53 protein-coding genes (1 of these 53 running past the window's edge) are annotated in these 57671 nt (G+C 41.6%); 23 read left to right on the plus strand and 30 right to left on the minus strand.

Annotation, left to right across the window (positions count from 1 at the left end):
• Window positions 1-2411: DUF4347 domain-containing protein (locus tag V7K61_RS10800; RefSeq protein WP_335053324.1), on the minus strand; the 2411-nt coding region annotated here is incomplete at its 3' end.
• A gap of 401 nt (window positions 2412-2812) precedes the next feature.
• Here V7K61_RS10800 and V7K61_RS10805 point away from each other — a divergent pair.
• Window positions 2813-3961, plus strand: coding sequence for an alanine--glyoxylate aminotransferase family protein (locus tag V7K61_RS10805; RefSeq protein ID WP_335053325.1), 1149 nt, complete (start codon window positions 2813-2815; stop codon window positions 3959-3961).
• Window positions 3962-4388: 427 nt separating this feature from the next.
• Here V7K61_RS10805 and V7K61_RS10810 read toward each other — a convergent pair whose 3' ends face one another.
• On the minus strand, window positions 4389-5816 hold the full coding sequence (locus tag V7K61_RS10810) for a hypothetical protein (protein ID WP_335053326.1): 1428 nt from the start codon (window positions 5814-5816) through the stop codon (window positions 4389-4391).
• An 821-nt stretch (window positions 5817-6637) separates the two neighbouring features.
• Here V7K61_RS10810 and V7K61_RS10815 point away from each other — a divergent pair.
• Window positions 6638-7762, plus strand: coding sequence for an RNA-guided endonuclease InsQ/TnpB family protein (locus V7K61_RS10815; protein ID WP_335053327.1), 1125 nt, complete (start codon window positions 6638-6640; stop codon window positions 7760-7762).
• A gap of 63 nt (window positions 7763-7825) precedes the next feature.
• Here the strand turns inward: V7K61_RS10815 and V7K61_RS10820 are convergent, their stop codons facing one another.
• The gene (locus V7K61_RS10820; protein ID WP_335053328.1) at window positions 7826-8122 is read right to left on the minus strand and encodes a hypothetical protein; all 297 of its coding nucleotides are present in this window, start codon (window positions 8120-8122) and stop codon (window positions 7826-7828) included.
• A gap of 550 nt (window positions 8123-8672) precedes the next feature.
• Between V7K61_RS10820 and V7K61_RS10825 the strand changes: the two genes are divergently transcribed.
• Complete coding sequence (locus V7K61_RS10825; RefSeq protein ID WP_292733175.1) at window positions 8673-9446, plus strand: MlaE family ABC transporter permease; 774 nt, start codon at window positions 8673-8675, stop codon at window positions 9444-9446.
• A gap of 145 nt (window positions 9447-9591) precedes the next feature.
• Here the strand turns inward: V7K61_RS10825 and V7K61_RS10830 are convergent, their stop codons facing one another.
• Window positions 9592-10038: a hypothetical protein gene (locus V7K61_RS10830; RefSeq protein ID WP_335053329.1), complete on the minus strand. Its 447-nt coding sequence runs from the start codon at window positions 10036-10038 to the stop codon at window positions 9592-9594.
• A 384-nt stretch (window positions 10039-10422) separates the two neighbouring features.
• Here V7K61_RS10830 and cruF point away from each other — a divergent pair, with 384 nt between their 5' ends.
• Window positions 10423-11331 carry a gamma-carotene 1'-hydroxylase CruF gene (gene cruF, locus V7K61_RS10835; RefSeq protein ID WP_335053330.1) on the plus strand — a complete coding sequence of 303 codons (909 nt, stop codon included), beginning with the start codon at window positions 10423-10425 and terminating at the stop codon, window positions 11329-11331.
• A gap of 163 nt (window positions 11332-11494) precedes the next feature.
• Window positions 11495-12700: a 2'-O-glycosyltransferase CruG gene (gene cruG, locus V7K61_RS10840; RefSeq protein ID WP_335053331.1), complete on the plus strand. Its 1206-nt coding sequence runs from the start codon at window positions 11495-11497 to the stop codon at window positions 12698-12700.
• A gap of 96 nt (window positions 12701-12796) precedes the next feature.
• On the opposite strand, the gene rnhA is transcribed toward cruG, so the two are convergent.
• The 7 genes from rnhA to V7K61_RS10875 all read right to left on the minus strand — a co-directional run bounded on the left by rnhA (window position 12797) and on the right by V7K61_RS10875 (window position 18981).
• Complete coding sequence (gene rnhA / locus V7K61_RS10845) at window positions 12797-13705, minus strand: ribonuclease HI (RefSeq protein WP_335053332.1); 909 nt, start codon at window positions 13703-13705, stop codon at window positions 12797-12799.
• A gap of 124 nt (window positions 13706-13829) precedes the next feature.
• Window positions 13830-14084: a hypothetical protein gene (locus V7K61_RS10850; RefSeq protein WP_335053333.1), complete on the minus strand. Its 255-nt coding sequence runs from the start codon at window positions 14082-14084 to the stop codon at window positions 13830-13832.
• A gap of 192 nt (window positions 14085-14276) precedes the next feature.
• On the minus strand, window positions 14277-15020 hold the full coding sequence (locus V7K61_RS10855) for a M50 family metallopeptidase (RefSeq protein WP_335053334.1): 744 nt from the start codon (window positions 15018-15020) through the stop codon (window positions 14277-14279).
• A 320-nt stretch (window positions 15021-15340) separates the two neighbouring features.
• Entirely contained in the window at window positions 15341-16222 is an 882-nt protein-coding gene (locus V7K61_RS10860; RefSeq protein WP_335053335.1) for an FHA domain-containing protein, read from the minus strand.
• A 271-nt stretch (window positions 16223-16493) separates the two neighbouring features.
• Entirely contained in the window at window positions 16494-17216 is a 723-nt protein-coding gene (gene pgl / locus V7K61_RS10865; RefSeq protein WP_335053336.1) for a 6-phosphogluconolactonase, read from the minus strand.
• A 272-nt stretch (window positions 17217-17488) separates the two neighbouring features.
• Entirely contained in the window at window positions 17489-18232 is a 744-nt protein-coding gene (rph, locus tag V7K61_RS10870; RefSeq protein ID WP_335053337.1) for a ribonuclease PH, read from the minus strand.
• Window positions 18233-18357: 125 nt separating this feature from the next.
• Window positions 18358-18981, minus strand: a complete 624-nt coding sequence (locus V7K61_RS10875) for an adenylate kinase family protein (protein ID WP_335053338.1) — start codon at window positions 18979-18981, stop codon at window positions 18358-18360.
• 346 nt (window positions 18982-19327) lie between these two features.
• On the opposite strand from V7K61_RS10875, the gene V7K61_RS10880 reads away from it, so the two are divergent.
• The 3 genes from V7K61_RS10880 (at window position 19328) to V7K61_RS10890 (ending at window position 21542) form a co-directional block, all read left to right on the plus strand.
• Entirely contained in the window at window positions 19328-19864 is a 537-nt protein-coding gene (locus V7K61_RS10880) for a P-loop NTPase family protein (RefSeq protein ID WP_335053339.1), read from the plus strand.
• 86 nt (window positions 19865-19950) lie between these two features.
• Window positions 19951-20520 (plus strand): dCTP deaminase, encoded by a 570-nt coding sequence (gene dcd, locus V7K61_RS10885; protein WP_335053444.1) that lies wholly within the window; start codon window positions 19951-19953, stop codon window positions 20518-20520.
• A gap of 242 nt (window positions 20521-20762) precedes the next feature.
• Window positions 20763-21542, plus strand: coding sequence for a dCTP deaminase domain-containing protein (locus tag V7K61_RS10890; protein WP_335053340.1), 780 nt, complete (start codon window positions 20763-20765; stop codon window positions 21540-21542).
• Between the two features lie 35 nt (window positions 21543-21577).
• Here the strand turns inward: V7K61_RS10890 and V7K61_RS10895 are convergent, their stop codons facing one another.
• A complete protein-coding gene (locus tag V7K61_RS10895; RefSeq protein ID WP_335053341.1) occupies window positions 21578-23122 on the minus strand; it encodes a thymidylate synthase in 1545 nt (514 codons plus the stop codon).
• A 282-nt stretch (window positions 23123-23404) separates the two neighbouring features.
• Here V7K61_RS10895 and V7K61_RS10900 point away from each other — a divergent pair, with 282 nt between their 5' ends.
• Together V7K61_RS10900 and V7K61_RS10905 are read left to right on the plus strand one after the other, a co-directional pair.
• The gene (locus tag V7K61_RS10900) at window positions 23405-23620 is read left to right on the plus strand and encodes a chlorophyll a/b-binding protein (protein WP_099101899.1); all 216 of its coding nucleotides are present in this window, start codon (window positions 23405-23407) and stop codon (window positions 23618-23620) included.
• 145 nt (window positions 23621-23765) lie between these two features.
• Window positions 23766-24347, plus strand: coding sequence for a thioredoxin family protein (locus V7K61_RS10905; RefSeq protein ID WP_335053342.1), 582 nt, complete (start codon window positions 23766-23768; stop codon window positions 24345-24347).
• Between the two features lie 94 nt (window positions 24348-24441).
• On the opposite strand, the gene V7K61_RS10910 is transcribed toward V7K61_RS10905, so the two are convergent.
• The 3 genes from V7K61_RS10910 to acsF all read right to left on the minus strand — a co-directional run bounded on the left by V7K61_RS10910 (window position 24442) and on the right by acsF (window position 27912).
• Complete coding sequence (locus tag V7K61_RS10910; RefSeq protein ID WP_094348271.1) at window positions 24442-24954, minus strand: hypothetical protein; 513 nt, start codon at window positions 24952-24954, stop codon at window positions 24442-24444.
• A 1164-nt stretch (window positions 24955-26118) separates the two neighbouring features.
• Window positions 26119-26547 (minus strand): hypothetical protein, encoded by a 429-nt coding sequence (locus V7K61_RS10915; RefSeq protein WP_335053343.1) that lies wholly within the window; start codon window positions 26545-26547, stop codon window positions 26119-26121.
• Between the two features lie 288 nt (window positions 26548-26835).
• Window positions 26836-27912, minus strand: a complete 1077-nt coding sequence (acsF, locus tag V7K61_RS10920; protein ID WP_335053344.1) for a magnesium-protoporphyrin IX monomethyl ester (oxidative) cyclase — start codon at window positions 27910-27912, stop codon at window positions 26836-26838.
• A 46-nt stretch (window positions 27913-27958) separates the two neighbouring features.
• Here acsF and V7K61_RS10925 point away from each other — a divergent pair, with 46 nt between their 5' ends.
• Entirely contained in the window at window positions 27959-28210 is a 252-nt protein-coding gene (locus tag V7K61_RS10925; RefSeq protein ID WP_335053345.1) for a hypothetical protein, read from the plus strand.
• Window positions 28211-28710: 500 nt separating this feature from the next.
• Entirely contained in the window at window positions 28711-29208 is a 498-nt protein-coding gene (locus tag V7K61_RS10930) for a TM2 domain-containing protein (RefSeq protein ID WP_335053346.1), read from the plus strand.
• A gap of 115 nt (window positions 29209-29323) precedes the next feature.
• Here V7K61_RS10930 and V7K61_RS10935 read toward each other — a convergent pair whose 3' ends face one another.
• Both V7K61_RS10935 and V7K61_RS10940 read right to left on the minus strand, forming a co-directional pair.
• Window positions 29324-29992: a DUF2996 domain-containing protein gene (locus tag V7K61_RS10935; RefSeq protein WP_335053347.1), complete on the minus strand. Its 669-nt coding sequence runs from the start codon at window positions 29990-29992 to the stop codon at window positions 29324-29326.
• Between the two features lie 219 nt (window positions 29993-30211).
• Entirely contained in the window at window positions 30212-31258 is a 1047-nt protein-coding gene (locus V7K61_RS10940; RefSeq protein WP_335053348.1) for a DMT family transporter, read from the minus strand.
• A gap of 253 nt (window positions 31259-31511) precedes the next feature.
• Between V7K61_RS10940 and V7K61_RS10945 the strand changes: the two genes are divergently transcribed.
• Together V7K61_RS10945 and V7K61_RS10950 are read left to right on the plus strand one after the other, a co-directional pair.
• Window positions 31512-31874 carry a hypothetical protein gene (locus V7K61_RS10945; RefSeq protein WP_335053349.1) on the plus strand — a complete coding sequence of 121 codons (363 nt, stop codon included), beginning with the start codon at window positions 31512-31514 and terminating at the stop codon, window positions 31872-31874.
• A 1101-nt stretch (window positions 31875-32975) separates the two neighbouring features.
• Window positions 32976-33938 carry a water stress protein WSP1 gene (locus V7K61_RS10950; protein WP_335053350.1) on the plus strand — a complete coding sequence of 321 codons (963 nt, stop codon included), beginning with the start codon at window positions 32976-32978 and terminating at the stop codon, window positions 33936-33938.
• Between the two features lie 76 nt (window positions 33939-34014).
• Here V7K61_RS10950 and V7K61_RS10955 read toward each other — a convergent pair whose 3' ends face one another.
• Window positions 34015-35532, minus strand: a complete 1518-nt coding sequence (locus tag V7K61_RS10955; protein ID WP_335053351.1) for an NYN domain-containing protein — start codon at window positions 35530-35532, stop codon at window positions 34015-34017.
• A gap of 63 nt (window positions 35533-35595) precedes the next feature.
• Window positions 35596-36465, minus strand: coding sequence for a D-alanyl-D-alanine carboxypeptidase family protein (locus V7K61_RS10960; RefSeq protein ID WP_335053352.1), 870 nt, complete (start codon window positions 36463-36465; stop codon window positions 35596-35598).
• Window positions 36466-36848: 383 nt separating this feature from the next.
• Between V7K61_RS10960 and mnmG the strand changes: the two genes are divergently transcribed.
• From mnmG to V7K61_RS10980, 4 genes are all read left to right on the plus strand, one after another.
• Window positions 36849-38771, plus strand: a complete 1923-nt coding sequence (gene mnmG, locus V7K61_RS10965) for a tRNA uridine-5-carboxymethylaminomethyl(34) synthesis enzyme MnmG (protein ID WP_335053445.1) — start codon at window positions 36849-36851, stop codon at window positions 38769-38771.
• 47 nt (window positions 38772-38818) lie between these two features.
• Window positions 38819-38962 carry a hypothetical protein gene (locus tag V7K61_RS10970; RefSeq protein WP_335053353.1) on the plus strand — a complete coding sequence of 48 codons (144 nt, stop codon included), beginning with the start codon at window positions 38819-38821 and terminating at the stop codon, window positions 38960-38962.
• 232 nt (window positions 38963-39194) lie between these two features.
• Entirely contained in the window at window positions 39195-39353 is a 159-nt protein-coding gene (locus tag V7K61_RS10975; protein WP_335053354.1) for a hypothetical protein, read from the plus strand.
• Window positions 39323-40672 (plus strand): hypothetical protein, encoded by a 1350-nt coding sequence (locus V7K61_RS10980; protein WP_335053355.1) that lies wholly within the window; start codon window positions 39323-39325, stop codon window positions 40670-40672. The genes V7K61_RS10975 and V7K61_RS10980 overlap by 31 nt, the downstream gene beginning before the upstream one ends.
• 249 nt (window positions 40673-40921) lie before the next feature.
• On the opposite strand, the gene V7K61_RS10985 is transcribed toward V7K61_RS10980, so the two are convergent.
• A complete protein-coding gene (locus V7K61_RS10985) occupies window positions 40922-41059 on the minus strand; it encodes a hypothetical protein (RefSeq protein WP_335053356.1) in 138 nt (45 codons plus the stop codon).
• A gap of 528 nt (window positions 41060-41587) precedes the next feature.
• Here V7K61_RS10985 and V7K61_RS10990 point away from each other — a divergent pair.
• On the plus strand, window positions 41588-42565 hold the full coding sequence (locus V7K61_RS10990; protein ID WP_335053357.1) for a bestrophin family protein: 978 nt from the start codon (window positions 41588-41590) through the stop codon (window positions 42563-42565).
• A 371-nt stretch (window positions 42566-42936) separates the two neighbouring features.
• Here the strand turns inward: V7K61_RS10990 and V7K61_RS10995 are convergent, their stop codons facing one another.
• The 5 genes from V7K61_RS10995 to V7K61_RS11015 all read right to left on the minus strand — a co-directional run bounded on the left by V7K61_RS10995 (window position 42937) and on the right by V7K61_RS11015 (window position 48154).
• Entirely contained in the window at window positions 42937-43557 is a 621-nt protein-coding gene (locus tag V7K61_RS10995) for a hypothetical protein (protein WP_335053358.1), read from the minus strand.
• 29 nt (window positions 43558-43586) lie between these two features.
• Window positions 43587-44951 carry a tRNA (N6-isopentenyl adenosine(37)-C2)-methylthiotransferase MiaB gene (gene miaB, locus V7K61_RS11000; protein ID WP_335053359.1) on the minus strand — a complete coding sequence of 455 codons (1365 nt, stop codon included), beginning with the start codon at window positions 44949-44951 and terminating at the stop codon, window positions 43587-43589.
• 143 nt (window positions 44952-45094) lie between these two features.
• Complete coding sequence (locus V7K61_RS11005) at window positions 45095-45658, minus strand: retropepsin-like aspartic protease family protein (RefSeq protein ID WP_335053360.1); 564 nt, start codon at window positions 45656-45658, stop codon at window positions 45095-45097.
• Between the two features lie 486 nt (window positions 45659-46144).
• Window positions 46145-46918, minus strand: a complete 774-nt coding sequence (locus V7K61_RS11010) for a nucleoside phosphorylase (protein ID WP_335053361.1) — start codon at window positions 46916-46918, stop codon at window positions 46145-46147.
• 108 nt (window positions 46919-47026) lie between these two features.
• Window positions 47027-48154 carry an SAM-dependent methyltransferase gene (locus V7K61_RS11015; protein WP_335053362.1) on the minus strand — a complete coding sequence of 376 codons (1128 nt, stop codon included), beginning with the start codon at window positions 48152-48154 and terminating at the stop codon, window positions 47027-47029.
• Window positions 48155-48801: 647 nt separating this feature from the next.
• Here V7K61_RS11015 and fusA point away from each other — a divergent pair.
• The 3 genes from fusA (at window position 48802) to V7K61_RS11030 (ending at window position 52139) form a co-directional block, all read left to right on the plus strand.
• Window positions 48802-50805 carry an elongation factor G gene (gene fusA, locus V7K61_RS11020; RefSeq protein WP_335053363.1) on the plus strand — a complete coding sequence of 668 codons (2004 nt, stop codon included), beginning with the start codon at window positions 48802-48804 and terminating at the stop codon, window positions 50803-50805.
• Window positions 50806-51004: 199 nt separating this feature from the next.
• On the plus strand, window positions 51005-51877 hold the full coding sequence (locus V7K61_RS11025; RefSeq protein WP_335053364.1) for a GNAT family N-acetyltransferase: 873 nt from the start codon (window positions 51005-51007) through the stop codon (window positions 51875-51877).
• Window positions 51878-52004: 127 nt separating this feature from the next.
• Window positions 52005-52139: a hypothetical protein gene (locus V7K61_RS11030; protein WP_335053449.1), complete on the plus strand. Its 135-nt coding sequence runs from the start codon at window positions 52005-52007 to the stop codon at window positions 52137-52139.
• 36 nt (window positions 52140-52175) lie between these two features.
• On the opposite strand, the gene V7K61_RS11035 is transcribed toward V7K61_RS11030, so the two are convergent.
• The gene (locus tag V7K61_RS11035) at window positions 52176-53522 is read right to left on the minus strand and encodes an MFS transporter (protein ID WP_335053365.1); all 1347 of its coding nucleotides are present in this window, start codon (window positions 53520-53522) and stop codon (window positions 52176-52178) included.
• Window positions 53523-53708: 186 nt separating this feature from the next.
• Here V7K61_RS11035 and V7K61_RS11040 point away from each other — a divergent pair, with 186 nt between their 5' ends.
• On the plus strand, window positions 53709-54536 hold the full coding sequence (locus tag V7K61_RS11040; RefSeq protein WP_335053366.1) for a class I SAM-dependent methyltransferase: 828 nt from the start codon (window positions 53709-53711) through the stop codon (window positions 54534-54536).
• 79 nt (window positions 54537-54615) lie between these two features.
• Here V7K61_RS11040 and V7K61_RS11045 read toward each other — a convergent pair whose 3' ends face one another.
• The 4 genes from V7K61_RS11045 to V7K61_RS11060 all read right to left on the minus strand — a co-directional run.
• Window positions 54616-55698 carry an aldo/keto reductase gene (locus tag V7K61_RS11045; RefSeq protein ID WP_335053367.1) on the minus strand — a complete coding sequence of 361 codons (1083 nt, stop codon included), beginning with the start codon at window positions 55696-55698 and terminating at the stop codon, window positions 54616-54618.
• 156 nt (window positions 55699-55854) lie between these two features.
• The gene (locus V7K61_RS11050) at window positions 55855-55980 is read right to left on the minus strand and encodes a hypothetical protein (protein ID WP_335053368.1); all 126 of its coding nucleotides are present in this window, start codon (window positions 55978-55980) and stop codon (window positions 55855-55857) included.
• Between the two features lie 34 nt (window positions 55981-56014).
• Entirely contained in the window at window positions 56015-56920 is a 906-nt protein-coding gene (locus tag V7K61_RS11055) for an N-carbamoyl-D-amino-acid hydrolase (RefSeq protein WP_335053369.1), read from the minus strand.
• Window positions 56921-57053: 133 nt separating this feature from the next.
• Window positions 57054-57671, minus strand: partial view of an ABC transporter substrate-binding protein gene (locus V7K61_RS11060; RefSeq protein ID WP_335053370.1) — the final stretch only. Its footprint extends 1176 nt past the window's final position; the window shows 618 of its 1794 coding nt (coding positions 1177-1794); its start codon lies beyond the right edge, outside the window; the stop codon is at window positions 57054-57056.

The raw sequence follows: 57671 nt of genomic DNA on the forward strand, positions 1-57671 counted from the left end.
TAGGTAAGAATGTCTCCAGCATCGACATCAATGAAGGTGTTTGCGGGGATTGTGAAATTGAAAACTGTGTCTTCTGTTGCTGGTTGAGGAGTGATGGGCGAAGCTACTTGTGGCGCATCATTGGTGTTCGCAACTGTCAGTGTAAAGACATTACTCGCTTGAGTTTGAGCAATATCCGTGGCGGTAACTTTGATGTTTAGGCTACCGACGTTTTCATTTAAGGGAGTACCACTGAAGGTTTTGGTAGTAGCATTGAAGCTTAACCAACTCGGCAGAGGGTTGCCGTTTTCGAGAGTGGCAGTGTAGGTAAGAATGTCTCCAGCATCGACATCAATGAAGGTGTTTGCGGGGATTGTGAAATTGAAAACTGTGTCTTCTGTTGCTGGTTGAGGAGTGATCGCCTGAAATACTTCTGGCGGATCGTTTGTGTTGTTAACGGTGAGTGTAAACACATCACTGATTTGAGCAAGATAAGTATCCGTAGCAGTAACTTTAATGTTCAGGCTACCCACATTCTCATTTAAGGGAGTGCCACTGAATGTTTGAGTAGCAGCATTGAAGCTTAACCAACTGGGTAGAGAGTCACCATTTTCGAGAGTGGCAGTGTAGGTAAGAATGTCTTCAGGATCTTGATCTTGGAAGCTATCTGAGATTGTGAAGTTGAAATTTATATCTTCTGGAGTCTCCTTGTCTGTGATTTCGTTCACTAGCACTGGATTTTGGTTAACCCTGTAGCGTGCCACAGCAAAGTTATTGGCGCTTACTCCCGCGACTATTATCTTACCATCGTGTTGGGTGAGAGCATAGGCATTATCAGTAGTATTTGTGCCGATATCAGTAGTGATAATGCCAGTAGTGTTGAAATTAGTGTCAAGAGTACCATTGCTGTTGTAACGTACTAAAGCAAAGTTATTGCTACTCGAACCCCCCACAATAATCTTGCCATTAGCTTGCACGCTAACGCTGTAGGCTATGTCAGTACCGCCCAAGTTAGTAATGACCTTGCCAGCAGTACCAAAGTTGGTGTCGAGACTACCATTGCTGTCGTAACGTACCACAGCAAAGTTATTATTACTCACTCCTACTAACAGAATCTTGCCATCGTCTTGCAGGGCAATGCTGTAGGCTATGTCAGTACTGCCCAAGTTATTAATAACCGTGCCAGCAGTACCAAAGCTGGTGTCGAGACTACCATTGCTGTTGTAACGTACCACAGCAAAGTTATTATTACTCACTCCCGCTACCAGAATCTTGCCATCGTCTTGCAGGGCAATGCTTCTAGCAATGTCAGTACTGCCCAAGTTAGTAATGACCTTGCCAGCAGTACCAAAGTTGGTGTCGAGACTACCATTGCTGTTGTAACGTAAAACAGCAAAGTTACTATTACTCACTCCCGCTAACAAAATCTTGCCATCGTCTTGCAGGGCAACGCTGTAGGCTATGTCACTACTGCCCAAGTTATTAATAACCTTGCCAGCAGTACCAAAGCTGGTGTCGAGACTACCATCGCTGTTGTAACGTAAAACAGCAAAGTTACTACTGCTCACTCCCGCTACCAGAATCTTGCCATCGTCTTGCAGGGCAATGCTGTAGGCTATGTCAGTACTGCCCAAGTTAGTAGTGACCTTGCCAGCAGTACCAAAGCTGGTGTCGAGACTACCATTGCTCTCGTAACGTACAACAGCAAAGTTATTATTACTCACTCCCGCTATCAGAATCTTGCCATCGTCTTGCAGGGCAATGCTGTAGGCTATGTCAGTGGTATTAGTACCAATAGCAGTAGTGACTTTGCCATCACTATCAAAGCTGTCATCAAGAACTACAGGTAGAATTGAAGCGTAGGCTGTTATTACTTCTTGCCCAAACGCTAAACGAGGAACAATAGGCGCTGTAGAAACCTCCAGTTCCCAATCACCACCTAATGCAGCACTCCCTGTCAAGTCATCAGAGGCCGCTACTACTGCACCTGTCAATTCGCTTAGACAGCGTATAAATAATACACCTAGCTCGGTTTGAGCGACTTTGCAACCATACAGCAGTAGTTGTGCATCTTCACTCAAAGCATTTGCCCAACCCATAAGTTTGGCTGCGTAACGATTGAGCGTTTCGTTGTTGAGTTGACTGTTGCCCAAATAGATGCACCCAGGTGCGCCGTGGGAAACAATGTGCAGACTATTGACTCCCTGATGAGACTCCAGCACTTGACTAATTTGCTCAATGCCATCTTGGTTGGCATCTAAGACTACAACTGAGGTATCTGGTAATACACCCATCACCAGACTTTGGTAGTCATCAACTTGTGGGTCAATAAAAACTAGACGAGTAGGATACAAGTCTAAAGTTGGTTTAATATTAATGCTGTTAGATACTTTGTGTATAGTAAAGTTTTTATTGATACTATGCTTTATCATAATTGTCCAAGAGTAAATCCCTGATATTCAGCAAAAATGAAACTTTTTACAGATAGTTTCTTGTAGTTGCTTTCACTTTAAATGTAGGAATAAAATAAATCCTTTCCCTCGGTAAATTCACCAATTTAATTAATGAAGATTTAGAAATTTTGGGGATAGAAAGTAGCTGAAACTTTTGATAAAAAACTCAGTACATATCTATATCCCGACGTTGCATATTTGCGGGATGATTTAGCAACGTCCAAAATTTTCCCCAGATTTCCCTGCTTGCCTCAATTCATACTACTGTTCTGCAATGCCCTATTCCCAGATTTCCTGTTCCCTCCCTATACAAGTAAGTTCAGGAATCAAATCGGATTCCTATATGATCCGGTAAGTATCGTCTAAATGAAGAGAGATTTATGACGCAAACAATTTCAATTAACGACTCCGGGCGCTTGCAACTCACGCCGCTAGAAATCCCATCCCGTCTGCTGTTGGGGCCAGGGCCATCTAATGCCCACCCCACAGTTCTCCAAGCGATGAATACTTCACCCGTTGGGCATCTTGACCCAGCTTTTCTCGCACTCATGGATGAAATTCAGTCGCTGCTACGCTACGTATGGCAAACAGAAAACTCACTTACCATTGCAGTCAGCGGTACAGGAACAGCTGCAATGGAAGCAACCATCGCCAATGCTGTAGAACCCGGTGATGTAGTTTTAATTGGTGTAGCTGGTTACTTTGGTAATCGCCTTGTGGATATGGCTGGACGTTATGGCGCTGATGTCCGAACCATTACCAAACCTTGGGGACAAATCTTCAACCTGGATGAACTCCAAACTGCCTTAAAAACTCATCGTCCAGCTATCTTAGCTCTAGTTCATGCTGAAACTTCCACCGGCGCACGTCAACCCTTGGAAGGGGTCGCTGATTTGTGTCGTGAATTTGGCACTTTGTTATTAGTGGATACGGTGACAAGTTTGGGTGGCGTCCCCTTGTTTTTGGATGCTTGGGGAGTTGACCTAGCTTATAGTTGTAGCCAAAAAGGGTTAGGTTGCCCACCTGGTGCTTCTCCCTTTACAATGAGTGCGCGTGCTGTTGAGAAATTGCAACAGCGGCAAACGAAAGTTGCAAACTGGTATTTAGATATGTTGTTGCTGGGTAAGTATTGGGGCGCTGAACGCACCTATCACCACACAGCACCCATTAACTTATACTATGCATTGCGGGAAGCACTACGTTTGCTTGCAGAAGAGGGATTAGCAAATTCCTGGCAGCGGCATCAAAAGAACGTAGAATATCTCTGGGAAGGTTTAGAGAATTTAGGACTGAGTATGCACGTTGAGCAAGAGTATAGACTGCCAACACTTACCACTGTCCGCATTCCAGAAGGGGTAGATGGAAAAGCGATCGCTCGGCAGTTACTCAATGAACATAATATTGAAATTGGCGGTGGTCTTGGCGAACTCGCTGGAAAAGTTTGGCGCGTCGGATTGATGGGCTTTAATAGTCGAAAAGAAAGCGTTGACCAACTTTTAGCAGCACTACGGCAGGTTTTACCTAAGTAATTTTGATATATGGTGCGTTAACAGTAGCTTAACGCACCTGATAAAAAGAGCATCGTGCTAACTTTACTGCGAGAAAAAACCAACAACCAGCAGAGGCAAGAGTATTAAGACAGATACAATCAAAACCAGGGTTGCCGGTTCAACTTTAATGTGGTTATTTTGTGGATCGCGCATTTTGAACTCTCTCGAACAATAAATATTAACCAAGCCAAAAGGATGTTTACTTTTTTTCCAAGCCCAATGAGGTTTAGAAGTGTAAACTTTTTAGCCCATCAACTTATTTCTTCCAAGGTAATTTAGTCCCCATTTCAGTTAAAGCTGAGAAGATAAGATAAAGAATGAGTAACCCAGCAGCAGCAAAGAAAGCGAGTAAATCGTTATCCATAAATGCCCCACGCTAAAACTTCGCTAATCATAGCGGAATCATCTAATCTTTAGCATTTTTCTGAGTCTGCAATCTTTGATCTTCTGGGTGCAAACTATACCAGCCATACCAGTGACGAACTGCTAGCCAAACCGCTGAAAGCAAACCCGCTAAACTAAGGGTTAGTCCGCTAAACGGTACTAATAATCCAAAAATAGGTAACACTGCTCCAGCAATAGTGGCGACGATCGCAGCTAGAGAAGCTCTGCGGCTAGCTCCCAGTCCCCATGTTAAAATTAGTAAAATGATAGAAATTAAAGTCCAAGCCAACTGAGCATTGATAACGCGGGCTAGATAGGTCAAAGTCAACAGACAAGCAAAGAAAATACTACCAGCGATCGCAATATTTCTAAAACTCATAGGCAGTGACAAATATAACAATAATATCCACCACAAAAATATTGCCGGTGCTAGTAACAAAAGCCGGGGAATGATGCCAGTATGACGAATGGGGTCAGTGTTAGTAAACACTCCAAATGGATTTTTGACTGAAACATTATCGTCAAATTTCCAAGTAAACTGAGTACTGCGTCCATTAACTTTAATCTCATTCGGTACAACACCACTAGCAAAATCAGCCGGAGCAAAGTTGGCAATTGCTGTGAGGCGAAAATTAGAAAGCAACTGTCCTGCGGCGCTGTAAACCCAGCGAGGCCCGCCTTGAGCCTGATAGGTGACTCGAAAGGTGGTTTCTTCTCCTGGTTGCAGCTGGAAGGGAAAGCCATAGTCTCCTGGATTGGTTTGTTGTAGCCTAGTACCGTTACGCTCTACTTTGTAGCCAGCAAGAAGTGTGTAGCCATTAGGTGGCGATGCTTCAAAAAAGAAATTATTAATATCCTTGAGTTGGTTAACTACTTTATAATCAGCAGTGTATTCCACGCGATAAATTGAACTACGACCTGGAACATCTACGCTTTGGTCTAGCTTGACTTGAATTTGCGAACCCCCCAGCGTTAAGAAGCGGTTAATCTCTCGCGTATCATTAACTTTGACTATTTTGCCATTGCTTTGCGTGGTATAAGAGTATGGCTCCTGGGTAGTGTAACGGACTTGCGGGGCAGATTGTTCGAGCTTTTCACCTGCGACACTTTCAGCTACTTGAGCCACCTTTGTTTGTTCCCAGTAGTGATAACGATTGCTCAAAGTCGAACAGAGAAAAAATCCCGGAACTAACAGGACTAATACTAGAGTTAAATGCTGTAATCCCCGCAAGAGTTGGGAATAACGAACAGCCCATTCGCCAATGAATATAAATTGTTCCGACTGGCTGCGACGGAGAGAAAAACTGATGAGTGCGATCGCAACTCCCAAAGCTACGATCAAAAATACTAATAACAGTGAAGCTTTGAGCGCCTGGGTTCCAAATTGAACAAGCTCAATCGGATGCGTCAAATCGGGTAATCCGGGAATACCTTGAGCAGAAGATGACATTGGTTGATTTTTGCAGAATTTGGAGAATCAGACCAATAAAATCTCTTAAAAGTTTCTGGACAATAGTTTTATTTGATACCTAGACAGTTTAAAGAAGTGCTGCGTTGGCGTAGGCATCGCTCTGTCCCTGACTTGCTGGACTCTAATACCAATTCTCTAAAATGAGGCAACACATTCAAACTCCGAAAGCCATGCCATATCTGACTTTCTTAATTACGAATTACGTTAGCGTAGCGGAAGCGAAGCGTTAGCGAGTTTGCGAGCGTCGCGTCATTACGAATTACGAATTGGTATAACTTGTTATAAATACCAAAAACCCGGTCTTTATGACCGGGTTTTTGAGGGAAAACAATGGGGATATATTCCCCGAAGGTTAGTTATAGAGGTTCAGTATAATATCGATGCTCTGATATTTACTACCACGCGATTGTTACCCATTCCGGAAAATTAGCTAAGAATTTTTGACTAGTCTTCTTTGATCTCCTAAAATACAGCAACCTACTGGTAGCATCAGCGTGTAGGATTGATAAATATTAATTTTCCGGCTTTTGCTGATGAACAATGCATTTGGTAGCTGGCAAGAATGGCTAACAGTATTCACCTATCTAGGTTTTACCGGAATTAATGGGTTTAAAGCCCCGTCGTTCTACGACGGCTTTTTCTTCATCTTCAGACTTCTAATCAATTCTCTAAGAACATCGGTTTTTGTTCGCCCTACTAATTCGCAATATTCTTCAAGAATCTGAAACTCAAATTCTTCGATCCTAAAATCTAATCGCTTTTTCATTGATTCTTCCGGCTATATGCTGTACAATATTAGCATGAAAACTCTAAAATTCAAGCTGTACCAACACAAGCGAAATAGATTCCTCAAGCGGTCAATCAATGCTGCTGGGGTAATTTATAACCATTGTATTGCTCTCCACAAAAGATATTATCGAATGTGGGGAAAACACTTGAATTGTGGAAAGCTTCAGGCTCATATCGCTAAAATACGAAAGCGTAATCCGTTTTGGCAATCAGTAGGTTCTCAAGCGGTACAGGATGTTTGTCAACGGATCGAGAAGGCCTACCAATTATTTTTTAAACACAATAAGAAAGGGGTTAGACCACCAGGATTCAAGAAAGTCAAGAAATACAAATCATTCACCCTAAAGCAAGCTGGTTATAAGTTTTTAGGTAGCAATCGGGTCAAGATTGGGCAGAAAGTTTATCAATATTGGAAGTCTAGAGAGATTGAGGGGAAAGTTAAAACACTAACTATTAAGCGAACACCATTGGGCGAATTGTTTCTGGTTGTTGTAGTTGACGATTGTTTTGAACCAGAAGTTAAATCCACGACTGGTAATATAGCGGGTTTTGACTTTGGACTCAAGACATTCCTCACCTGCTCAGACGGTACAACTATTGTTTCTCCCCAATTCCTCAAACAATCACTTAACGCCATAAAGATTGCGAATCGGCATCACTCTAAGAAGCTAAAAGGATCTTCTAACCGGGAACGAGCAAGGAAGAACTTAGCACGCGCCCATGAAGACATAGCCAACCGCAGAACTGATTGGTTTTGGAAGCTAGCGCATGACTTAACTGATAGGTTTGATGTGCTGTGCTTTGAGACATTGAACCTCAAAGGCATGAAGCGTCTTTGGGGAAGAAAAGTTAGTGATTTAGCGCTTCGAGATTTTTTAGATATTTTGGAGTGGGTGGCGTCAAAGTTGGGGAAGCAGGTAGTCTATATTGACCAGTGGTATCCTTCTAGTAAAATTTGCTCTTGCTGCGGACACGTTTTAGAAAGCTTGGATTTATCAGTCAGAGAGTGGCGTTGCCCTGTTTGTCAATCAGTGAATGGCAGGGATGAAAACGCCGCTAAAAATATTCAAACTGTTGGGGCATCAATGGTTGGGTTAGGCGATGTAAGACAGTCTGAGACTGCAATTGCTGTTTGAGCCTAGAATCCCTGCCCTTGTAGGGCGGGGAGTATGTCAACGTCTTCATTATCTGGCGCGTGTTTACCGCCGAGAAGAATTAAAAAAGCTGCATATCATCTCACCAGGGCCTTTTTGCTCAAAGGGCAAAACAGTCCCAGCTTGTTGAACCTTGACTCGTTCGCGACAATTGTAAACCTCTGTAGGTCTTTTTATGTCATCTACGCTAACAATTGCCTTGTATTCCCAATAATTTTTGGCACTTCGGCTGATACTGAGAATGCAAATCTGGTGGCGTAGACCGTCGTAGACAGCGTAATTGCGGCATACAGATGCAAAAGCCGGATGTACCACGGAGAAAGGTAGTATTAATAGCAACATAAATATTATGTATTTAATCCTGCTCATAAAAAATTGTTTAACATTATTTGGAAATATTATTAGATTTTTCAACCCTTTGAGTTGATTCAATTACTTTTCCTAGTTTGACGGACGAGAGATTGCAACTCCATAGCACACAATGCATGAGAGCAACAGCAAAAAAGCTCACAATGCTTTATGTGCTATTTTCCGCTAAAGTTTACTAAGCTCAATTGAACCATGCCCAAACACCTCCTCTACTTTGAGGGTAAACATCTAGTACAACACGGCTTACATAAACTACCTATTCCAAATCAATGAAACGCTTACACTGTATTCATTTTGAATTTTAAATTTTGAATTCCGCCTTGCCGTACTAGTGCGTCTGTTCATGTACCATACTAATACCAATTCGTAATATCCTGCGGCAAGCTGCACTTAGTGCGTCTATTTAATTGAGAAAGTCAGATTACATCTGGCTGGGTTCCCACCATTTGTATCTGTAGTCTTATTTTGGAAAATTGATATAACAACAAATGTGCAAAAAAAGTCAGTCGTAAGGACGATAAAATTGCAACCAAAAACAAAATTTGAGCAATCTGGGATTACACGCTGTTTTGCAGCAATACTGCTCTTTGGTCAAGTGTGGCTACATTTACTCCAAGGGAAAACCTACTATCGCAAGATTTTGCAACATCTTGTTACCGCTGGGCCAGGCTCTATCTCTCCAGTTCTCCTTGTCAGCGGTTTTGCAGGAATGATTTTTACTATTCAAACGGCGAGAGAATTAGTGCGATTTGGGGCTGTTGATGCAGTGGGAGGTGCTTTTGCCTTAGCTTTTTGTAGAGAATTAGCTCCAATTTTGACCGCTAGTATTATGGCGGGACAAGTAGGTTCTGCTTTTGCAGCGGAAATAGGTGCAATGCGAGTTACCGAGCAAATTGATGCACTTTATATGCTCAAAACCGATCCAATTGATTATCTAGTACTTCCTAGAGTAATTGCTTGTTGTTTGATGGTGCCTTTGATGACAATTTTGGCTTTAGTTACAGGCATCATTGGCGGAGTTTTTGCCGCATCAAAGTTCTACCAAATTATTCCTGAAACATTTTTAGAATCAGTCAGAAATTTTTTAGAACCGTCAGATTTGTTTATTATTTTGCTAAAAGGGTTTATTTTTGGAGTGCTGGTTGCTGTCATTGGCTGTAGTTGGGGTTTAACTACTAGAGGGGGAGCAAAGGAAGTAGGAGAATCGGCAACAAAAGCAGTTGTTACTAGTTGGGTATCAATTTTTATTATGGATTTTTTCCTATCTCTACTGCTGTTTGAACAGCCTGCATTTTGAACCCAAGTAAGTATTGAACAAAATTCCCGACTTTTTAATAAGTTGGGAATTTGAGCTACAAAGAAAGTTGTGGGTAAATAATACTGCTTCTAAAGCATTGGCACAACCCAACCCAGTCATGGCTTGCTTTTTCGGATATACTTTATCACGTTAACGGAATTTGGGAATATATGAACTTGTAGATTAGCGCACCCAAAGCTAAACCTCCCAATGAAAAGATAGAGGTAGTCGAAAAAGCTAAACCTTCCCTAAGACCTGCTCTTTGAAAGTCTATCCTGACTAATATAGTCGCTGAAATGATAAGTAAAGTATCAAGAAATACCCGAAACCAGGCAATCATAATAAAGAATAAGAAAGCTGCTAAGACGGCAACGCCAAAAGACCTGGTATTTGATTGCAGAAAAAGACTGTAATAATATGTCATCTTCGGCCAAGGAGCGGTCAACGTTATGATTAAAAGCAAGATAGCAATTACAGTTGCCACCCACACAAATATAGGAGCACGTGTTTCTGATATTACCCAGCCTAAAGTACTGTAACTCAGCAGTACTAGTGCCAGGGACACCCAAGGAACTCTTTTCAAAATTGACATGGGTTTATATTTCTAGTACAGGATTAAGGTTTTATCACATAAATAAGTGTAGTAACTCAAGACTTTATTTTGCTTGAGGACTTGCTCAGTTATGATGGTCGTTCTCCCTTAACGATATCCCAGTATCAAAGGAGTTTTTTAAGATATGGAAGGAAGTGAGACAAGAAACCAGAAGTTCTTACAGATAAAATTATGTAGATTTTGAATATATGGCTTAAACTAGTAAGTTTAGCATCATATTTTTATAGCTTCAATCAATAGACTTTTATGCTGTTCACAAGAAAGCTAAACAAGTTTGTCGAAAATTGCGGTACAAAGTAGTTAAAGATTTGTAAACTATTAGCAGCCGAGTAGCCGCGTGTCACATCTTGTTAAGGAATTATCATGAGACAACTTGTTATTGCTGAACGCGTATGCCTCATTGGTCATATCGCGTCAAAAGCCTTTGGACTGGTAGGGATGCTACTGGTAGTACCTAATGCTGAAATAATTTTCAACCTATCGCAGGTAGGAGAAACTGCCGTACAGTTAAGTATGGCTGGCGGCGGTGTAGTTGATATCATCTTAGGGACAGTAGCTGTCTCTATTTATGCCTACCGGACGTTGGGATTAGGAACTTGGCTAGCATTTATGCTACCGGCTATGTTTATCTCTTTGGGAAGTGAACTACTGGGAACTAGTACAGGGTTTCCATTTGGTGATTATAGCTACTTGAGTGGCTTGGGTTATAAGATTGGAGGGCTAGTTCCTTTCACAATTCCTTTATCTTGGTTTTATGTTGGGCTGTCGTCTTACTTAATTGCGAGAACTGGTTTGAAAGTGGCTCAAAAACCCAGTTGGGGTCGCCATATTGCTGCGATAGCCGTTGGTGCTTTGCTCTTCACTTGCTGGGACTTTGCCCTTGAACCGGCTATGAGTCAAACTTCTCTGCCCTTCTGGTATTGGGAACAACCAGGGGCTTTCTTTGGAACACCTTACCAGAACTATGTAGGTTGGTTTGGTACTAGCGCCCTGTTTATGAGTGTGGCAGGATTATTGTGGAGAAATACCTCGATTAAATTAGAGCGATCGCAACTCAATCTGCCTTTAGTCGTTTATTTAACTAACTTTGCATTCGCCGCCGGACTCAGCTTGGCCGCTGGATTTTCTATCCCAGTGTTACTCGGCTTATTGCTAGGTGTGATTCCGGCTGTGGTGCTGTGGTCAAGGAGTTCAACCACACCGGCTCAAGTTACTGTTGAACCAGTAACCAAAGAAGTATCAGTAGCAAAGGTTGAAGTTGCCTTGAAATAAGTCTAGAAATCAGGGAGGGGGAGTGGGGAGGCAGAGGGAGCAGAGGAGCAGAGGAGCAGAGGAGAAGTTGCAGTAAGTCTTTCCCCTCTGCTCCTATATCCAATCCCATGCCTAATACTTAATGCCCCATAGCCAATGACAAATGACAAATGACAAATGACTAATGACTAATGACAACGCTTTGATAGTAGAAAGCGCCATTTCTCTTTTATTGCTACTTATCCAAGTACCAGCAACGGCGATTCTGTTTTCGCGGCTGCTAAAGGGGCCAAGACGCCATCCTCCAATAGAACCCCAACAGCCGACACCTGAGCTTTTGGGCAGGGTTAGCATTGTTGTCCCCACACTGAACGAAGCGCTTCGCATTAGCCCTCTGTTGGCTGGTTTAAGTCAGCAAAGCTATGAAGTTCGGGAAATTATGGTTGTAGACAGTAAATCGAGTGATGGCACCCCCGATTTAGTCAAAGCCTCACAGCAGAAAGATCCGCGCTTTCGCTTGATGACAGACGATCCCTTACCCTCTGGTTGGGTGGGGCGGCCTTGGGCGTTGCATAACGGTTTTCTATATAGCTCCGAGGCTAGTCAGTGGTTCCTGGGGCTGGATGCTGATATCCAACCGCATCCTGGTTTAGTTGCTGGTTTGGTGAAGACGGCCGAAGCACAAGGCTATGATTTGGTTTCTCTTTCACCCCAATTCATCCTCAAATATCCTGGGGAGTGTTGGCTACAACCGGCTTTGTTGATGACTTTGCTTTACCGATTTGATCCAGCGGGGATCAATACAGAGCAACCAGAACGAGTAATGGCAAATGGGCAGTGTTTTTTGTGTCGTCGCTCCGTTTTAGCTGCTGTAGGTGGTTATAGCAGTGCGAAGAGTTCTTTTTGTGATGATGTCACGTTGGCACGGAATATTGCTATCCAAGGGTATAAGGTGGGCTTTTTAGATGGCGCAAAAGTGTTGAAGGTACGGATGTATGAAGGGGCGATGGAGACGTGGAAAGAATGGGGGCGGAGTCTCGATCTTAAAGATGCAACTTCTCGCTCTCAGTTGTGGGGAGATTTATGGCTACTCGCATCTGTTCAAGGTCTACCCTTTTTAATTGTCCTGACTTTTTTGTTCATTTCTCCCACACTTTCATATTCGCCCACTCCCCCACTTCTACTGCTGGGACTGAATTTATTCCTGTTGGTGATTCGCTTTGCGATGCTAATAGCGATCGCACCTTCCTATGATCGCACAAATGCTAAAGGCAGCTGGTTATTCTGGCTTTCCCCTTTGGCCGATCCCTTAGCTGTGCTGCGAATCTTCTTATCTGCGTTCCGCACCCCACGCGAGTGGCGAGGACGCAAGTATAGTGCTGAGTTGTGAGTGCTGAGTGCTGAGTAGGGAGTTTAGAGTGAGGAGTGAGGAGTGAGGAGTTAAAAATTCAAAACTCAGCACTCAGGACTCAGCACTCAGCACTCCTTAGTCCTCTTCCCCTCCTACTTGATCCCCGCGTTCCAATTCCCAAAGAATTTGATTTCCTTCACGGCGTACCCGTGACACTATCCAGTTTCGCCAGCGCCATTGATCTCCACGACTGGTGACAGCGCTGGCGTGGACATCCATCAAGTCTGCTAACTCAGAACTGGTGATTAAGTAGCCTTTTTCAGAAATTTCGTCAGCTATACGCAAAGTTTCGACCAAGCTGCGGAGTTGCGAAACCCTCATTTCTGATGGTTTTTCATCGGTTGCGGCCGCAGTTGGCCCTGTTGATGGTTCCATAACGGTTATTTCTGGTGCAGAAGTACTGATTTCTTGCGGACTTTGGTTAGTTATTCTAGAGTTTTTTTCATAATCAGCTACTTTTGCTACATTTAGTTCATTTGCCGAAGGTAAAGATTTATAAAAATCTGTGGAAGATAATTGTTGTAGGGAAGGGATTTTGCCACTAGCATAAGTGCGAGCGATCGCATCACAACGTTCGTTACCTATGTTACCAGAATGTCCCCGGACGTGTTGCCATTTTACTTGTTGGGTATTGAGTTCATCTAAGATTTCTAAAAGGTCTTGGTTTTGGACGGGTTTACCATCTGACTTTTTCCAGCCTTTATTTTTCCAGCCTTTCACCCATTTGGTAACGCAGTTAATCAGGTATTCGCTATCGGTATGAAGGGTGATTGGTTGGGTTTGTTGAGATGTTTGCAGAAATTGCAGGGCGGCGATCGCAGCTTGCATCTCCATTTTATTATTAGTGGTATGAGGGGATGCATCGCCCATTTCGTGGATTGAGCCATCGCTGAAGTAGACGACTACACCCCAACCGCCAGGGCCAGGATTACCAGTGCAAGCACCATCGGTGTATATGCTTTGAATTGTGGGTTGGGTGGACATGGTTAGGCTATCGAACCGCGAAGGCAAGAGTTATTAGCGGCGAATTTTTTTAACAATATCCAGGCTATTATACTGATAAAAACTCTTAATTCTGACTCCTGAATTATGACTTCGGAATTTTTTTTCAATCCTCATCATCAGGCAAATTTTCCATTTCTTCAGTAATTAGCGTCTGAAAATCTTCGTCACAATGATTATACAGATGAACAGCAGCAGCGAGGAGTTCTGCTAGAATTTCAGCTTGTTGGTTAGCAGTTAAACTAGTTAACTGTAACTGGTTAACTAAGGCTTGTACTTTCAGGCATTCTGTACCTAATTCAGCAATCAAGGTACTGAGGGTTGAATTGGTGACTGCAAGAGGGCGATCGCTAATCTGCATATTTTATTTATTGTCCCAATCTTTTACGCGCTTGTTGGATTGCCTTGTCAAAAGCACGAATCTCTTTTTCCCAATGCTTAATTAAACCTTCGTCAGGAAAACTCTTCTCTGATTCCAGTCTAATCTTTTCTTGATGTTCGGTAATTCTTTGAGCTAAAGATTCAATCGCCTTTTAATGGTGTTTCTTACTCATTACTCCGAACGATAAGCAACGCGGAGACTTTGGATTAAAATCACTAGAGATGCGATCGCCATTAACCCGCCCCAAAACCAGTAAGGTAAAAGCAAATATCGCTGCATTTGCGCTGTATCAGAAATTCCAAGGGGGCCAGCAGAACTACTAAATAGATAATCAAGTTGATGGTACGTACTTACACAAGCTTGTACACCCAAAAATTGAATGACAAACCCTTGCGCCCAGCGAGGTGCTTTCAGGGAAATACCTAAGATTATTAAACCTAGTAAGGGAATTGCTACCAATCCAAACCAGGAACGCACCCAAATTAATGTGGAAAACAGCAAAAAACTTCCTAAAATTTTTAAACAGAGGGTTGCTGCTGTAAAACTGCGGGAAGCCAGAATTAAAGCTGCACCAGCAAGAGGTGGCCCCATTGGCCCAGCTGCGGCGATTATTGCCGGGCCAATTGGCCCCAATGGCGACCGGATGCCATAAGTTGCGACACCAGAACCATTGCTAAAAATCTGCAACTTCTGAAACTGTCCCCCTAATAGCAGTGCCATTAAGCCGTGACCCATTTCATGAAACCAAGTTGCCAGAATTGTAAATGGATATAAGATATAATCCCCTCCTGGTACTTGCCACAATAAAGCAGTTGCGATCGCTGCTGCAACTAGCCAGGTAAGCCCCATACGTTCAACAACTGGCGGGGCTTCTTTGGTAAGCAAGGTTTCAAAATTTTTACTTGGTTCCCTCATAGGTCATTCAATTTTGGATTTTAGATTTTAGACTTCGGCTACGCTCAGTCGAACGATTTTAGATTTTAGATTTTCTGAAAAATTCAAAATCTAAAATTGGCAGTGTATTTTCATCCATCCTAGTGTAATTATTCAGGTAATGGAGTTGCTAGACAATGCAACAATTCGCACATCAAAGCGACGGATAACTATGGCGCTATCAAGAACGACATAGTTATCCGTCGCTTGTCTGATGCAGTTCATTTGTTGCTCCTCCAAAATGGATGCCGGAGGATGGGCAGAAAATACTTAGGCTGGTGTCACACTCGATCAAGAATCAGTTAAGCAAGTTGAAAGAGGAATGTCATCAAGTCTCCTTTACCCAAGCTGATGCGATCGCCTGGTCGCAAGCGATGACGGTTTCCTGGTAAAAGTGGCAAATTATTAATATAAGTGCCATTAGAACTTCCTACATCCTCTACATAATGGGCATCTCCCTCGACGCGAATATCTGCATGAATCCGCGAGACAATTTCGGAATTAGGAAATCCTGAAACATCTATATCTGGAGGAATCCGGTCATTGGGCTTGCCGATATGAATCACAGAGAAATTTTGCGGCAATTCAATTAAGCGATCGCTTTGAATGTGGAGTAAACGCGCTGTAACCTGCTGCAATTGCGTTCTGGCAGCAGTTGCAGTTGGTGCTGCTGGCGGGGATACTTCGGCTTCAAAGGCTGGTGTTGGTTCCACAGGAGGTGGAGTCGGAATACTACTTTGTCCAGAGACTACGGGTTGAGCGACAACAGTTGATGTTGATGCTGCCTCTGGAGGGCTGCTTTCTGCAACAGGCATCTGTGGCGTAGGTTCTGGGGGAACTGCCATCTCTGTTGGTGGTAAAGATGATTCGGGAGGATGGGAGTTAGTGGAACCGCTCATTCCCAAAGCATCTGGTTGTAAAAGTTCTAACAATGGATCGGGTGGAACTAACGCTGGCACTTCCACAGGAATATCGGGAGTGACTGTTGTAGCTACTGCGGGATGAACGTGTGGAACTCCTGCGGAGTGAAGGTTATAGCCACACTGACCGCAGAATGCAGCATCTGCCTGCACAGTTGCCCCACAACTGGGACAATTAGTAGTCGCAGGTAACGGTGTATAACAAGCTTCACACTGGACAGCGCCATCAGGGTTGGGATGATTGCAATTAGGGCAGACGATCATCGATATTTAGCCTTTGTTCAAGATCATCATAAATATAGGTAGGACTGGCAAGCAGAGGGCGGCCCTAGCTTTAGATTCTAGCAATTACTGCCGATTTGATACGGGGAAAGGGAGCAGGGAAGCAGGGGAGCAGGGGAGCAGGGGAGCAGGGGAGCAGGGGAGCAGGGGAGCAGGGGAGAAGTTGCAGCAAGTTTTTCTCCTCTGCCCCTCTGCCCCTCTGCCCCTCTGCCCCTCTGCCCCTCTGCCTCTTTTCAATGCCCAATGCCCAAGTTTAATGTTGAAGTTCCAAACCTGCTGCCGCATCCAGCAGCCACCAAAGTTCTCCTTGGGGCTTAATTAAGCGGGATGGGTAAGTGAAGTCATCGGCTACAGGTGCAAAGACTTGCGCTAAAGCTGGTCGTTTATTAGCACCAGCAACCAGAAAAATCACGCTACGAGCAGAGTTGATGAAGGGGTATGTGAAACTTATCCTGGGGTTTCCGTCTTTGTTACCCACAGTCACGAGGCGATCGCGTACTTTAAGAGCTTCTGTGTGGGGAAACAAAGATGCGGTGTGTGCATCATCACCCATTCCTAGTAATACTACATCCAAGAGGGGAAACTCGACCCCAGAAGAATTGAAAAATTCTTTGAGATGTTGTTCATACTTGGCAGCAGCCAGTTCTGGATTGGCTTCTAAAGTTGGTACGGCGTGAATGTTTGCCGCTGGGATGTCAACGCGATCTAGCCACGCACGACGCGTCATCAGTTCATTGCTATCGGGGTGATCTGGTGGTACGTAACGCTCATCTCCCCAGAATATATGAATTTTATCCCAAGGCAGTTTTTGAGTAGCGATCGCTTCGTATAACGGTTTAGGTGTACTGCCACCAGATAAGGCGATGGTAAACTGCCCACGCTGCTCAATGGCAGTTTTTAACTTGGACAGAATTAATTCTAGCGCTCGTGCAACCAGCGCCGGCTGATCCGGTAGAACTTCAACAGTTTTGTTCATGGCTTCATCATCATATTGCTGGCTTCCAGCAATACAATACCGAACTTATTACAATCTCCCTTTTTAACTTTTGAAACATTTAACATCGTGGATTAAGTAAGCTGGAAAAACTTAGACCTCCTTATCACCTTCAACGGTAAGTTTTCAGTAGTCAGTCGTACTAACTACTAACTACTCTCATGATTATTTTTATTTACATCCAGTTACTTGATACTTTGTTGATTAACGCTACAAAGGATACGTTTATTAATTCTTATTAAAAATTAATAAAACTAATCGATCGCAAACAACCCTTCCCAGTCAGCGATCGCTTCACGTTGAGTGATTAATAATTCCTGAATTCCTTTTTGGGCCACATCTAACAGTTGATCTAACTGAGTGCGGCTAAAGCTGCCTTCTTCGGCTGTTCCCTGAACTTCAATGATTCCCAGATGGTGATTCATAACCACATTAAAATCTACTGTTGCAGCCACATCTTCGATATAATTTAGATCCAAAAATGGCTCTCCCTCCAGTAATCCTACGGAAACTGCTGCAACCTGACCACACAAAGGCGATCGCTCCAACACGCCCTCTTGCAATAATTTAGAAACCGCATGAGCCAACGCCACAAACGAGCCTGTAATGGCTGTTGTCCGAGTTCCGGCATCTGCTTGCAACACATCAGCATCCACAATCAGCGTGCGTTCTCCCAGTGCCTCAAAATCCACTGCTGCGCGTAAACTGCGGCCAATTAAACGTTGAATTTCTTGCGTCCGTCCAGATAATTTCAATAATTCCCTTTCTTGGCGTTTTTGCGTAGCAGATGGTAGCATTCTGTACTCAGCAGTTAGCCAGCCTTTACCAGTTCCTTCAAGAAACTTTGGAACTCCCTTATTAACGCTAACAGTACAAAGTACCTGAGTATCACCGCATCTTGCGAGAACAGAACCGGGGGCAAAGCGGGTGAAACTGGGGTGAAAACTGATCGGACGTAATTCGTAGGGAATCCGACCGTCAGGACGCTGCCAAGCCATTGAAATTGCCTCAAGTTTTACAATACTGCCTTAAGATTACCTTAGTGTTGTAAATCTACTGGGGATTGGGGATTGTGAAGAATTTTTCCTAACTCCTAACTCCTAACTCTCCCACTCAGCACTCTTCAAGGAACTGAAAGCAGAGTCAAAATATTTTGCTGTACCATCTCTGGTGATTGGTCGCCGTTGATGGTCAATAAGCAGCGACGACGATCGTAGTATTCTAAGATGGGAATGGTGCGATCGTAGAATAATTCTACACGGCGCTGCACGATTTCTGGTTGGTCATCTGGTAGCGATCGCCCCAACGATCGACTAACCATTACTGCTTCCGGGACTTGGAGATAAATTGCCCAATCTAACTTTTGCCCTAAATCATCCAATAAAAAATCTAATTCTTCAGCTTGGAAGGCAGTACGGGGATAGCCTTCTAACACCCAATCGCAGCTAATATCTGGTTGTCTGAGGCGTATTTGGATCAATTCAATGATCATTTCGTCTGGAACTAACTCCCCTTTTTGCATATAGGGTTGTGCGTGGTAGCCTAGTTCACTCAAGCTAGCGTAAACCGAAAGAGAAGTCCGGGGATCGGCTTCCAACCATCGAAATTCCGGCAGGGGCTGATTGCCAGATATTGCTGACCGTAAAATGTCACCTGTGGAAATCAGAGGAATATCAAAGTATCTGCAAAGCCTTTGTGCTTGAGTGCTTTTCCCCGATCCTGAACCTCCCAGAATCACCAATCTCACAACAATTTACTCCTCATCCTGTCAAATTCACTACTAGCTAAGTCTGTTTTGCCCAAATAACCAGCAAATCTAACATTTAGCGATTTTCAGGTGTTCTGCCTAGCTTTTTTGAATAATTGGGACTGTAACTCTTATGTTTTCATTTTTACAACTCATTTCCGAGAAAAGACGAAAAAAATTTAAATCAAAATAACTCTTGACTTCAATACAAACGTAGTGTTTGACTAAGAATGCAATTTGCCAAATCCACCACACCTGTGAAAAACAGATTGATTATACAGGCAAATTTATCAGAATTACCGCCAGCAATAACCCTTAACTTGTTGTATTTTTTTAACTTAACCTTATGGTTGCCCAGCTAGAAAGTCAAAGTATCAATTCAACCCTAACCCTACCATATCCAGTTGAAGGACTAGTGCAAGTTTTCACTAGCTCCCATCGCAACTTTTTTACGAGCGTGATGGCTCAATCACTGAGAATAGCTGGACAAGGAACGCCAGTATTAATAGTGCAGTTTCTCAAAGGAGGTATTCGCCAAGGACAGGAAAGACCCATCCAATTAGGACAAAATTTAGATTGGATTCGGTGTGATTTGCCTCGTTGTATCGATACACCACATTTAGACGATACAGAAAATCAAGCCTTACAAAAGCTGTGGCAGTATACACAACAAGTTGTGTGTGAGAGTAAGTATTCTCTCGTGGTGTTAGATGAGTTAAGTTTAGCGATTAACTTTGGTTTAATTCCTGAAACGGAAGTTTTAGCGTTTTTGGCAAAACGCCCTCCCCACGTTGATATCATTCTCACAGGGCCAGAGATGCCTAAATCTCTTCTCGATGTGGCAGATCAAATTACAGAAATCCGCCGGAGTTATCGACCTTAAACAAAATACTCAATTCAAGATATCCTAGTAATTCTGTTTGAATTAGCTGTGAAGTTGTGATTAAAAACGATATCTGGATTACTGAAATGGCTCAACAGGGTCTAATTTCCCCCTTTGAGCCAAGTTTAATCCGAAAAGTGCAAAAAGATGAGTCTGTAGCGGTTCAACCTGTAATTAGCTACGGTTTATCTTCTTATGGCTACGACATACGCCTTTCCTCGGCTGAGTTCCGTATTTTTCGCCACATTCCCGGAACTGTAGTCGATCCCAAAAACTTTAATCCTCAGAATCTGGAGCCAACAGCACTGCATACAGATGCCAGTGGCAATTACTTTATTTTACCTGCTCATTCTTATGGACTTGGGGTTGCTTTAGAAAAACTAGAGATTCCTGAGAATATTACAGTGATTTGCATTGGGAAATCTACGTATGCACGTTGTGGCATAATAGCAAATCTAACACCTGCTGAGGCTGCGTGGCGGGGTCATTTAACTTTAGAGTTTTCTAATTCTTCTAGTGCTGACTGTCGCATTTACGCGAATGAAGGTGTAGTGCAATTGCTATTTTTAGAAGGTGAACCCTGCGCTATTAGTTATGAAGCTCGTCAAGGTAAATATCAGGATCAGTTAGAGATTGTAACTCTAGCTCGTGTTTAGTATACAATTATACTAATTTATAAATTTGCAGTAACTCCGGTTGAGCCAAAACCACTCGTGCCTCTAGATGCATGAGTGAGGCTATCAACTTCTTCAACTTCAACCGAATCATTTGAATATTCATATTTAGGAATAATCACTAGTTGATTCAGTTTTATAATTTTTACCTTCATCACTCTTAAATTTATCTCCTAGCCTTTAACAATGTATGCTTTTACAGATTTTTTAGTAAAGAGGTAAATATGTCATTGCTAACAGATACTGATTTGGAAATAATGAAATGCTACACTCCGCAAGAGTGGCAGAATCAAAGCGATGTCCAACCCAAGATTTATATTAATCCATTTTCCCCAGATAGTTTAACACCTATAGGATATGACTTAAGAGTAGGTGATAGTTATGCTTCTGCATCCAAAGGAGAAGAAATGATTGTGAATATAGATTCTCCAGTTATTATTGAACCGGGAGATACATCTCTAATTACTACTTTTGAAGAAATTAGAATGCCAAAAAACCATAAATTTTCAGGAATAATATTATCTAAAGTATCTCAAGTTTCAAAAGGTTTATCTTCTATATCTACAACCATCGACCCTGATTGGTCTGGTCAGTTTTTAATAGTTGTACATAATCACTCTAGAGAAAGTATAACTATAAATTTTAAAGAGCGATTGTGTACAGTTCTGTTTTTTGAAAATAGATCAGCTTCTACACAAGAATCTGGACATAAATCTGGAAGAAAAGATATTTTACTTAAAAAATTTTCGGCCGGTGCTAGAAAATCACAATTGGAAAGAGACAAAGAAAAAAGTATCGAAAGGGATAAAAAGAAGCAAAAAAAGAAAACAGAAAACTTTTTTCAACTCCTTGCCTCTTTTGGTATTATCTTAAGTTCTTTGATTATAGGTTACTTATTTTTCAAGAAAAAACCTGAGTTATTTATAACTACAATAGGAGTTGGTGTTGCCATCTCACAAACAGCTTTAGTAATTATTACAAATATTTTTAATAGCGAAGATTAATGTACATAATTATCTTGAATAAAGTTAGTTCAAGTCTACTTTGGAATCAAATGGCTTTTGAGCGGCTTGTCTTGTTCATAGACTAAACTTTGGCTCATTGACAAAACAACTTCCGCTTTCTGTAATTCTGTCCCCAAATACATTGCATGTTCAACTTGCAAACCCGGACAATCCGCTGCTATTTGACGAGAAAGTAGACTTGCAGATTTACCTGAGTAACAATTAACTACTTCCCCAGATCCAGGCGTTGTGTGTTCTACCAGAATTGTGCCATCCTGTATACTGATCAGAAAGTTTCCTGAAGGATCAGCGTAATCTTTTTGCTGAAAAATTTTGGAGTACTGATGTTGAATCAGCTTGTCAGCGTTTTCAAAACAATCATCATAAATATGGGCGCTTTGGCTAATAGTAATTAATGGCCCCATTTTTATTTGATGCGTTGATTGTTTAGTAACTGCTTCCCAAATATATTTTTGCAAAGCTCTTAACCCCATAGCATTAGCTGGCCACGCTGAAAACATATCATTACTGCGGAAAGTTGCTGTTAAAGAAAGTTCCTGATCAACAACTCGTATCCAAATGTGATTAAGGCAAGGTGGACTATCGTTTCCCTGAAGGTCATTACGCACATCCCACAGAGACATCACTACCCTAGCTGAATCAATGTTATCTGAAAGTTTTTTGATTACTTCTTTAATTTGGTCAATTTTAGAAAACCATGACCGCAGACGTTGACCATATGTATACTTGACTCCTTCTTCATTCTGGGAAACATCATCTAATATTTCCGAGGTATAAGGCTTAATAAAAGCGCGATCAAATGGCAAGTAATTTGGTTCTGGAAAATAGAAATCGTCAGGCTCTTCTGTAACAATTGCCATCAAGTCAATTAGTTCTTGCCATTGTCCATCATGAAGCGTAGGACGAATTGTACCAGTCGTCCTAATGCGATGGATAATTTTTACCCAAGTTTCGGCTATAGTCTTGCCTTCAATTCGATGTCCGTAAAGTGGCCCTGGTAAAACAATTGATTCGACAGTTGACATATCAAACTTTAACCGTGTACCCCAAGGCTCAATTACTTCCCGTTCGGCATAGGATTTAACTTGATTAACTGCATCAATAATTAATTTGACTTCTTCATACTCTATAGACTCTCGCAATTTTTCTAGAGTGTTCTTATCTATTTCAATATCAATATAACTAACAATATTAGAGTCAGAGCGAATTTTCCAACAGCGCCGTCCAGTATCGCTTTTACCTTCTTCAAATCCATTGCGGAAAAAGTCCAGTAAACACTGACACGCACCTGCGTTCTTGTCTTCTTTAGTAGCGTTTAGAACTACTAAATATCTAACATGGGGATTATACAGTAAATTGCGAATTAGTAAGTTTATCCCCCTTGTAGGCGAGTATAACTGCCCAATTACAGCATACTCATGCGGTTGCAGGTGTTTAGCGATCGCCTGCTTCACCGTCCACCCTGTAATCACTGCTGTTTGCCCATTTCCATAGATTAGCTGGTTGGGCTTATGCAGTGCTGTGTACTCGAATTGGGTTGCCTGACCCGTTTTTGTCATCGTTGATTAAAGTCAAAACAACTCGCTAGTATAACATGTATGCAATCACAATGAACACTAGTTTGAAAAGTTCATTCTTGGGATTGACCTGAGATGCAGGCAAGCGATCTGTTACCAGTTAGTTGAATTTCTCATAAATGTTATGAGCGCTCTTTTCCTTGCTATAGCTAGGGTTGTACCTCTTACACGTACTTCCTCTACAACCCAATCACTATTTTGCTTTACAAATATTAATAAACTTGTTACAGTTATTTACATAAAGACGAAGACAGGGAAAAATCCATGCGTACAAACACTGCTATAATTGACGACCAAGGCAAACTGAACAACTTTGCGATCGAGCCAAAAGTATATATAGATGAGCAAGGCGATCGCACTGGTTTCACTCCCTATGCAGAAATGCTTAACGGTCGGTTAGCAATGATTGGTTTTGTCTCTCTCATAGCATTAGAAGTATTCACAGGACACGGTATTGTTGGTGTTTTGGCAAGTCTGTAAAAACTAATTTATTTAAAATAAATCTCAAAAAATGTCAGAGACGGTAAATTTACCGTCTCTTATTTTATGGAAAACTTAGTGCTAGAGTGAAAATATACTGATAACAAAAGCCGTTAGTTATCAGCGTAAAAATATTGGGTGAACTATGGCTTTAGCTACTTCAACTATGTTGCCACTAGGCACTAAAGCGCCAGATTTTAATCTACCGGAAGTAGTATCTGGAAAGGCAACTTCACTTTCTACCTTTGCAGATAAAAAAGCACTATTGGTAATGTTTATTTGTCGGCATTGCCCGTTTGTAAAACACGTCCAACAAGAATTAGTGCAGTTAGGAAGAGATTATTTTACAAGTGATTTAGCGATCGTTGCTATTAGTGCTAACGATGCAAAGAATTACCCAGATGATGCGCCAGAGTCGTTACAAGCCTTTTCCACAGAACAAGGTTTAAATTTTACCTTATGCTACGACGAGAGCCAGGAAACGGCGAAGGCTTACACAGCAGCTTGCACACCAGATTTTTTTGTATTTGACGATCAACGCCAACTTGTTTATCGGGGACAATTAGATGATAGCCGTCCCAGTAACGGTAAACCTGTAACAGGTGCAGATTTACGCGCAGCCATTGAAGCAGTGCTAGCGGGTAAACCTGTTACAAGTGAGCAAAAGCCGAGTGTTGGTTGCAATATTAAATGGAAACCAGGAAACCAACCCAGTTATTTTGGTTAAGAGGGATTGGGAATTGAGATTAGGGGAGAGGTGACAGGTGACAGGAAATAATCTATACCCTGTACCCTGTTATCTTCTTCACTCCCCACACCTATCAATGTTTAATTTCCAAATTCAGTATGTAGCATCCTAATTGGACTTTTTCTGCCCACAATTCATATTCCAGCCGCAAATTCTCTGGCAAAGGATGTCCGTTGAGAGTTAGGCTACGAGTAAAATTTCGTAAACGAATCGGATCGTTAGGTTGCAATGACTCAGTTGGCAACCAATAGCGACTAATGCCATAAACACCCTGCTCCCAAAAGTGACGGTAACTCACTTGAGCGTTACCTTGCATAGTCATGATGACTCGGTAAGGGGAAATCTCCAGCCACAAAATTCTGGGACTGTTAGGGGCGTAAGCTTTGCTCTTGCTTTGAGGAAGTGTGTCTTCTGGACTTATTACACTCTCTACTTCGCAGCTAATTAAAGGCGGTGCGGTCATCAGTAAATGGAATCGATCGGTATCTTTTTGATACAGTGTCGCGGCAGTTTCGACAACAGACCAGATCGGTAGGTCAGTGGAAATCAGTGATAAGCACACGGGCTTGCGGTGATGGGTCAGCATGGGAGCGATAAGGGCTAAAAGCTATTGAACAAAGTGAAATGAACACTCTAGCTGTCTAATAGGTCTGGCTAAGAAACTAAATAGTAAAGCAGGCTTAATATTAATGAATCCGTTGATTTGTTAATAAGCTACACAAATCTGGATGAAACAGGTAGAATGTCAGCTTACACAGTAAAAATGGTACTTTTATCTAGAGAGAGCTAATTCGTAAGTAAAGCTTGTAAATATTCTAAGGCTATAGCCTCAAAACAGTGGCAGTCGTTTTAGATGCTAAAAAACCTTCTTCAGGGAGACTTACCGTAGATTAGAGTAAGTTTCATACAGCCAAAAGCAATAGGATACTAGGAAGGAAGTCACCAGAAGCGACAAACTAAGTCGCTGATGAACTTCCGGTGTATTTAAATGCCAGTGTATCCTAATGTCGGCTTCTGTTATATCCGTAGAAACTCACGAAAACCTTTCTCACCAAAATATTGCTGAGTAAAAAGTAAAATTCATTGACTCAGGAATATTTTAGTCTGCCCATTGCGCGTCTCGCAGAAAAGAAAGAGCCAAGATTTCCATTTCAAAGCAGCAACGGGAAGTTAGCTTGTATTAAAAAGCCCACGGATGAATTCGTGGGCTTTATAGCTTGAGCATTTTTTTGAGAATCGCTATAGGCTGAAGCTTCATAAAAAATCATTCTGATTTATTTTTATTCATTACCGATGTCATTGCACCTGTGAACAAGTCATGAGTGTTACAGGCTGGTACTTATTTGGGAATACTTTTATAGGAGTGATAAAAAAGGCGATCGCACTAACACTTTCAATTCAAATGTACTACGTCACCTTACAATCACTCTGTATTTTACAAAAAAGACCTATCAATACTGACTAATCTACCAGGAGTAAACAAGATGGGATTCACTCTAGACAATTAGTCGACAGGGGTCAATTGATAAGATCAAACTACCCTTGATAAATGCAAAGATTTACCTTTCACCTCTGTCAGAACACCCTAATCCTCATTTTGTCACATAGCGTCTACACCTCTTATAGCTGTGTATTAGCTGGCTATTAGATGTTGGGTGTTCAGCATTGGTTATCAATGGAAAACCCGCATCTCTACCAAGGAATGCGGGTTTCAACGTCGATTAATAATTAACGCTTATATCTTATGGTGTTAATTGGCAGCTTGAACAGATGAACATGGAAAAGTCTTTTTATTGAAGTCTAAGCCAAAAAAATTACCGACATCAAGGAAGTATAAATTTTTTAGAAAATCTTGATCTAAACCTTCTAAAACCTCACAATCGAGTTGATCAAAAGTTTTTGATATCCTTACCTGACTTTCTAAAGGGTCATTATCTTCTTTTCTATAAGTGGTGATAATATTTCCTAGTTCGTATTTGAATTTTAAAAAGTCAACTGTAATTGCTGTTATCTCTTCTTCGGTAATATCATAGTTCTCAATTTTAGCGATGTCTTGAATCTTTGGTAATCCTAACTTTGGTTCATTTTTATATTTAATAGTTATTTCTATTACATTTTTTTTAACGTCCGAATTGTCGAAAATATACTCTAAAAAGTCTGTAAAATTATTTTTTAACATCACAAACACTAAAATAGTAACTACCTTTTTAATCTATTTGTATTCATATAAATTGTACAGAGTAAAACTACCCAAAACTGGGACTATGTAATTAAGCGGGGATTTTTAATCATAGTTTATCTTAAACTAATTTTTTCATCAGATCCGATTTTTGCCTACTAACAAATTAGCGATCGCACTACTAATTGTTTGACATATCAGTAATCATTGGCTTGGAAAAAGGACAAAAAAAGTGGCTCTGCAACCAGCAGAACCACCAAAGCTTTCGCAAACAAACCTGTTATCTAATTAACGAACTGCCCCTTGAGCAGAAACAGTATCAATCGGTTTCATCAGGTACAGGCGCAATAACTGCCAGCCATTGGAGATGTAAAGCGGCAGTTTTTGGAAGAATTGCAGGAATTTGGGAGTGTTGGAGTTAGCGATCGCACCCAACTTTTCATTATTGCTTATACAAACATCCAACCGCTCATAAAACTCTGGATTTTCTACATCCAGCATCAGTGGGAATACCCGACCTGCGTTTTCGTTGGTCTTCTGAATAACATGGATGTCGTATTCTCGCGCATCCAATCCAAGGGTGGCATAAAAGTCCTTGCGTTGGATGTCATTGAGATACATGGTCGCAAACACTGATAATAAAAAGAACCGACTCCATAGCCGTGCTTTCCAATCATTCAACATTTGCGGCTGAGATTTCATGATCGCATCAAAGAAATCGCCGTGACGGTTTTCATCCTGACACCAGTTCTCAAAGAACCGGAAGATTGGATAAACCCGATCTTCGGGATGTGCTTCTAAATGGCGATAAATGGTGATGTAGCGCCAATAACCGATCTTCTCAGAAAGATAAGTAGCGTAGAAGATGAATTTCGGTTTAAAGAAGGTATAACTGCGACTCTTAGTCAAAAACCCTAAATCTAGGGACATATTAAAGTCCGACAAAGCTTTGTTCAAAAAGCCAGCGTGACGCGCTTCATCCCGTGACATCAGGTTAAAACACTCTGCCAAAACAGGGCTTTTTCCTTTCAAGCGACGACCAAGTTCTTTATAGAGCAAAAAGCCGGAAAACTCTGCCGTACAAGAACGTTCTAGAAATTCAACGAACAACTTGCGAGTTTCGCCGTCAATATGATCCCAGGATTGTTCAAACTCGGCATCCCGAACAAAGTGGTGGCGGTTGTAGTCAGTGCGGAACTCTTCGAGAATGGCTTGTAACTCGTCTTCGTTGACGGAGATATCCATCCGTGCCATTTCATCAAAATCGGTAGTATAAAACCGAGGTGTTAACAGGGTTTCTTTTGCCGGGACTTTAATCCCTGGCCGGATTTCTTCAAAGCCTGGTTTTTTGAGGGAATCTACCATGTCTTGATTTCTCTTTCGTCTTTATTATCTTAAGTAGACCTTTCGGGTGACGCTCTTACGTCCCTACCGCCACGGTAACGGCAGTTCCTCATGGGGAGCCACTGCGGTCTTCTCCCTTGGCGCTAGCCTCTCCCTTTGGGAGAAGGGGAGACGCCAAGGGCGATGGGGTCTCCCCAAGTGGAGCAAGTGGCGTGGAAAACCCTGCTGGTGTGAGCCTTTCCCTTTGGGAGAAGACCGGACTGCTTCACCAGAAATGCTCTGGCAAACCGTAACAGCCCACAATAATCCAATTGTATAAAGTTCAGTCTACCAAGGTGCGGGTGAGAAATTTATAAGCAAAACATTAAGAGTTGCAACAATCATTCAATATTTGCGGAATCAAAAATCGCGGATTGGTAGTCAAATAAATATAGTTCGGCAAGCAGCATTATCTCGTTCAAGTGGAGTAGCACTCACCTCTTGATTCTCAAAGCACTACTATCTCAGTAATTTTCTCTGTTTGTTACTACAATAAATTCATGGGGTTCTACTAATACGTTGGGCATCTTAAAATTAACAATCCATGAGTAGCATAATTACTGAAAAATCTGAGTACTTTAGTTATTTTTTGCACCTTTCTCACTAACTGGAGATTAGACAGTGCCCACAACTTCAAATCACAAAAGCATTGTCTATTATGAAAATTGTTAGAAAGTAACTGGTGCAAAATGTAAGTCTAGCTATTAGCACTTGGTATAAAAAACAGTCAGAAAAAACCATCTTAAACAACAAGAGTAAATCCAAAAGGTTGAAAACAAGATGAATCTTGAAAACAATCAGCAGCAGAAAGACCGACTTCTTGTCTCTTATATCTTGTGTGCAGTCGGATTTATCGGGGTGGGAGGATTGCAGCGTTTTTACAATGGCAAGATCGGAACTGGTTTGTTATGGCTGTTGACTGGTGGTGTGTTTGGTATAGGGCAGTTCGTGGATTTATTCTTTATCCCCAATATGGTTAACGAATACGAACACAACTTGAGATTAAAAGCGGGTGTATCTCCCTTTGGTGTGCCGTTGAATCAAGCAGTAGTTGCTTCTCAAGTCCACCAACCAACAGGCAACCAACTCATGATGAAACTGATTGAAGCAGCGGAAAACAAAGGTGGTATTTTAACTGTCACTCAAGGCGTAAAGTTTACAGGAGCCAGCTTTGCTGAAGTGGAAGCTAGTCTCAAAGAGATGTACAAATCAGGTTATGTAAAAATTGATAACGACCCCAATACTGGAGCCGTTACCTACCATTTCCACGAACTTTAATTATTATTAGTCATTTGTCCTTTGTCCTTTGTCCTTTGTCATTTGTCATTTGTCCTTTGTTAAAAACTAATGACCAATGACCAATGACCAATGACTAATGACTAATGACCAATGACTAATTTCTACCTAACCACTTTTGACCGTCTAAGCGCTGAACTAAGCCAAATACCAACAAATCGAGTGTAATTCTGCGCTCATCGATTAAGAATGACTCAAGAGTGCTGGGTTTTTTGCCTTCATTACAGGAAAATCCCTTTTTCCCTTGAATATCTTCATCGGGGAAATACAGGTTAAACTGACGCTTACCAATTTCTGACCAACTGCCGATAATTTGCCAGCATTCTTCGGCGGATTCAAAGCCAGTGATTGACATCTTCTGCTTGGCAAAAGACACCTGTAAATCTTGCACACCTTTTTGAGCGATCGCTTTTTGTAAAGCTGGCAAGTAGTCTTGCTCAATGAACTCTACAAATGGCTTATCTTCAACAGATGGGGCTTTTTCCTTTTTGGCGGCTTTAGCTGCGGCGGGTTTTTCTTCTGTTGCGTCGGCGGCGGGTTTTTCTCCTGTTGCGGCTTTAGCTGCGGCTGCGGGTTTTTCTCGCTTGGGTGGTACAGCAACCGGTTTAGCAGCTTTGGGACTATCTTCGGAGTTTGCGGCTTTAGGATCTGGCGCGTTGGCAGTAGGAATATCTGTGGCTTCGGGTGAGTCTGTACTAGGAACCTGCTTGTCAGCAGTGGTGGGAGCTACTTCTCCCGCTTGATTTTGATTGGTTGGGTCTGCCATTGCTCAGGTCAATCCTTTAATCTAGCTTTGGGAGCGATCGCTCACCTTGATGTATCGGGTATTTTTATTTTGACATACTACTACCGCTGTGCAGAATGGTTAAGGTAAGAGACGCGATAAATCGCCGTCTCTACAATAATCAGTCTTTCGTCTTGACAGCGATTCATCGCGTCTTTGTGATGATTTATCACATCTTTAGCGATCTAGAATTTTCATCCTTCAAATCCCTTTGAATCCCATACCAGTTTCTACCTGTTGCTGTGCTGGAGTAGAATTTACCTTGCCGCTAGAAGTCTGACGCCTGGTGCCAACTTGGCTCAAGAATATACCTCCTAAAATCAAGCTATCGCCAATATATTGAGGTCGGGTAGGGGCTTCACCCAAAATTAAATAGGCTGCTATAATTCCCACAATTGGGCCAAATGAGCTAATTAAGGAAGCTGTAGATACAGTGGAAGTTTTCAAGCCTTTAACCCAAAAAGACTGGCCTACCACCACAATCAACCCGCCATAGAGAAACATCCACTGCCACAAGAATGGTGAAAGGACATCAGCAAAATGATCCTTGCCATAGAGGACTAAAGCAATGAAGAAAAAGATTACAGTCCCAAGTGCAGTCCGAAAAATACTATAGATTCCCAAAGGAATCTGCGAAAGGTGTTTCTTGCTAATAATCGTAGAAGCGGCTATGGCCACAGATGCGGCTGCTGCCAAAAATTCCCCTATACCTAAACCGAAACCTCCCATGTTCATCATGGTTCCTGTTGCAGGCTGAAGGATAATAGTTAGGATAACGCCAACAAAAGCTGCGATCGCACCAATAAATTCCCAAATATTTACCCGTTCTCTCAATAACCAGACTGATAAAGCCAAAGTTAGAGGCGGTTCCAAGCGTCCCACTAAGATGACATTGTTCACCCTTGTGAGTGCCAGTGCCTGGAAAATTAAACCAGGGGCTAACGCTCCTGATAAAATAGCCACTGCTGTTAGACTGACCCAATCTTTCCTTGAGAGTTGCTTCAAAGTAGCTTTGTTCCACTGCCGCCCATAGATTAGGATCAGAAGTATCAAAGCGCAAAGGTTTCCCACAAATAAAACATTACACAAAGAAATCGGATTGCGATTACCGATAAAATTTTGGGCACCAATTTCTGTTAGTTTCCGGGTAACGGCGCTAGATGCTCCAAAAATTAGCATTGCTATCCAGAGATATGTTTGTCCTGAAATTCTATAGATTTGGCGATGTGGTCTTTTGGGTCTAGTCACAATAACATCACTGCAATGAAAGCATTGCTCATCATATTAAGTTACCCTCACGCACTTAAAAATGAGGTTTTGTTGAGAAAATACTTAAATTTTCCTGTGACTTTGAGCAACCATGATTAGCTGAGAAAATCCTGAGAATTAACTAAATTTTCTCAAAGGATAAATTCATGAAAATAGTGGCTTAGTTTCAATAAGCTCTCACTGCCACCTGAGATGCTTGGGATGTTCAGGATAAAACAAAGAAAAGAAACAAATGAAACTTGCACCCTTACTTACAAGCGTAGCCTTGGTTGGTTTTTTCACAGTTTGGGACGTACCATTAAAGGCGATCAATCCGTTATTAGTACAGGCATCAGCAGCCGAAGAAATGTCTGTAGCACAAAAAATAGACTTGCTTACTAAGAGTAAGGGTCAAATTGGTAGTGGCGATCAACTACGTCGTTTCTTTTTTGCTGACTTGGAACCAATCGGTATCCAGGTAGGTGGTGCCGGTCATGTAGTTAACCTTTATAACAAAGCTAATGATGTCACATTCGCTTACTGTTCGCATTATGATGTGATTGTTGCCATTAAGAAAGGTAAGGTAACTAAATTTGAACCCAGCGAAGTCAAGTAATAATAAATCCACTTTCTAATTAATATTTTGCTGAAACTAGAGGAGCAATTTTATTGCATCTAGGTTGCAATATATGAAGAGAAGCCCGGAGTCACGGAAACGTCTCCGGCTTTGTACTGTGCGTTTACGCTTGAATAAAGGTCTGATTTATAGCGTTTCCTAATCACATAAGGTACATTATAGTCCCCTCTCGAAGAGCGGGGAGGGGGTTGGGGGTGGGGTTCTTGTACCTCACTTAACCGAGAACTGCTATATCTTTCCTCGAAATTCATTAGTTTCCTGGACAAATCAGATCAAAGGCAAACAGTGAAACATGAAAATTTATTTTTGATTTCGTCCTTAAACTCTTATTTAATTATTTTTTTACAATTTATTTTAAAATGAAGAGTTTAAAAGCGATCGCCTGCAAACAAAAATCTTTTAATAGCTATTAAAGCAATTATTGTATGCAAACAAACTCACAGTTAAACTGTAACAGTTTCAAAAACAGAAAGTCTACTTATATATTAATGTAGCCAATAATTTTTCTTTTTTAAAATAATAAAAAAGTATATAATCCAGTCAAAAATTCAGCAAAAGCTAAACCTTAACCAAGATGCTATTCAACCTTAATGATTAGGAAAAATATTCTTAACATTATTCAAATACACTCTTGCTAAGATAACTCTAAATACAGATTTACAACCTAATTTTTTGACTTTTAATGGACAAAGAAAAGATACTTAACTCTCGGTTCATTGTAATCAAATTTGGAAATAATGGGTTCCAAGAAATGTGTGGAAGTGTAGCTAGATGTAGTTTTGAGATTTTTACATCCGACGTCAAGTTCTCACATATCCTAATTTCACAACTTGAGTAAATAGTAATTACAATAATCTGGAGTTAAGTTTTCTTAGCCTGTTTACAGTCAAAAGTTTAGTAGTATTTCAGTTTTGCAAACTTCTCGGCTATATAAGCAAAGTAAGATAACGCAAACTAATCTTAAATCTCAGCCTAGCAAAGTTAGCTTTGTTTGTGTCGTACAAGCTTTTAGTCAGATAGCAATTTGCATATTTGGAGTGTTCCCAAAAGTTTTACAGTTTGAATAAGGGGAAAATTCTTATGGCTCTTTACGGCTATACCATTGGAGAGGATCGTGACGGCAACGCTAGTAATGGCAAGCAACTTGACGTTTACCGCTTTTTGATCCCTTCTGGATCTGGAGGTTCTATTACTCCTACAAGAGTAGGTACAGTCAATCTTCCAGCTACTGCTACTACCGCCGATTTAGAAGGTTTGGGAACTAACCCCATTACCGGAAGGGTAGGTGCGGTTAACGAAGCACGAGTCACTGGTGCTACAACACCAATCGATCCAACTGTTACTGTCGTTAATAATGTAGATCAACCTTTTGCTCCAGCCACGACCTCACCAACCCGTACACCATCTGACCTACGTCGTTTTGGATTTGAGTCAGGTGCTGACTTTAATCGTACTGCTCTGTACAACATTTCAGGGAATCCGAATCCCGCAAATGGGCCAGTAGGAAGCTCTCTTTATAGAATTACTACAGCTACCCCTGGAACTATTAGCCTTGTAGACAACTTTGGCCCAGCTACTACTGCTGCACAAAGACAAGGAACTCAACCTACCAACTCTCAATTTGCCGATGGATTAGCCATCGACAATCTCAATCCTGGTAATACTCGCGCTCTTGCTAGCGATTTTAGAACTAATGATAGAGATGGGAACCAGCTTTACAAAGTCGATCTACTCACTGGTCAGCTATCTGCGCCGATTGCTCTGAGAACTCCTTCAGGGCAAGCTTTGAATCTCAACGCAGATTCTGGGTTGTCATTTACTAACTTCGGTTCTCAAAGATTGATCGGTTGGGTGGAAACTGGCGCTGTCTATGAGATCACAGGCTACCAAGATGAACTTGCTGCATCAGGTCTAGGTTTAGGTAGTGCCACGGGTACTAATGGCGCTGGCTTTGCAACCGCCACCTTACTTGGTAACGTTAATTTACCAAATGCTGTAAGTGGAGTCGTTGATTATGAAGGCTTTACGATTGTTAATGAATAACAGTCGTTAGGATACTCTTTCTTCAACTCTTGTAAAAGTACTTTTTACAAGAGTTGAAGAACGGAGCTAAACGCGATTATGATAAGTTAACGGAGTTTGTAGTAAGCACTCTAGGCTTTAAATAAGCGCTACCACCATTTAAAGTTCTATTTGATGAGCCATTAGAGACTAAATTTAAGGTTTCTCGCAAAATTAATTTATTGTTGTCACTCGATAGACAAATATCTGTTCCTTCAATGACTTTATTCAAAAAAATTGTCAATTTGTAACCATTATTTTCTCTTTTTTGGTCAAAATTGGGAATATTCTCTCTCAATATTTTGTGAATTTGAGGCAGAAGAATACCACCTTGTTTAAGCTGATTTAATTGCTCAAAATTCTTCTTTAAATCCTGCAAAACTTGATTGGTTAATACTAAAATATCATCATTTAATGGACTCTCGCTAGTTACTTGATTAATTGGAATATCCTCTATTTTTGCTTGGGGAGCAGGTATAGGTATAAAGCGATCGCAAACAGATTTGAGAATACGATTAATTTGTACTTCGTAAGCACATACAATTACAGTCTTTCCATATTCATGGAGCTTTTTAGCTAAAGCGGCAAATGCACCATCACCTGATACAATAACGAAAACTTGCAGTGTAGGACGACTCTGGGCTAATTCCATGACATCAATGGCTAGTTGCATGTCTGCTGCATTCCGTTTGTGACTATAATCAAAAATTTGTATTGCTTCAATGCCAAGTTCTTGAATCTCATTCTTGAGTCGCTTTAATCGAGAATCACTCCAGTCAGCATAAGCGCATTGGATAGCAATTTTATTAACTAGGGTAGTGTTTTTCAGATTTGTTTGAATTTCTTTCAGAGAAAAATTTAAGTTGGGGTTGCTTCTACCCATTGTTAAGTTTTCAATATCATAGAAAATAGCAGTGTTGAATTGCTCAGTCTTCGGCGAAACGTTAGCTGTAGTAGTAAACTGCTCTACACGAATCTGACGCTGCTTTAACTCTTGAAACTCAGCTATTAAAGATGTTATCTCTGTCCTTGATTCAGAATTATCTTCTTTCTGTTGTAACTGTGTAATTACTATTTTTAAGTCATTGACTTGTAGCTTTGCTTGTTGTAATTCTTTTTGTAATTGATCGGTTAATGTATTGATTTGAGTCTGGCTTTGGAAAGTCTGCTCTCGGAGTTCACCAATGGTTCTAGAGAGAATTTGCTGGTGTTGCTGATAAGCTGTTACCAAAGCTTGCTGGACGATATCCCATTCTTTAGGAAAAGCCTCATGGGTAACAATCGGTAGAACTGTTTCATAACCAGCAATCGCAATTTCCAAATTACTTGCAGGGTTCCCTTGTTCAAACTCTTGAATAATGCTACTCAGTTTAATAATGACTCTAGCTAAATTAATAGCAATAGCAGGTTCTTTAGCAAAGCGATCGCTTACCCATTTTCGCAACATTAAAGCTAAATTATCATTGAGTTTGCTTAAGTTATGTTGCAGAATTGGATATACTTCCTGATTTTGATAAGTTGCTCTTAGTAAATCAATCAGGAAAGTTTGCTCCTGGTTAGCAGCTTCGTTTGGCATACCTAAATCCCTGACAATACACATTTAAGGTTAGTATTCCCAAGTTTTCATGCTATCTAACAATTAAAGCGGCGTAATCCAATAAGTAATGCCTCGAATAGGTTGTTTCTTAAAACCAAACAGAGGTAAGTTTTCTTCAGCTAAACCCACATAAGTCCAATGGGGAACATCGTTTTCTACAGTTTGAAACCAACCATTTTGATTGAGAGCTTTTCTTTGCTCTTTATTGCCTATGCGTAAATCAATTGCTAATCCCCATATATGTTGTGAAGTTCCGGGAGGTGCAACTAAACCGAGAATTTTTGTTTCTTTACCTTGTTGAACTTTTGCTAAAACTTGATTGTTAGCATATTTATTCCAAAATTTTAAATTAGTATTGAAAGTGCGAGTACAATCACCAGAACCATAACCAGATTTTAGCGGAATTTGTTGCTGGATTCGCGCTTTATTTAAAGCATCAGCCGCCGATTTTTGTAAATAACAGTCGTTAGTGCCATCAACATGACCCATTGTTAAAGTAGCTTGAAACTCTTGGGTTGCTTGTTCATTAGCAAACATATTTTTTTGCGGCAGTTTAATCCCAATATCTGGATTTACGAATACTGCACCATAGCTTCGCAGCAAAGTATATTCATAAGTCCCAGGCTGGGGAATTGTGGATAATTTTCTAGCGATCGCAGATAAAAAACGCTCTTTAGCATTTAATTTTGGATCGGGAATAAATGGTTCTGATGTTGTTTTAGAGGTATCTATACAAGGTAATGAATTATTACTCAAGCATTCTTGTAATGGTTGAGCAGTTATAGCAACTTTGTGGTGGGTAATCTCATTGCTAGCTACTAATACAAAAATCATCAATATAACGATACTGATGAAACTTGTCTTTCTAATAAACCTAGGAATATTTTTTTGATTTCTGAGGGTGAGTTTCATTTTTAAATAATTGTTTGGTGACTTAAGAATAAAATTAAGAAGTTTTTAGGAAATATCTATTATTGCTAAATTAAAATCACAGATGATTTATCGGTATTGAACTATAGTTTCATCCAAATTAGAGAAAATATCTCATACATACGAGTTATAAATGAATTTATCTTGGCTAACGATATGAACAATAGCTACGATCGCCAAACCGGAATGTTGTCACAAATTTTAAAAAATCATATTTTTCACTTCCTACTAAAGTTAAAAAATGAAACCTTGCCTTTAATTGAGTACTAGTAAATTTGATAACTTTTTTATTAGAAAGTTACATCCATGAAACCACTGGAACAGTTAAAATTGAAAAGAACTCTAAGCTTGCCGATCCTGTAAGTATGACCATGCACAATTCCGTTGAATTCCAAGACGCTTTTGATGTCATAGTCGTCGGTGCAGGTCACTCCGGTTGCGAAGCAGCTCTCGCCTCTGCACGCCTCGGTTGTCGTACCCTGTTATTGACGCTCAACTTGGATAAAATCGCTTGGCAACCTTGTAACCCAGCAGTAGGTGGCCCAGCTAAATCTCAGTTGACTCATGAGGTAGACGCACTTGGTGGGGAAATTGGTAAAGTTGCAGACCGCACCTACTTGCAAAAACGTATCCTCAACTCTTCACGGGGTCCCGCTGTTTGGGCATTACGCGCCCAGACTGATAAGCGCGAATATGCAGCGGTGATGAAAAATATTGTTGAGAACCAAGATAACTTGACAATCCGTGAAAGTATGGCAACAGACTTAGTGCTGGGTGCTAACGGTGAAGTCATCGGTGTTGAAACTTATTTTGGTGTAGGGTTCCAATGTAAAGCAGTCATCTTGACAACTGGCACGTTCCTGGGCGGCAAAATTTGGGTTGGTAACAAATCAATGCCAGCTGGACGTGCTGGAGAATTTGCAGCTGAAGGATTGACACAAACCCTAAATCGCTTGGGATTTGAAACCGGCAGACTTAAAACTGGAACTCCGGCACGGGTAGACAAGCGTTCGGTGGATTATAGTAAAATGCTCATCCAGCCAGGGGATGAAGATGTGCGTTGGTTCAGTTTTGACCCAGATGTGTGGGTAGAACGGGAACAGATGCCTTGCTACATCACCCGCACAACCGCCGAAACCCATCGCCTGATTCAAGAAAATTTACACCTGTCGCCAGTTTATGGCGGTTGGGTGGAAGCCAAGGGGCCGCGCTATTGTCCCAGTATTGAAGATAAGATTGTCCGCTTTGCCGATAAGGAAAGCCATCAAATCTTTATTGAACCGGAAGGAAGAGATATACCCGAACTGTATATCCAAGGATTTTCTACAGGGTTGCCAGAAAATTTGCAGTTGCAAATGTTGCGGACTCTCCCCGGTTTGGAAAAATGTGTGATGCTGCGTCCCGCCTATGCAGTGGAATATGACTATTTACCAGCAACTCAGTGTTACCCCACACTGATGACTAAGAAGATTGCCGGACTGTTTTGTGCTGGGCAAATTAACGGCACTACAGGTTATGAAGAAGCTGCTGCTCAAGGCCTGGTGGCGGGAATTAACGCCGCTCGATTTGTTCGCTCTCAAGAAATGATTGTGTTTGCGCGCGAGCAAAGTTACATTGGGACGCTAGTTGATGACTTGTGTACAAAAGACCTACGGGAACCTTACCGGATGCTTACCAGTAGGTCAGAGTACCGATTGCTATTGCGTTCTGACAATGCCGACCAACGCCTAACACCCTTGGGACGAGAGATTGGTTTAATTGACGATCGCCGCTGGGATATGTTTACTGAAAAACAGGTTAATATTACCACAGAAAAACAAAGATTGCAAGCTACACGAGTTAAAGAACATGATGAAATTGGAATAGCGATCGCATCTGATACTCAACAAGCAATTAAAGGTTCGATTACCCTCAACGACTTGTTGCGGCGTCCAGGATTACATTACGTTGACCTCGACAGGTTCGGACTGGGAAACCCCAACCTCAACCGGGCCGAGAAAGAAGGCGCAGAAATTGACATCAAGTATTCTGGCTATCTCGCTAGGCAACAAAATCAAATTGACCAAATTGCCCGCCAAGCGCACCGCCAGTTACCTGGCGATTTAGACTACACAACAATTGATACTCTTTCTAAAGAGGCACGGGAAAAGCTGACTCACATAAAACCACTCACCCTTGGTCAAGCTGCACGTATAGGTGGTGTAAACCCAGCGGATATTAACGCCTTATTATTATATCTAGAATTGCGTAGAAGCAAGAGCCAGTCAGAGTTTCCAGCGTTAGCTTAACACAAGCTTGATAAAGACTGAGTATAGTAGTAGGGAGAGAGATTGGTATGATAGATGACATAAAGATTAGTAGTGGCATCATCAACAATCCCCAGATGAAAGTAGAGTTTAATACCAACACTCAATCAACTTATCTCAATCAGATGGGGGATTGGATGTTTCATTATTCAGGAGGTAGCAGACAGGAGTAACCCACGCACAACTGCATAGGATTGGCGCAAGACCGGAGACAAAGCGGCTCCAAGCTTTGTATCTCGCTCAACACGTCTTAATACACTTCTTCTTTTTAAACCGGGTAATTACCCAAATCTGAAGTTTTTATTCATACTTATTTACTTCAGTAATAACTGCCCTCTACCTGCTGCCTCCTCTTATAATCCTAATTTCCAGGCAGTCTCAATAAAACAAGTTTCACCACCAAGTATGAAAGAAGGACTGGGGACTGGAAACTGGGAACTAGTATTTTTACTCAGCACTCAGCACTCAGCACTCAGCACTTTCAAGCCAGTAGGGGTGGCGTTTCCTCGTCCAAGCAACAACCCAGAACGTCTATGTTACAAGAAGCCAGTACCCGTCTCATAGTACCAGAACCATCAGAAGACTTAATCACCAACGAGCCTTGGTCGATAGAAAACTATGCTGATGGCCTAATGGATGAACTCTTTGCCGATATCGACTACATTCTGGATGCTAGTGGTAATCTACCTTCTCAAACTGTTAGGCACAGTAGTCAGAACAGATCGAGCCACTCTGTTGCTGGAGTTTCCGCCCAAGCTCAACGCCAATCGCCTCCAGAATACGTGCCTCTGCAAACAGTTACGATACCACAGATTACTTTGAACCAAGGAGTACAGTCAGTTGCTCAAGATAACCACAAGCAATTGAGTACCGTTGTATTTGGCACCTCTACTGTTAAATCAGTTAGTAGAAAGCGTCAAAAAACTAGTTCGGTTTTGGGCAAACTGCTGATTGTAGGAACAACTTTAGGCGTGGCGATCGCTAGTACGATCTACTTGGTGCAATCTGGAGTTGTATATCTTTTAAATACCAAATTGCCTGAGTCAGCGCTTTTGCTGCCGCAACCGCAAGCACAGTTGCCAGTAAAAACAGAAATAGAGGCAGAGTTAGTTGACTATATGCTCCAATCCCTGGCTGTTATAGACAAGCAAGGAGCAACGCCCAATCAAAAATATTTCAGTCCGAGATTCTCCACTCAGGCAAATACTAACCAAATAGCCCTTGGTCGCGAACAAGCAACTGGTAATCTACCAGGACTTCCACTTCTAGCTAATAATACACCACCAGCCCCCAATCGTTCTGGAAGCGTTGTTGAGCGCATCTATGTCCCCGTTTATCAAGCGCCGTCACCAATGCGCTACGCCCTTCCAGCCATTCCAGGGACTCCCACACTTTTACCACAAGTTGCCAGTGCGTTACGGGTATCTCAACCTAATGTTGTGAAAACTGCCCTGAATACAGTTCGACAAGCTGCCAAGCCTGTAACTGTCAATATGTTAGCTGCGGCTGTACGAGCCGAACTCAAACCGGTGGCAGCAAAAACTGCACCCATTACCGTGCGCCAAACACCCAAACCTCTGCCTGCATTACCAGTAGTTCCATTGCGTGCTGCACTCGCACCAGAGTCAGAACCAACTATTACCCAGGAACAAGTATATCCGGCAACTGCGATCGCAGTTGCTCCGAGTAATACCTTAGAGGGATTGCTAGAGTTGGGCAACAAATCTGCCGCTTTGTTTAAAATCGATGGTGTGACTCGCCGCATCAATATGGGTGAAGGTATCGGCTCCAGCGGTTGGACACTAGTAGATGTCAGTAATGGCGAAGCAGTCGTCCGACGTAATGGCGAAGTGCGATCGATTTATGCAGGACAGAAACTATAAATTTTTTAACCCACTGCTTGGTTGAGGAGAGTTTAAAGATTAAACTCATCTACCACCATTAATAGTACTGCGACCAGCAATAATTGATTGAAATAACTCGATCGCGTCAAATAGTTTTCTGTCTCTGTCTGCATTGCTAGGATTGCCTGCTGATATGTAGCCTAGCTAATGCGATCGCGCCTTAATAGTTTTAATATTATCAGCTTTATTGATAGCAAGATCGCTTTTACCTCCAGCAGACTCTAGTAACTATTGAGCGATTATTACTTTTTTGAGAATTTGCCGATTGATTTCGGTAACTTTGATACTTTCAATGCCAACTTGTGTAAATACTGTTGCTAAATCTTTATTAAAATAAGTTTCAACTAAATCATCTAGTAATGACATAGTTTTGTCCTTTTAAAAAGTATTTGCATAACCCTTCACGCAATAATAGTTTTTCTCAAAACGGACAGCTAAAATTGGGTAACTCTCTGGCTTAATATCAAATTTCATTGGGTTTATCTCCTTTTATAGCTTGAGAGTTACGCATTCGCTACACTATTATTAACCCAAATCTTTAGGCGTAGTCTGTCGTAGGCATCGCTCTGTCGGTAAGAAAAAATAAATATTTACTGTAAATAGCTGGAAATTTTGTCTAACTATCTCATAAATCAGTGAAAGACCACAAAATTTAATCAATATCAGCAGAAAATCAGGTTTGTGGTGAAGAATTGGAAGACAGTATTGAATTTACCTACCTAAAGATGGTTCACAGAAATAAATTTCAATGTTACAACTATAATTTGTGTTTATTATAGTTACACTATAGTGACTATTTGGAAACCTAGATTTTGCATATATCTTGCTTAAGCAAGATATATTTAGCTAAAAAAGTTAGTTTGCTAATTGATGTAATCCTCAAATCTTACCAATATGAAACAACCTAACTATTTTCAAAATAATTCTAAAAACTCTTTAAGAGAGAAGTATCATCTTTACAAAGGCGAAAAGCTGAACTGGCTTCAAGTAACTCTTAGGCTTGAAAGGTCAATTATCTCTATTATTCTTCCTTGGGTAATTTTTTGTACTATATATGGTACTTTTATATCATTTTTAGCTCATTTAGGATTACCAATCGCATTTTCAGATTCCAGCAATATTCTTACCAATGCTGTTTTAAGCTTTAATATTGGCTTTACATTACTATTAGTCTTTCGGACGAATACGGCTCATGATAGATTTTGGGAAGGTCGTCAACTATGGGGAGCTTTAGTTAATACATCGCGTAATTTAACTCGTGGAATTGCGATAATAGTTAAAGAGAAGACACCAGAAGATAAATTAGAAAAAGAAGCAATGCTTCGGTTAGTAACTGCTTTTGCAATTGCAATGAAGTTACATCTAAGATCAGTGCCTTTAGACACTCAGTTGGCATCATTAATGTCTGAAAAACAATATTTACACCTCCAAGATAGCGATCATCCGCCACTACAAATTGCTTATTGGATAGGAGATTATTTGCAGTATCAGCATGACCGAAATTGTCTAAATGTCTATCAATTAACTACTCTGCATAATTGTGTAGATGATTTAGTTGATATTTTAGGTGGTTGCGAACGCATTTTAAAAACGCCGCTGCCTTTGATATATACTATTAAACTCAGACAACTGTTATTAATTTTTTGTCTTATATTACCTTTGGAAATTGTGAGCTTTTTAAATTGGTGGACTGGTATAGTAATGGCTTTTGTAAGTTTTACATTATTAAGCATTGAACAAATTGGCTCAGAAATCGAAGAACCTTTTGGGTTTGATCCTAATGACTTACCTTTAAATACTATTTGCAATACAATCTCTAACAATGTTGAAGAATTAATCAGGCTTACTTCTAACAATGTTCGTTCTTATTAAATCTATAAAAAAGTTTTATCAGTCAACTTTTGATGAGAATGGAGAGGTTTTTTCTTTATTAAATATAGAAAATACTTGGCTGAAAAATTCAATCGCTTAATAGACCTCTTGCAAAAGTCCCTAACACCCCACCCCCAACCCCCTCCGTGTATACACAAGTCAAATTACCCCCCTTAATCCCCCCTTATAAAGGGTGGAAACCGGCAAATTTAGTTCCCTCCCCTTTATAAGGGGAGGGTTAGGGTGGGGTAAAACCTTGGTTAATTAACTATTTCAGACTTGTGTATACACCGTAGGCTTGCGGGGAGGAGAGACAAAGCGTAGCTTTGGCGGGGTGGGGTTCTTGATTATTTTTGATTTATGCAAGAGGTCTAATAAATAATTCGCCAAGCTTTTACCGTTCCTTTACCAATTTCGCTATCAACAGTTTGACCTCCTTCTAACACTAATCTGATATCTAAATTCTCATCTGGAGAATTTTTCAAAGCAGTGGCTAATTCTTTACTGACAGTAAACGTGCCGGTTGAACCGTCTAATTGAAAAACTTTTTCTCTGACCTTGAGTAAAAGCTTATCTACTTTTTTAGTCGTGACAAATCTAAGATAGTCAGGTCTAGGATACACACGACCAGCGGTGTAGAAAGAAGACCTTGCTTGTCCCGAATTTACTGTTACGAGTACTCGAATACTCGAAGGTGTCCACAAACTAATAACTTGTGTTGAACCCTCACGGAACAAATAGCCACCTAATGAATTGCGGTCGAAAACTCCAACAAACTCCCCTTCAAAGGGGTCAACAATTTTTACGGCTTTCGACCAAGGCACATCCATTTCGGGGGACAGTCCAGCCGATTTGACCATTGGCAAATCGTTTGATGCTTGAGCAATAATAGCTATTTCTTGAACATTGAAAGCAGCACAATGTTGAGGGGAAATTACAGCCAAGCTAGCCCCAAAAAGAAGAACTGGAATCGTTTGCGGTAACTTCATCATAAGTCAGGGGTATAATCTTCAAATGGTTCTTACTGCAAAACGGTTTGCCTCACTTCAACTGGTTCACCCGTCAAGCTAAAAGGCCGAACTTCGGTAATTTTTACCTTCACCAACTGCCCTTTGAGTTCTTTGATGTCACCGCTAAAAAAGGTCAAACGATTACCACCAGTGCGTCCCATTACCTGGGTTGGATCTTTAGGATTTTGGTCTTCTACTAAAACTTCTTCAATGCGTCCAAAGTAACGTTGCGATCGCTCTGCTACTTTCAAGTTTCCCAGATGATTGAGCCGTTGCAAGCGATCGCTTTTAATTTCTTCACTTAGTTGATTGTCCCACAAAGCGGCTGGTGTCCCTGGACGCGGCGAATATGCTGCTGTATTCAACATATCAAAGCCAATATCTTCTACCAGTTTCAGGGTATTTTCAAACTGTGCTTCTGTTTCCCCAGGAAAACCGACAATTACATCGGCACTAATGGAGGCATCTGGCATATACCGCCGAATGGTATCGATAATGCGGCGATATTTTTCATGGGTATAACCCCGTGCCATCGCCTTTAAAAGTTCGTTATCCCCAGATTGAAAGGGAATGTGGAAGTGTTCGCACACTTTGGGTAACTCAGCACAAGCTTGAATTAATCTCTCGGTAAAATAACGAGGGTGGCTAGTCGCAAATCTTAATCTTTCAATCCCCGGTACATCATGGACGTAATAAAGCAAATCTGTAAAGTTATTCAGATGCCTACCTTCTGCTGTCACTCCAGGTAAATCTCTGCCGTAAGCATCAATATTTTGTCCGAGTAGAGTAATTTCTTTGTAACCTTGCCGTCCTAATTCTTCCATTTCAGCCCGGATAGCTGACGGCGTGCGAGATTGTTCGACACCGCGCACATTAGGAACCACGCAATAGGTGCAGCGTTCGTTACAGCCGTAAATCACATTCACCCAAGCGGTCACTGTACTATCTCGTCGCGGCTGGGTGATATCTTCAATAATGTGAACTGCTTCGGTTGCGACAACTTGGTTGCCTTCAAATACTGACTCCAGCAAATCTTTCAGACGGTTGGCGTGTTGTGGCCCCATTACCAAATCTAATTCTGGCACTCGCCGCAACAGCGCTTCTCCTTCTTGTTGGGCAACACAACCAGCAACGATGAGGGTTAAATCAGGCTGCTCATGTTTACGCTTTGCTTGTCTGCCAAGATAGGAATATACCTTTTGTTCAGCATTATCCCGAATGGTGCAGGTATTGTAGAGAATCACATCTGCATGATTCGGATCTTCACACCACTCAAAGCCCATGTCTTCCAAAACGCCAGCCATGCGCTCTGAGTCAGCTTTATTCATCTGACAACCGAAAGTAGTGATGTGATATTGGCGTTTAGAAGTGGTCATGGGCAATTCTGCTGAATCAGCGTAATGTATGTAAGGTTTCTTTCTATTCTATAACGCTCTTAAGCTGCTTCAGGAGTGCTGAGTACCTTGGTTCACATTCCTTTTGATATTTCAATAGTAAAAATCTAAAGAAGTTGCAAACATTAGCGGTGATGAAATTCTACCTCTTTCTCCAGAATCTTAATATCATAGTTGCCAAAGAAATCGTGACCTAATAGCCCAATGCTTCCTTTTGGTGCGATCGCTACTTGAAGATTATTGGCTGTAACTCCACCTACTGCAATAGATTTTACCTTACTCGTTGAAAATTTTACTTCACTACCATCAGCAATTTGGGCTTGCATTGTACCTGTAGCCTGGAGTTTCAGTGTATTCGCCATATCTTGAGTGATAATGGTTCCACTAGCACCTGTATCTACAATCATTTCAAAGGTTTTTTTGTCGTTGAAGGTGACATCAATCACAGGAGTTCCACCAAAACGGCGTTTGATTGAGACTCGAAAAACTCTATTGTCTGAAGGTGCGGCTATGATATTGCCACAAATCCTTCCCAATCCAACAGTTTTACCAGAGGAAGTTATCATGTAACACGCTCCTGGATCGTCTGCTGTTGCCCGATGAGAGAATGCTAAAAATATCAGCGTCGGCATTAGTGCAATTGCAGCTAGATTAACGGTTGTAATCCAACGCCTCCAAGCATTCTTCATGTTATACTGCGCTCCAATTTTTTTGACTACTCTTAATATCTAAACTCATCATGGTGGCTGTAAAACATAGTGTTAAAAGAACAGCTTTTTAATATAAAAATTCAAATTGTATCTATTTAAAATAGACATTTATAACTACTTCTTTAGTTTTAAATCAGCTACTATTTTATATATAAACCTCATCTATGTTGAAACCTAGAGTTTTTTAAAAGATATATTTATGTAGGTTGGGTGGAGTGAAACGCAACCCAACATTACCACCAAATTTTATGTTGGGTTACGCTATCGCTGCACCCAACCTACAAAACTACTGTTCTCAAGGTAGATGAGGTTTATATCTTAAAAATATCAAATTGCATCTTACTCAATACATCTTACATAGAATTACTGATTGGTAAATTAAAGATTAGGTAAAGACATGATGAAACTACTTAGAGCAGATTCAATCTGACATACTAAGAAGTTGGATAAGAGAAATTTGTTAGCTTACTCAAAGCTTGCTGCTGCATTTACAGCAGTTGCGATCGCATTTTTCACAGCGATATCTTTTTGTTCTAAGATGATATTTTCACTATCAGTACGTGAAGCAACTACACCACAAATAGCAGCAGCAGCAAAATTATACACTCCTGCCATTTTGAATAGTGTGCCGCATTCCATCTCGTAATTCAAGATATTCAAGCGCCGATATTCTTCTGTAATGCCATGCAGCGATCGCATTAAATTTGGATTGGCTGAATCAGTGCGTTCTTGTCCTTCGTAAAAAGTATCAACTGATGCCGTAATTCCGATGTAATGTTCAACCTTTAATTCTCGTGCAGCTTTAACTAAAGCGACTGTCAGAAAAGGATCGGCTGCGGCTGGATACTCCACAGGCGCAATATCATTCGCTGCACCTTGGCGACACAATGCTGCACTGCTAATAACAACGCTACCAACTGGTATATAAGGTTGAATGGAACCGCAAGTTCCAATGCGAATAATTTGTCGGATTCCTACTTGTACCAACTCATTGACCACAATACTTAATGAAGGCGCACCCATACCACTTGTAGCTGATAAGATACAGCGACCATTCGGTAAGTATCCTACGTAGCTATTGAGTCCGCGATTTTCTGACAACACGCGTACATCTTGTAAATAAGTTTGGGAAATTAGGTGCGATCGCTCTGGATCGCCAGATAATAGTGCAATGCTGGGAGGCGATGAACCTAAATCATTTTGTCCAAAGCCAATGTGATAAAAGCGTTTATTTGCCATTCAATGCTACTCACACACATATTGCTGGCCCCTACACTAAAGAACCAAAAATTGCTCTTAATATGGTTGGGCGATCGCTAAATTATTAGGAATTATGCAATTAACTTGTCACGCATGAACCAACAAGTATTGACCATTACCAAGAATTTCACCATCAAAACCGTCAAAATACACAATGCACAAGAGCAAATAAAGTCTCCACATCCGGCAGAAATTGCCATAGTTCATGCCATAATTGAAATCTTGGACTTTAGCTTGATTTTGGTCAAAATTCATTAACCAATTTATCAGAGTCTTTGAGTAGTTAGCACCATTTAAATACCACTGATTAATAGTTTTCAGGTCTGTATTAATCTTTGGAATGACATCATAACTCCACACCCTCATGTTTGGAAAAACATATTTGTCGATAAAAGGATGGGTTATATCATAAGGTAATCTGGTTGTGATTATGTGAATTAACACCTTGCCATCATCTTTGAGGAGAGAAGCCAGTTTTTGAAATGATTTCGTTAAATTCCCTATATGTTCAAACAGGCCAATCGCCATAATTTTATCAAACTTATTCTCAAAATCAATATCATTAAAGTCCTTTTCATATAGAGTGAATCTATCTGAACTTAGGTAACTGGTAGGGTCTCGCATTTTTTTCCGCATATATTCGCATTGCCCGTGGCTCAAATTAAGAGCCGTTACTTTCACATGGGGAAACCGGGAAAGAATGTAATTTGATGCAGAACCCCAACCGCATCCCAAATCTAAGATTTCGTCTCCGTCTTCGATGCCTGCTTTTGCGATCAAATCATCGAGCATCTGCATTTGAGCTTGCTCAAGGTTAGATGCTTTTTTCTCCCATAAAGCCATTGTGTATTTGGGATATAAAAGTTCTGTCTCTTTTAACATCAGACTGAACATTTCTTCGGGTAGGTTGTATTGAACCTTCATTAGTTCGTGTGACCCTTCTGCAAGGCGATCGCTTTCTTGCAACAGCCATTCATAGGGAACTAAAAGAGAAGGAAAATATTTGTAGCTGATTTGCATGGAGAGATTTAAAAAGGATTTAAGCAGAGTATCGGGGATTTTTAACCCATTGATATAAGCCTCTGCTCCTGCCATTACGATTGCATTGAATGCAGCGATCGCTGTGCGGTTAGTTTGGTAAGCAATTCGGTTTTCGTTATTCACATCTACTAAAAGAGTATGTCTTTGGATATTGTCTGTAATGCTGGAAGTCATGTATACATTACCTTAGATTTTTAGTTATATTAAATTTATGACAAAACTAAATACTCATCTTTTACAATTTCGGTCTGCGATAAATTCAAAACTTCCATAAAATCAAGGATTTATCACTCTCTGATGCTACTTCAAGTGGTAAAAGATGAGAAATCAAATTGAGAGTTAGAAAATCAATTTATGTATTAAAAATTAATATTTTTTTATGAAGTTTAATAAGAACATAACGCTCCCTTAATTAATAGTGTTTCTCGTCGGGTTGCAAAAATATTTGTTGAAGAAGAATGCAGAATCCAGAATTCAGAATTCAGAATCAAGACGCGACTCGAAAATACTCGCTTGCCGCCGGCGCTATCGATAGCGCAGCGTTAGCGACGCAGGAGCGTCTGACTCGCTTGCCGCCGGCGCTATCAGTCGGGGATTCAGACCCGCCACTGAATTGTTGCACCACCAAATCGTATATTTGGTGGGGATGCAAAAACGCCGGTTATTCAGACGCTCTCTACGAGACGCTAAAAGCGAACGAGTACTCGCTTGCTGCCGGCGCTATATTATCAGCCTTGTCTTTTCACCATACTACATATATAATACAAAATATATCACCACTCAGTTGGTGACTGTTTGTCGCTTGAACAAAAGGAAATTTTATGATTCCCCGAACACGCATCCGAAATATTGGTATCTCTGCTCACATCGACTCTGGTAAAACTACGCTGTCAGAGCGAATTCTCTTCTATACGGGCAGAATCCACGCTATTGAGGAAGTGCGGGGAGGCGGTAAGGGTGCAACGATGGATTTTATGCCAGAGGAAAAACTGCATGGTATAACCATCACTTCCGCTGCTACCACCTGCCAGTGGCACGATACTCAAATTAACCTGATTGATACACCTGGACACGTAGATTTCACCATTGAAGTGGAACGCGCCCTGCGGGTATTGGATGGGGCAGTGATGGTGCTGTGTGCTGTGGCGGGCGTGCAGTCCCAGTCCATTACAGTGGATCGGCAAATGAAGCGCTACCGTGTGCCGCGTTTGGCGTTCATCAACAAAATGGATCGGACGGGGGCAGATCCATTGCGTGTAGTACAGGGAATACGCGATCGCTTGCAACTAAATGCGGTATTGCTCCAGTATCCTATCGGCAGTGAAGACCAATTCCAGGGAGTGATTGACCTGGTGGAAATGACCGCCGACTACTTTGAGGGGGAGAACGGGGAAAACCGCGTCAAAAAGGCAATTCCCGAACCTCTAAGGGATGAGGCGCAACAGGCACGCGACAAACTGCTAGATACTTTGTCGCTGTTCTCAGAAACGATGACCGAGATGTTGTTGGCGGGTGAGGAGATTCCCAAAGAATTAATTTGGCAAACCATCCGACAGGCAACCTTAAGCCTCGAATTTACGCCTGTACTGCTGGGTTCGGCATTCAAAAATAAAGGAGTGCAAAACTTATTGGATGCAGTTGCGCTCTATCTACCATCTCCCGTGGATAGAGAAGTGGTCAAAACCGTAGAGTCGGTGAGTGTTTACCCTAATCCCGATGCTTCCTTGGTGGCATTGGCATTTAAACTCACCGTTGAATCCTTTGGGCAGTTGACCTACACCCGGATTTACTCTGGAACGCTCAAACCCGGCGATACCGTCTACAACTCGCGGACTGAACAGCGAGTGCAAATCGGTCGCTTGGTGAGAATGCACGCCAATAAGCGAGAAGAGGTACAAGTTGCCGTAGCAGGGGATATTGTTGCTCTGTTGAGTGTGGATTGTGCTTCTGGTGATACATTCTGTTCTGGGGAACCACTGGTATCTCTAGAGAAGATGTTTGTGCCGGAACCAGTGATTACACTGGCAATTACGCCCAAGAAGCAGGAAGATAGCGATCGCCTTTCCAAGGCACTCAATCGCTTTCAAAGGGAAGACCCCACCTTCCGGTTGAGCATCGACCCCGAATCAGGAGCAACTTTGATTTCTGGGATGGGCGAACTCCACTTGGAAATCTACCTGGAGCGCATCCAACGAGAATACAATGCCGAGGTTTTCGTTGGTACTCCCGCTGTGGCGTACCGCGAAACCATTAGGCAACAAGCTACCTTTGACTACCGATTCAAAAAACAGTCAGGCGGCCCTGGTCAGTACGCCCATATTACTGGGTGGATTGAACCTACAGATGAGCCGTTTGTCTTTGAGAATCGGGTAGTTGGAGGTGCAATTCCCAAAGAATATATCCCTGCCTGCGAAAAGGGTTTCCGTGAGGCGATGCAATCAGGAAAGCTGCAAGGCTATCCGGTAACTGGGGTGAAAGTTGTTTTGGATGGCGGTTCTTATCATCCAATTGACTCTTCAGAATTGGCTTTCCGGTCAGCATCTCATCAAGCAATTGAGGGTGCGATCGCCAAAGCCAAACCCTATATCCTCGAACCCATCATGCTTGTAGAGGTGGAAACACCCCATGAGTTTATGGGAAGGATTCAGGGTGACTTATCCTCGCGTCGGGCTTTGTTGTTGGGTTCTGAGACAATGCAGGGATACACGGTGATTCGAGCAGAAGTACCGCTGGCGCGAATGTTTGGGTATTCTACAGAATTGCGATCGCTTACTTCTGGTATGGCTACTTTTTCAATGGAGTTTGCCTGCTATCGGCAGTCCTAGCATCTTGAAGTAGTTTAATTTAGGGACACAGGATAACATAACTGTGTCCTTTTCAATCAGATAGGATTGCTTTAGTTGAGATTAGCGATCGCCTTTGCTAAGGTTTAAATCATCTTCACCATTGAGAGAATCATTACTATCTATTTGATTTGATAGTGTATTTGAAAAAACTGCGCTATTAGATACTGAGGAGTTTTTTGTGCCTATTTTGAGAACGCTGCAACCTGGAGATGAAGTATCGCTGGAAACATTTCTCTTGCAACACACCGATACTTCTATGTTTTTGCGCTCTAATTGGCGAGCGGCGGGACTGCTTGACCAAGGTGCAATATTTCAAGGAACTTATATGGCGGCCTACATAGATGAAAATATAGTGGCAGTTGCAGCCCACTTTTGGAATAGGATGCTTGTAGTCCAAGCCCCTGTAAATCTAGCAGAAGTGGTACAAGCAGTTGTGGCACAATCTGGACGTGCTATTTCTGGAATTAGTGGCCCAGCAGCACAAGTTGAAGCGACAAAAAGCATTTTGGGACTTAGCAATCGACCGACTCAGCTTAATGAGTCTGAGATATTGTTTTCTCTAACACTGCGAGATTTGCAAATACCTGAAGCTTTAGCATCAGCAAAGGTGCAGTGTCGTTTACCACATCCAGAAGAGTTGGAGTTACTGGGCGAATGGTGCGCTGCTTATAATGTGGAAACTTTAGGACAAAGAGATACTCCCAGTTTAAGACCTGATTGCCGTCTCGTAATTGAATCACGTCAAGCTAAGGCTATGCATTGGGTTTTGGTAGAAGGAGATACCCCAGTTGCTTACTCTGCTTTCAATGCCAGCCTACCTGATATTGTGCAAATTGGTGGAGTCTGGACACCGCCAGGGCTACGGGGTAAAGGCTATGCCAAAAGTATAGTAGCAGGCTCGTTGCTAGATGCGCGATCGCTCTTAGTAAAACGTGCCATCCTGTTTACAGGTGATAATAACCAAGCAGCCCAAGCAGTTTATCGAGGAATTGGCTTTTTGCCTACTGGTGAGAAGTATGGCTTAGTCTTATTTGAAGAAACTCAGGCTTGAGAAATATTGGGTTAAACGCAGATATGTCCGATAAATTTATGCTACCGCGTTCTGCAAGGTGTTGAGTTACTCAAAAACAATTGAATCATAATAGAACTGAGAGTTTCATCATCAGGATTGCCAAAAGATGTATCAAACTGACCCGCCGCGATCGCCAAAAGATGTATTGCCAACCATGTACGATCTTCCCAGTGAAGATCCAGAGGAGCCTGGTTTGCCCGATCAGTTTCATTTATTGCAACCTCGGCTGTTAGACGAATAATGTTAGGCTAAGTGGGATTTGTACTTCAGCTAAATACTAGATAGTGTTAACAACTTGCTCGGTTATGGTAAGAGTTTCATCAGTAGTACTGGAAACTCGATCGGAAACAATATCAGGTAGTTCATCCTCCAATCGCCGCAACCGGGGATACAAGTAAGCAAGAACAGTTGTGAAGACAACTAGAATTCCGAGGATGATAAACAGAAGACCAATGCCCCGACCAGGCCCAACACCGATAATTAGTCCTGCACTTGTTGCTAAGAAACTGTCAGTATTCATCAAAGGCTCGAAAATCCGATCGGCTAAAGGCCCAGCTCCAACAGCAGCAATGGGTAGAGCGGATTGTGTGAGCGCATTTTGTAAACCAAATATTCTCCCTTGATAGTCAAGCGCAACTTTCTTTTGCAAAATAACTCGAATAGAACTGACAGCAATTGAGCGACCTATGTAGAAGATAAAACTACCTATGCATAACAGCAAAACTGAAGGGCGCAACCCCCAAAGGATCATAGAGAATCCGCATAGCAGCATGAAACCAAGTATAGTACTCATCTTGCGTTTTGGCCCTTCCCAGATAGCAACGAGCAAGCTACCCACAACTAGACCTATCCCATTAACAGACCCAATAATGCCGAGGCTAGTGACTGTAGAAAAGGACAGTATTGCAGGAGTGATTAGGACATTAGCGAATCGCCAAAAGACGGCGATAATAGCACGGAAAAGCACTAATCCTAAAAGCCCTGGTCTAGCAGTTAGATAACTCCAACCAAGAGCGGTATCACGCAGTAGTGAACTTGGTTCTGCTTCAGAGTCAGCAACGATCTGAACTTCAGGAAACCGAACTAACAGTAGAACGATCAAAGAGAAGAAAAAGGTAGCCAAATCAATCAGAATGATACCCTGAAGCTGGATTACGCCTAGCAGAAAAGCAGCTAATGTAGGTGAAACTATCTGACTAACAGCTAGTGCTAGCTGAGTAAGTCCACTAGCTCGATCCAGGTAGTCTTTGGAAACCAACTGAGTAGTGGCGGCACTGTAGGCAGGGGATTGGAAGGCATTGAAGATGGAACTAATCGTAACGAGTGGATAGATATGCCAGAGTTCTAGCCTTTGGGTAACTAGCAAATAGCCTAAACATAAAGTAATAACAGCAGCACCAGAGTCACTCAGAATCATTGCCCAACGGCGGTTCCAACGGTCTACTAAAGTGCCTGCCAACGGAGAAACGAGGACAAGCGGTAGAGTTGTAAACAAATAAAGGATGGTGTACTGAGTAATTGAACCAGTATGTTGGTATATCCAAATATCTAAGCCGTAGATTGTGAGACCACTACCAAGGAGAGAAACCAGTTGTCCCAACCAGACGATGATAAACAGTCTCATTTATTGATGAATGTCATGACAAATATTCCGTAGAAACACGATGTATTGTGTTTCTACTATGTAGTGTACATAAATCAAGAGATTATCGGTGGGAGATATTTTAAGACTGTGGAAGGGGCGATCGCTGTTAAGCTGTTAAATTGAGGTTAAACAACTACTGTGTGAGCAACCGAACCGTATTTATTTATGACTGACAATGTTAATACTGAAAAGCTAAACACAATTTATGAGTATATTCGAGTTGCTCATGGCGGTGGTGCTTACGAAAAGCTAGACGAAAGTTTGCAGCCGCGCCCGCCGGAAATGCTTTATGATTTTGTTGAAAGACTCAATCTTGTTTCTGGCTCTACCGTGCTTGATGTCGGTTGCGGATATGGAAATAACACTTGCGATTTGGCACGGCGATTTAACTTTCAAGTTAAAGGCATTGACATTGTTGATGACCACCTAGAATTTGCGCAAAATGCTGCACTTAAGCAAGGTTTAGCCGAGCAAGTCAGTTTTATCAAAGGAAGTTTAGAGAGCATCCCTTTTGAAGATGCAACCTTTGACTTGATATGGTGTCGTGACGTACTAGAGCAGGTGCAAAACGTGCGGCAATTTGCTAGAGAGTGCGATCGCGTTCTCAAGCCTAACGGTAGCATGGTCATCTACACAATATTTGCCACCGAACTTATGGAACCCAAAGAAGCAGCACGCCTATACAAAACTCTAGGGGTTGTACCTGAAAGTATGTCTGCTTCCTTTGTTGAAGAGTGTTTTAAAGATGCCGGATTGCAAATCCTGACAACAGAGGTAATTGGCAGCGAGTTGATGCAATACTACGAAGAACGTGACGGACGCGCTACAAAAGAACTCATGCGCTTGGCACGAATGATACTGGCCAAAGAAAAGTTTTTGTCCCAGTTAGGACAGACAAATTATGAAGTCACATCGGCGTTGTACCATTGGGCTATTTATCAATTAATTGGCAAGTTAAGTTCAACTATTTATACCTTGAGAAAAACCGTTTAAGTAAGTTGGCACAATAAAATCAAACTATTTTTAGAGCCTATTCTGGAAGTGGAAATTTAGTGGTGTTAACAGATATTTGTTACATAACCGGATAGTATCCTTTCGGTTTCAAGCTGACGGGTTTACCACCATGAATCATCGCTTGAATTTTGGGGTTGAAGAAAGTATATGGAAATTGAGGTTCAGGACGACTAACGATCTCAAGGCGATCGCTTAGTTCATCGGGAATTTGAAAATCCAACGCTTTGAGATTGTCCTCTAGTTGAGCTAGCTTAGTGGCTCCGACAATCACACTTGCAATCCCAGGTCGGTTGGCTGTCCAATTCAGCGCCACCTGAGCCATGCTGTTACCCAGTTCTTTCGCTATACTTTCGAGTTGGGCGATGATTTGCCAGTTTCGCTCTGTCATTTTCAGTGATGTCGGACTGTTACTATTTCGCATTGTCTCTAGCCGTCCTGAACCTGTAAAGCTACCTTCATTTGGTTGATACTTTCCACTGAGAAGACCTCTAGCTAGAGGACTCCAGACCATAATGCCCATGCCAAGTTCCAATCCCAGTGGAACAAATTCGCGTTCAATGTTCCGCTCAACTAGCGAGTACTCAAGCTGTAATGTACTAAGCAATTCATAACTCCGGCACTGGGCAAGTGTCTGCGATCGTGCTGCATACCAAGCAGGTGTATCACTCAACCCTACATAACGAACTTTCCCCGATCTGACTAAATCATCAAGAGTTCGGATCACCTCTTCGGCGGGGGTGAGTCGATCCCAGGTGTGGAGAAGGTAGAGGTCGATAAAGTCGGTTCCCAGACGTTGCAGCGATCCCTCTACAGCTCGCAGGATATTTTTGCGTCCATTACCGCCAGCATTAGGGTTGCCGGGTTCGGCGTTGTAGCTGAACTTGGTAGCAATGACAACGCGATCGCGCAATCTGCGTTCTGCTACAAATTTGCCAATCCATCTCTCACTCGTACCGTTGGTATACAAGTCTGCTGTGTCAATGAAATTGCCACCCACATCAATATAAGTATTGAACAGTTGACGCGCTGTATCCTCGTCGGCTCCCCAGCCCCATTCAGTACCGAAGGTCATGCTACCTAATGCCAGACGGCTAACTCGCAGACCTGAGCCTCCTAGTGTGTAATATGTATCGAGAGACATGATGGATACTTTCAGAAGTGTTGAATTTTAAATAAGATTAACAAAAAAACCGTCCAAAAACTGAATACTTTTTGAGGAGCTTTTTTAATAATTCTAGTTCTTCCGTTTATTATCAAATAATGCGTGTGTAAATCATGAAAGCCTTTGACTGTAAGCTTAACCCGGATTTCTCACGCATAGTGTAGGCTTCAGGGGAAGAGGAGTGTGGGGAGTGTGGGGGGTAAGACTTCTTCCCCATCCTCCCACACCTCCCACACCTCCCACACCCCTTGGATTTCTCACTTGTGAGAAATCCAGGTTAAGCAGGCATTCCTTTTCAAACATCCTCTGATGTCACACTTTTTTGTTCACAGATCGCCTGATAATACTCTGGTTGACGATATATCTCGAAATTAGACAAAGGCTGACATAAATCTAGGTTACAACGGGCGACAATCAACTCATCGCCCAAGGTAATGCTCTTAGCTACAATTTCGCCAGAAGGAGCAATAATAGCACTATCACCAATGAGATCGCAGCCCTCTTCTCGCCCAGCTTTTGCCACGCCAACTACCCAAGTTGCATTCTGATAAGCTCCGTCTTGCATAACTAAGTGATTATGGAACTGACTGAGGCGAGTTTCTTGCGGTGTACTATAACCGATTAAAATCATCTCCACGTTTTGAAGTCCCATTACTCGGTAAGTTTCCGACCAACGGCGATCGTTGCAGATGCACATTCCGATAATACCGTCAAAGGCACGCCACACCTGAAACCCTAAATTTCCAATATCAAAGTACCGTCTTTCTAAATGCTGAAAGGCTTGCTCTGGTTTATATTCAATATGACCAGGTACATGAATCTTGCGATACTTGCCAATAATTTGACCTGACTTATTGACTAAAATTGAGGTGTTATAACGACGAGTTTGGCCTTTTTCAATCGTAAGTTCGGCATACCCTAGATAAAAACCAATTTCTAAATGAGCGGATAACTCGAACAACGGACGAGTTTCTGTCCCAGGCATTTCTGTCTCGAAGAAAGCATCAATCTCTACCTGATTTTCCATGTACCAACGAGGAAAAAAGGTGGTTAATGCCAATTCTGGAAATACTATCAAGTCACAGCCCACGCTTTTTGCTTGTTTCATCAAGTCAATTAATCTATTGATGACATCTGCACGGCTATCATTTCGGGCAATGGGGCCTAGTTGAGCGGCTCCAACGGTGATTATTCGGGCCATAATTAGAAATACTGGGGATTAATCAATCAGTGTAGTTTTGTATCTGTGTGGCAAGCTGATATCGGTTATGGGTGAAGCTGCGATCGCACTTGAGTCTAACTTGAAAATGAAAATAGCTACATCCTCAATCAGATTATCCCTTAAAAAAGTCTTTCTTGATTTTAAGTTCATCAATATTCCAAAATATTCCTTCTAAAGCCGAGTATTGGATGCGGTCAAAACGATTGCGTACAGCAAGCATAGAGTAAGGATTAACTAAGAAGATCGCTGGTAAATATTCCTGAATAATCTGCTGAACTTCAGCATAAATTTCTCTGCGTTTATCTCGATTTAACTCTCTTGCTCCTTGAATGTAAAGCTGACCAATTTTCTTCTCCCAGTCTGCTACTTCTCTACCTTCTAAATGCGGCTGGTCAAGTTGTGGCTTTTTATTAAACAGGTGAAAACTTTGATCGGGAGACCAAAAGCTTACATCATCATTGGGTTCATTACTACTATTAAAGCTCAGAAGAATAGCTTCCCATTCAAGAGAGTTAGTCACTTGATTAATCAGGGCATTTAAAACAATTGGCTGAAAATCTAATTGAATGCCAATTTGACTCAAATATTGTTTAATTTGGGCTGCCATTGCTTGTTGGGTGATGTCACTAGCATTAGTCAGCAAGGTAAAACGTACCGCATTATTATCAACATCTAAAAGTTGTCCTCTATTATTATATTTAAATCTCGCTGACAAAAGTAATTTTTTTGC

The sequence above is a fragment of the Nostoc sp. genome, assembly GCF_036918015.1.
Lineage (GTDB): Bacteria > Cyanobacteriota > Cyanobacteriia > Cyanobacteriales > Nostocaceae > Nostoc.

Bases quoted from the DNA above. Each gene is read 5' to 3' on its own strand.
- V7K61_RS10805 (WP_335053325.1), top strand. From the start codon at position 2,813: ATGACGCAAACAATTTCAATTAACGACTCCGGGCGCTTGCAACTCACG.
- V7K61_RS10810 (WP_335053326.1), bottom strand. From the start codon at position 5,816: ATGTCATCTTCTGCTCAAGGTATTCCCGGATTACCCGATTTGACGCAT.
- V7K61_RS10815 (WP_335053327.1), top strand. From the start codon at position 6,638: ATGAAAACTCTAAAATTCAAGCTGTACCAACACAAGCGAAATAGATTC.
- V7K61_RS10820 (WP_335053328.1), bottom strand. From the start codon at position 8,122: ATGTTGCTATTAATACTACCTTTCTCCGTGGTACATCCGGCTTTTGCA.
- V7K61_RS10830 (WP_335053329.1), bottom strand. From the start codon at position 10,038: ATGTCAATTTTGAAAAGAGTTCCTTGGGTGTCCCTGGCACTAGTACTG.
- cruF (WP_335053330.1), top strand. From the start codon at position 10,423: ATGAGACAACTTGTTATTGCTGAACGCGTATGCCTCATTGGTCATATC.
- cruG (WP_335053331.1), top strand. From the start codon at position 11,495: ATGACTAATGACAACGCTTTGATAGTAGAAAGCGCCATTTCTCTTTTA.
- rnhA (WP_335053332.1), bottom strand. From the start codon at position 13,705: ATGTCCACCCAACCCACAATTCAAAGCATATACACCGATGGTGCTTGC.
- V7K61_RS10850 (WP_335053333.1), bottom strand. From the start codon at position 14,084: ATGCAGATTAGCGATCGCCCTCTTGCAGTCACCAATTCAACCCTCAGT.
- V7K61_RS10855 (WP_335053334.1), bottom strand. From the start codon at position 15,020: ATGAGGGAACCAAGTAAAAATTTTGAAACCTTGCTTACCAAAGAAGCC.
- V7K61_RS10860 (WP_335053335.1), bottom strand. From the start codon at position 16,222: ATGATCGTCTGCCCTAATTGCAATCATCCCAACCCTGATGGCGCTGTC.
- pgl (WP_335053336.1), bottom strand. From the start codon at position 17,216: ATGAACAAAACTGTTGAAGTTCTACCGGATCAGCCGGCGCTGGTTGCA.
- rph (WP_335053337.1), bottom strand. From the start codon at position 18,232: ATGGCTTGGCAGCGTCCTGACGGTCGGATTCCCTACGAATTACGTCCG.
- V7K61_RS10880 (WP_335053339.1), top strand. From the start codon at position 19,328: ATGGTTGCCCAGCTAGAAAGTCAAAGTATCAATTCAACCCTAACCCTA.
- dcd (WP_335053444.1), top strand. From the start codon at position 19,951: ATGGCTCAACAGGGTCTAATTTCCCCCTTTGAGCCAAGTTTAATCCGA.
- V7K61_RS10890 (WP_335053340.1), top strand. From the start codon at position 20,763: ATGTCATTGCTAACAGATACTGATTTGGAAATAATGAAATGCTACACT.
- V7K61_RS10895 (WP_335053341.1), bottom strand. From the start codon at position 23,122: ATGACAAAAACGGGTCAGGCAACCCAATTCGAGTACACAGCACTGCAT.
- V7K61_RS10900 (WP_099101899.1), top strand. From the start codon at position 23,405: ATGCGTACAAACACTGCTATAATTGACGACCAAGGCAAACTGAACAAC.
- V7K61_RS10905 (WP_335053342.1), top strand. From the start codon at position 23,766: ATGGCTTTAGCTACTTCAACTATGTTGCCACTAGGCACTAAAGCGCCA.
- V7K61_RS10910 (WP_094348271.1), bottom strand. From the start codon at position 24,954: ATGCTGACCCATCACCGCAAGCCCGTGTGCTTATCACTGATTTCCACT.
- V7K61_RS10915 (WP_335053343.1), bottom strand. From the start codon at position 26,547: ATGTTAAAAAATAATTTTACAGACTTTTTAGAGTATATTTTCGACAAT.
- acsF (WP_335053344.1), bottom strand. From the start codon at position 27,912: ATGGTAGATTCCCTCAAAAAACCAGGCTTTGAAGAAATCCGGCCAGGG.
- V7K61_RS10930 (WP_335053346.1), top strand. From the start codon at position 28,711: ATGAATCTTGAAAACAATCAGCAGCAGAAAGACCGACTTCTTGTCTCT.
- V7K61_RS10935 (WP_335053347.1), bottom strand. From the start codon at position 29,992: ATGGCAGACCCAACCAATCAAAATCAAGCGGGAGAAGTAGCTCCCACC.
- V7K61_RS10945 (WP_335053349.1), top strand. From the start codon at position 31,512: ATGAAACTTGCACCCTTACTTACAAGCGTAGCCTTGGTTGGTTTTTTC.
- V7K61_RS10950 (WP_335053350.1), top strand. From the start codon at position 32,976: ATGGCTCTTTACGGCTATACCATTGGAGAGGATCGTGACGGCAACGCT.
- V7K61_RS10955 (WP_335053351.1), bottom strand. From the start codon at position 35,532: ATGCCAAACGAAGCTGCTAACCAGGAGCAAACTTTCCTGATTGATTTA.
- V7K61_RS10960 (WP_335053352.1), bottom strand. From the start codon at position 36,465: ATGAAACTCACCCTCAGAAATCAAAAAAATATTCCTAGGTTTATTAGA.
- mnmG (WP_335053445.1), top strand. From the start codon at position 36,849: ATGACCATGCACAATTCCGTTGAATTCCAAGACGCTTTTGATGTCATA.
- V7K61_RS10970 (WP_335053353.1), top strand. From the start codon at position 38,819: ATGATAGATGACATAAAGATTAGTAGTGGCATCATCAACAATCCCCAG.
- V7K61_RS10975 (WP_335053354.1), top strand. From the start codon at position 39,195: ATGAAAGAAGGACTGGGGACTGGAAACTGGGAACTAGTATTTTTACTC.
- V7K61_RS10980 (WP_335053355.1), top strand. From the start codon at position 39,323: ATGTTACAAGAAGCCAGTACCCGTCTCATAGTACCAGAACCATCAGAA.
- V7K61_RS10985 (WP_335053356.1), bottom strand. From the start codon at position 41,059: ATGTCATTACTAGATGATTTAGTTGAAACTTATTTTAATAAAGATTTA.
- V7K61_RS10990 (WP_335053357.1), top strand. From the start codon at position 41,588: ATGAAACAACCTAACTATTTTCAAAATAATTCTAAAAACTCTTTAAGA.
- V7K61_RS10995 (WP_335053358.1), bottom strand. From the start codon at position 43,557: ATGATGAAGTTACCGCAAACGATTCCAGTTCTTCTTTTTGGGGCTAGC.
- miaB (WP_335053359.1), bottom strand. From the start codon at position 44,951: ATGACCACTTCTAAACGCCAATATCACATCACTACTTTCGGTTGTCAG.
- V7K61_RS11005 (WP_335053360.1), bottom strand. From the start codon at position 45,658: ATGAAGAATGCTTGGAGGCGTTGGATTACAACCGTTAATCTAGCTGCA.
- V7K61_RS11010 (WP_335053361.1), bottom strand. From the start codon at position 46,918: ATGGCAAATAAACGCTTTTATCACATTGGCTTTGGACAAAATGATTTA.
- V7K61_RS11015 (WP_335053362.1), bottom strand. From the start codon at position 48,154: ATGACTTCCAGCATTACAGACAATATCCAAAGACATACTCTTTTAGTA.
- fusA (WP_335053363.1), top strand. From the start codon at position 48,802: ATGATTCCCCGAACACGCATCCGAAATATTGGTATCTCTGCTCACATC.
- V7K61_RS11030 (WP_335053449.1), top strand. From the start codon at position 52,005: ATGTATCAAACTGACCCGCCGCGATCGCCAAAAGATGTATTGCCAACC.
- V7K61_RS11035 (WP_335053365.1), bottom strand. From the start codon at position 53,522: ATGAGACTGTTTATCATCGTCTGGTTGGGACAACTGGTTTCTCTCCTT.
- V7K61_RS11040 (WP_335053366.1), top strand. From the start codon at position 53,709: ATGACTGACAATGTTAATACTGAAAAGCTAAACACAATTTATGAGTAT.
- V7K61_RS11045 (WP_335053367.1), bottom strand. From the start codon at position 55,698: ATGTCTCTCGATACATATTACACACTAGGAGGCTCAGGTCTGCGAGTT.
- V7K61_RS11055 (WP_335053369.1), bottom strand. From the start codon at position 56,920: ATGGCCCGAATAATCACCGTTGGAGCCGCTCAACTAGGCCCCATTGCC.